Here is a 54682-nt window from a genome sequence, read left to right on the forward strand (position 1 = left end):
CCGGACCAGCTGAAGAAAGTCGCTGAACGCCTCGAAACGATCATCAACCCCGACGGCACCTTCGACGACACCGACCGAGCGCGGCGCCGTAGCTTCACCCTCGGCCGCCAAGGCCCGGACCGGTGCAGGACTTCTTCGAGGGCGGTGGGGGCGAGTTCGTGTGTTCTGGTTTCGGATCGCATGGAGCCGATCATGTCGACGCTCATGTGGAAGAAGGGTGTGTCCAGGTCGTCCAGCAGTTGGCGGGCGATGCTGGACTTTCCGGAGCTCGATGCGCCGTTGAGGAGGATGACCTGGCCGGGAGGGGGCATGGGGTCAGCTCACTGGGGGCGGGTGGCGCTTACGTATTGCAGCAGGCGGTGCACTTGTTGGTCGATGCCGACCAATCCGTTCTCGGCGAAGAGCTTTGGGAAGATGTCGGTGGTGAAGACCCGAAGGCCGCTCCAGCCGCCGACGATGCGGCTGGCGTGGCCGAAGGGGGTGTCGGCGCGGTGGCTGGTTGTGAGGGCGATGCGGCCGCCGGGGGCTAGTACGCGGATCATTTCTCGGGTGGCGGCGATGGGATCGGGGATGAGGTAGAGGGCGCCGAAGCAGCAGACGGCGTCGAAGGTGCCGTCGGCGAAGGGGAGTCGGCGGGCGTCGCCGCGGAGGTAGCCGACTCGGGGGCCTGAGTTGTCGGTGATGGCGCGGGCGAGCATGGGTTCGGAGTAGTCGAGGCCGATCGCGTAGCCGTCTCCGGAGAGGGCGTTGCTCAGGTATTTGGTGAAGTTGCCTGGACCACAAGCGATGTCGAGGATCTTTTTGGAGCCGTCGAGGTGTAGTGCGGTCACGGCGTCGCGGCGGTCGGCGGCCGTGGTCCGGCCGCTGGCGAGGTAGAAGAGTGTTGGGCGCCAGGCTTTTTCGTAGACCGCCGCTAGTGCGGGGGCGTTCATGGTGCGTCTGGCGAGATTCACGGGATCTTCCTCGGTTCGGCCGCTGGCGATTCCATCGGGCTCCTCGTCGTTGGGGAGTCGAATGGTGCGGATCGGGCGGTGACCAGGTGTTGATCACCGCCCGCCGCGGGATAACTCAGGCCTGGTCGACCTCGATGGTGATGCCTGCCGCGCGCAGTCGATCGGTGAGCGCGTCACCCATGGCCGCTGCGGGGGTGAGGATGCCTGCGAGTTCCGGCTGCTTGTCGCCGTCGAAGGCGAGGCAGAGACCGCTTTCGCCGAGCATCACCGCGGTTGCCTGGTAGCCGGGGTCACCGGTGCCTGCGAAGGTCGCGACGTATTTCGCGCCCGAGGAGGTTCGGGTGAATGTCTTCATTGTGAACCAGCCACTGGCGCGGGCCTTTTCGTCGGGGCCGGTGCCTGGCTTCGGCAGCACCCTGTCGAGCAGCTTGCGGCCCGGCGACACCCGCGACAGCGCAGCGCCCGCCGCCATGGTGGCAACGATGCCGCCTGCGATGCCTGCCGCGATCAGGGGGGCCGCTGGCGACTTGCCCGCGCTCATCACCTCGCGGTAGCGGAAGTTCTTGCCGTATACCCAGCCGAGCAGGCCATTGGTGCGACGCACGATCTTGGTGTTGTGCGCGCCCATGACGAACGTGGCGACCCAGCCGTCGAGGCTCGGATCGATGCTGCTTGCGCGTTGCAGCGCCTGATCGGTCTGCCTGCCGACGTCGGGGTCCTTCGACTTGTCGGGACTCAGCGAGTACGGATGCGACATCACCCGACCCTTGGATGGGTCCGCGGCGATCGCCTCCATCATCGCGCGACCGGAGTCGATGGTGCCGCCGCTCGCGCCGCCCTTCATCTTGGCGACCAGAGTGGTTTCCTCGAGTTCGCCGGTGTTGTCGGCGACCGATCGTTTGTAGAGCTCGTACACGCTGATATCCGACGGAATCGAGTCGTAGCCACAGGAATTCACGATCTTCGCGCCGGTGGCGGCGGCCTCGTCGTGGAACTGGTCGATCGAGTCCCTGATGAACAGTGGCTCGCCGGTGAGGTCGGCGTAGTGGGTGCCCGACTTCGCGCAGGCGGCGACCAATGGCAGGCCGTAGCGCAGGTACGGTCCGACGGTGGTGACCACGACGGTGGTCCGGGCGGCGAGAGCGTCGAGCGCGGCTTGATCGGTGGAATCGGCGACAATCAGCTCCCAGCCCGCGGCGGCAGGTCCCAGTTCGTCGCGCACCTTGGTGAGCTTGTCGAGGGAACGCCCGGCAAGTGCGATGCGCGCGGCCTCGGGCGCGGCGCGTGTCAGGTACTCGGCGGTGAGTTTGCCGACGAAACCCGTCGCGCCGAATAGCGTGAGGTCGAATTCTCGTTTGTCTGCCATCGTTACCTGCTCCCGATCAATGCTGTGTGTGCGTTATGCCTGGTCTCGCACGGGCTTCTTTGCCCTGGCCCGTAACTGTTTCGGTAGAACCGGCGGATGCTCGGCAAGCCATCGGTGGTGAATCTGTCCGAGTTCGGTGACCGGTGGCTCGTCGTAGATCCATTCGCGGGAGATGCGATGCCAGTTCGCGGTGCATTCGAGCTGGCCGAGCATGCCGAAGGTCAGGAAGTCGGCGCGGCGCGAGAACAGATGCTCCGGCGGCAGATTCTGCTGTTTCATTCCGGCGAATTCGCTTGCCCTCGGGTCGACCGCGAGCAGGAACGCGCCGCTTGCCAGCTCGGGGGTGATCGTGAGTTCTTCGTCGATCAGACACCATTCCGATGCCGCGAGAACGTATTCCAGGCATTCCTCGGCGCCGATCTCATCGGGTGAGTCGATCACGCCGCGTTCGATCATCAACTCTCGCAGGTCTTCCGCGCGATCCTCGGCGGCCGCGCGCAGGCAGATCGTCTCGAACCGCACGTGCTCTGGGTCCATGCGGTTGAACAGGCCGAAGTCGAGGAAGGCGACTTTGCCGTCGGTGGCGAGTAGCACATTGCCTGGATGTGGGTCGCCGCAGAACTCGTGGAAGGTGAACAGTGAACCCACGTAGAAGCGGTAGATGATCTCGCCGATGCGGTTGCGCTCGGCGTCGGGCAGCTGGCGGATCGCGTTGAAGTCCTTGCCCTCTATGTACTCGCTGACCAGTACCCGCGTGGTGCTGAGTTCCGGCAACGAGCGCGGCACCACGATGAACGGATGCCCGGCGTAGACCTCGGCGATCTGTAGCTGGGTGTTGGCCTCGGCCTGGTAGTCGAGCTCGCTTTCCATGTTCAGCCGTAGCTCGTCGAGCACGGCCGGGGTCACCCACGGCATCGCCGATTGGAGCACCCTGCGGAACATGGCCAGGTTCTTCAGGTCCGCGCGCACGGCGGCATCGATGCCGGGGTACTGGACCTTCACCGCGACCTGTCGCCCGTCGTGCAGCGTGCCGCGATACACCTGCCCGATCGACGCGGCCGCGATCGGCGTCGACTCGAATTCGGCGAATATCCGATCGAGCGGTTGCCCGAAGTCTTCTTCGATCACCTGGCGCATCGACTCGAACGAGACCGTCGGTGCGGCATCGCGCAGCACGGCAAGCCGCTTCTGGAAACGTTCGCGGTGTGCTTCCGGCACCAGGTCCATATCGAGCACGGACATCATCTGCCCGAGCTTCATGGCCACACCCTTCATGGTCCCGAGGACCATGACCACCTGCTCGGTGGTGCGGATCATCGACTCTTCGGCCATCTTCGCGCGCACGGCCTCGGATCTACCCCGCATCGATAGCCGCGTGCGCTGGGTCCGGAGGACCGAGCCGGCCGCTACCGCACCCAGCTTGGTGCCACGAGCAAGCCGGGAAGTCGGTACTTGCTTCGCCATCGAGGTACCTCCATTGGTGCCGACGCGCGGGCGGTGACGCAGCGCACTCGGCGCACCGCTCGGGTTCAGACTAACCAACGATTCCGCAAAGTCGAGCACGGCGGTTAACTTCAGCTAGCGGCCCAGCTAGCACCCCGGTCGAGCGCCCGAGGTCGGGCGGATGTCAGTTTCCCGAGTTGGTATCGAGGGTCGGCAGCACATGTGACTGCGCGTTGAACACTTCCCTCGACCCGTTGGCCCGCGCCATTCCCTCGATGGCGCTCCACGCCATCATCGTGAGGTAGTCGATGACCTCTTCCCTTGATATCGACTTGTTGGTCGTCCACCAGTGTGTGGCCAGCTGGATGCCGCCGACCAGCACGTAGGACCACAGGAGGGCGCCTTCGGTCTCGATGCCCTTCGCACCGGCGCGATCGGTGATGACGACGGAGACGACTTCGGCGAAGAGCTTCTCGAACTCCGCGAGCGAGGACTGGTCGGCCGAGCCGTTGCCCATGATGAAGCGGTAGACCTCGGGGTCCTCGTCGACGGTGCCGACGTAGGCCGAAAGGGCCGAGCGCACCAGCTGGTATTCGTCGGCGTCGAGGCTGATCGCCTCGTAGACCCTCGGCATCAGCGTGGTTTCGATGAACCGCTGCATGGTCGCGTGGACCAGGTCGTTCTTATCGGAGAAGTAGCGGTAGAGCACGGTTTTGGAGACGCCGATCTCGGCCGCGATCTCGTCCATGCCCGCATTGCTGCCCCGGGAGCGGATCGCGGCGAGGGTGCCGTCGACCAGCTCTTCGCGCCGGTCGATCTTGTGCTGTCGCCACCGGCGCTTGCGCCCGTCCGTCCGGCCGGTGCGCACCGCCGCCGGTCGATCGGCGCGCTCGCCGACGTCGACAAGGTCTTCGGTGGACAGCGTGAGCTCCCTCGTTCGTAGGGCTTCGGGCTTCGAGCCGTCGGGCTCCATCGACCCAGCTTAGGTCCAGGCCACCGGTGGGATGTGCGTTTGGGTAGCTGATGCGGCAGGAACCACATATTTCACACTGCTGCTGCCGCGACGAGCCGGTCCGAGCGCGGCGCACAGCAGAATGGGGTCATGGAGAAAGCTCCCGGCAACATCGCGGTCCTCGACACGCGCAGCCAGCCTGCCGCAGCGGCACCCAATTCCTTCGCGGCCTTCGTGGACGAGGAAGGCAAGAAGCGCGACCTGTTCCGGATGAAGGCGTTCGCCACCGGGCTGTTGGCCTTCGCGACCGTGGTCTATCTGCTCTGTCGCTGGCTGGAATCGCGCGGGTCGGGCGGCGATTGGGTCGGCTATGTGCGGGCGGCCTCGGAGGCGGGCATGGTCGGCGCGCTCGCCGACTGGTTCGCGGTGACCGCGTTGTTCCGGCATCCGCTCGGGCTTCCGATTCCACATACGGCGATCATTCGCAAGAAGAAGGATCAGCTCGGCGCCAGTCTCGGCTCCTTCGTCGGCTCGAACTTCCTTGCTCCGGATGTGGTTTCGGCGAAGGTGACCTCGGCGCAGGTCTCCTGGCGGGTCGGGCGTTGGATGGCCGACCAGGGTCATGCGGCCAGGGTGGCCGAGGAGAGTTCGACCATCCTGCGCGCGGTGGTCGCGACGCTGCGCGATGAGGACGTCGAGCAGATCATCGACAACACCATCGTCAAGCGGATCGCCGAGCCGCTGTGGGGTCCGCCGATCGGCAGGGTGCTCGCCGAACTGCTTGCCGACAACCGGCAGCTGCCGCTGGTCGACATGCTTGCCGAACGCGCTCATCAGTGGGCGTTGGCCAGCCAGGAGACGATCGACCGGATTGTTTTGCGTGACGCGCCGCAATGGGCTCCGAAATTCGTGAACATTCTGCTTTCAGAAAAGATCTACCGTGAACTCGTCGAGTTCACCTGGAAGGTTCGTTCGAACCCCGAGCACGAGGTGCGCCTCGCGGCGAATCGATTCCTGGAGGAATTCGCCTACGACCTCCAGCACGACGACGCGATGATCAAGAAGGCCGAGCGGATCAAGGCGCAGGTGATGGGTCGCGAGGAAATCACCGGTATGGCCGAGGCGACCTGGCGCGCGGCCAAGCGGCTGATCCTGGAATCGGCGGATGATCCCAGCAGTACGCTGCGCAGGAAGGTGGCCGAGAACGTGCAGCAGCTGGGCGAGCGGCTGCGTGACGACGACGAGATGCGCGCCAAGGTGGACGGCTGGATCGACCGGGGCGCGCGTTATCTGGTGGGAAACTATGCGGGGGAGATTACGACTCTGGTCACCGACACGGTTGCCAGGTGGGATGCCGAGGAGGCGAGCAAGAAGATCGAATTGCAGGTTGGGCGTGATCTGCAATTCATTCGGATCAACGGAACGGTGGTCGGATCGCTGGCAGGACTTGCGATCTACACGATTTCGCAGCTGCTGTTCCACGGCTGAACGCAGAGCGCTGAATATTTGCTGGAAACGCGCTAACAGAGTGCTTGCAATAGCTAGCGCCCTCCCTTAGAATTGATACCGTACAACCGCCAGAAGGTGAGTGATGGCAGACCAGCCCGAGGTTTCCGCCGAGTACACCGACAGTTCCGCCGAGCAATCGGCAGGGGTCGGCGAAAAGGCGGCTCGCGTCGTGAAGTCGGCGCACGACATCGGAGGGTTCATCAGGGCACAGCGAGAGGCCGCGCAAGTCTCGCTGCGTCAGCTCGCCACCCTCGCGGGAGTGAGCAATCCGTATCTCAGTCAGATCGAGCGCGGACTGCGCAATCCGTCCGCCGAGGTACTCGCGCAGATCGCCAAGGCACTGCGGGTGTCATCGGAGGTGTTGTACGTACGGGCTGGCTATCTCGAGCAGCGGCCGCACAGTCCGGTCCGGGATGCCCTGCTTGCCGAAACCGCGATCAGCGAACGGCAAAAGCAAGTCCTGCTGGACATCTATGAATCGTTCCGCCGCGAAAACGGAGGGGACGAGTCCGGGGGGGATCAATGGGACAGCGACGTTCCGCGCACGACGACAACCGAAACTCCGCCACGCCAGGAGAGCGAAGAATGACCGAGAAGAACCAGACAACCAAGCCGCTTTTCGCCACCGTCGGTGCCGGTGACGCGGTCTACGCCGCCGTTATCGACGCCGTCTCCCAGGTGCGTGAGCGGGCCGTGACCGCCGATGTGACCGGCCGCGTCGAAGAGGCCCGTGAGCGCTTCGCCAACGTGCCCGCCGACGTGCAGGCTCAGTTCGAGACGCTGCGTGAGCGGCTGTCCGGGCTGCCGTCCGAACTCCCGGAGGACCTCGCCGAGCTGCGCGAGAAGTTCACCCCCGAGGAGCTGCGCACGCTCGCCGAGAAGTACTACGCCAGGGTCCTCGACCTGTACGCGGATCTGGCCGTTCGCGGCGAGGAGACCGTCGACCGGTTGCGCGCCAACCACCTGGTCGAGGATCGGATCGAGCGCGTCGAGACCCTTTACACCGACGCGGTCAGCCGCGCGGAAGACGTGTTCGGCAAGGTCAACGACCTGCTCGGCCGCCCGGCCAAGGTTGAGGACGATGTCGTTGCCGAGCCGGTCGTCGAGGCCGAGGTGCTGACAGTGACGACCGAGTCCGAGCCTGCCGTTGCCGAGGAGCCCGTTGTCGCGAAGGCGCCGGTCAAGAAGGCCCCCGCCAAGAAGGCGCCTGCCAAGAAGGTTGCTCCCAAGAAGGTGTAATCGCCTGCACGAACCGACGACCCCGCACGCCCTGGTGTGCGGGGTCGTTGCTTCTATGATGGGTGGGGTGAATATGGCGCAGGATTTGACCGGCATGATCTTGTTCGTGCTGCGGCTGGTGGCTCTCGGTGCAACGATTTTCGCGTTGATCCACGCCATTCGCCAGCGTCCCGACGCCTTCACCGCAGTGGACAAGCTGACCAAGCCGATCTGGATTGCGATCCTGGCCGCGGCATTGCTGTTCCTGCTGCTTTCGCTGGCCGTCACCAGTCTGCTCGCACTCATCGCGATCATCGCGACCGGCATCTACCTGGCCGACGTGCGACCGAAGGTGGACGAGATTCAGCGCGGTCCGCGCTGGTAGTGGCCGCGGCGGCCGCATATTTGAATGCTAGCTCTAGCTAGCAGCGCGAATCGGGGTTACTGTATCGAGCAGTAACACAAAGGAGTGTCCGATGCGTGCAATGCTGCCGTCTGCGTTGGTTGACCTCCCGGAACAGGTCCGGGGACTGCTCGATGTGCACCGCGCCAACCTGCGCAACCGCACCTACGCCACCGAGGCACTGAACTCGCCGACCGTTGCGCACCAGACCGTTCCCGTGACCACCGCCGATGGCGCCCGGCTGCGGGTACACGCGTACGGCCCGGCCGACGGCCAGGTGATCGTGTTCGTGCACGGCTGGACCTGCGCCATCGAATACTGGAACGCGCAGATCAACGCGTTCGCGGGCGAATACCGTGTGATCGCCTACGACCAGCGCGGGCACGGTGAAAGCGAACGCGGTACCAGCCCGCTGACCACCGACCTGCTTGCCGAGGATCTGGCCGCCGTCCTGACGGCCACACTGAAGCCCGGTAGGCGGGCCGTGCTCGTCGGCCACAGCCTCGGCGGAATGACGCTGCAAGCCTGGGCGGGGCGCTATCCCGAGCGGGTCGCCGAGCAGGCGCTCGCGGTGCTGCTCACCAACACCGCCCCGCATGGGCTGGTCGCAACCACCACCGTCATACCGCTTTTCAACCGGCCGCTGCTGCTGAAGCTGCGAATTCCCTTGCCTTTCTTCATCGGTCGCCTCGGTCTCGGCTCGCCCGTTGTCTTCCCGCCGCTGGCTCCGGTGCGCTGGGGTTTCGCCAGGCAGATCATGACCCTCGCCGCGACCGACGACGAAATCGACTTCTGCATGGCCATCGTCCGGTCGTGCCCAGCGCGGGTGCGCGCCGAGTTCGGCATCCTGCTGGCCGAGATGGACCTCGGCGAATCGGCGCGGAACCTGGTTGTCCCCACGACCGTGCTCGCAGGCTCACTCGACGACATGACCCCGCAGGCACACTCGGAGAAGATCGTCGAAATGCTCAGCGAGACAGGCAGTCTGGTCCGCTACGAGGTATCGAAGACCGGACACCTCGGCAATGTAGAGGCTTACGAGCGCTTCAACGAGGAGCTCGCTCAGGTCCTCGAATCGATACATCAGCCGGTAGAAGCAGTCAGCTGAAGACGACGGTGCGGCGGCCGTGGACGAGGACTCGTCCCTCCAGGTGACAACGCAGGCCGCGGGCAAGGACTACGCGTTCTATATCGCGCCCCTGGCGGACCATATCGCGGACTTCGTCGGCGTGGTCGATGCGGATCACGTCCTGCTCGATGATCGGGCCCGCGTCCAGTTCCGCGGTCACGTAGTGGCAGGTTGCGCCGATCAGTTTGACGCCGCGGGCGAAGGCCTGGTGGTACGGGCGTGCGCCGACGAACGAGGGCAGGAAGCTGTGATGGATATTGATTGCGCGCCCGGCCCAGTGTTCGGTGAGCTCGGACGGTAGTACCTGCATGAAGCGAGCGAGCACCACCGCGTGCGGATCGTGCGAGTCGACGAGTGCGCGTACTTCCTCGAACGCGGGGCCGCGGTCGGCCGGGTCCTTCGGAAACGGCACGTAGTGGAACTTGACGCCGTGCGCCTCGGTCATGCCTGCCAGATCGGGATGGTTGCCGATCACCGCCTCGATGGTGGCGGGTAGCTCACCGCTGGCGGCGCGGCCGAGTAGATCGTGCAGGCAGTGCCCGTCCTTGCTGACCAGCAGCACCGCGCGCCGTCGTTCCCCGGAATCGAGCAGCTGCCATTCCGTCTGCGGCCCCAGATCGGCGGCCACCCCGGCGAACCGGTCGCGCAGTTCGGCAATCGCGAACGGCACCGTCGAAGCCTTGATCGCCTGCCTGGTGAAGAACCACCCGCTGTCGACGTCGGAGTGGTAGCCCGCCTCCACGATCGACCCGCCGAACTCGGCGATGAACGAGGTGATTCGAGCGATGATGCCAGGACGGTCGGGGCAGCCGAGGCTGAGCACGAAGCGGCGGTCCTCGAGAGCGGATGGAGCGGGACTCATAGCTACATCCTCCCAGGTGGGCCCCGCCCGACTCGCCCCACCTATCGGCGGTGGAATTGGGTCACTCGGCCCTGGTGGACCTCACAGTTCATAAAACGGTTCGGCGTAATGGAATTCGCCGATGATCTGAGATTCGTATGCCGCCAATCTGCGGACCTGGAAGTGGGAGACCCAGGCGGGTTCGTCGGGGGTTATGCCCAAGCGTGCGGCGTGTACGAAACCGAACCGGGGGTAGTAGTCGAGGCTGCCGAGCAGACCGACGAGGGGGTCGTCGAGGGCGTCGGCGGCACCGAGGGCGGCGTGCATGAGAGCCGCGCCGACGCCGTTGCCCTGGTGTTCGGCGACGACACCGATCGGGCCGAGGGCGAGTACAGGGAAAGGGCCGACACTCGCGCGAGTGAGGCATACGTGGCCGATGACCCGGTCGTGTTCGATCGCCACGAAGGAGAGAGTGGGGATCCAGCCTTCGTCGCTGCGCAGCCGGGCGACCAGGTCGACCTCGGGTGGGTCCGCGGCGCCGTCGGCGACTTCGCCGGTCATCTCGGCGATGTCGGCATCGGCGAGGGTGTACCGCGCACCGCCGTTCGCGTACAGAGGTCCGAAGGCACTGCGATGCACCGCCGCGATCGCGGCGTCGTCATCGGCGCTTTCGCGACGGATCAGCACGGCTTCGTCTCCTCCCGAACGAGTAGGGCCACCAGTACACGAGTGTGCGCGAAGGTCCCGAGGCGCGCAATGGGATTCGCCACCGGTATGCCAGACTCTCACCTCATGGCAAATTCCACGTCGCTGACCCGGGCCGAAGTGGCCGCCATGATCGATCACACCCTGCTCGCGCCCGAGGCGACGACCGCCGATGTCGAAACGCTGATCGCCGAGGCGCGCGCACTCGGCGTGTGCGCGATCTGCATTTCGCCGTCCATGCTGCCGGTCCGCGCACCCGGTGTGGTGATCGCGACGGTCGCCGGATTCCCATCAGGCAAACACCATTCGCTGGTGAAGGGTGCTGAGGCTCGCCTCGCCGTCGAGCACGGCGCGGACGAGGTGGACATGGTCATCGATGTCGGTGCGGCGCTGGCGGGTGACTACAACGCGGTACTCGCCGACATCGTCACGGTCCGCGAGGCCATGGGCGATCGCGCGGTACTCAAGGTGATCATCGAGTCGGCCGCGTTGCCCGATGCCGCTATCGCCGCGGTCTGCCGTGCCGCCGAACGCGCGGGGGCGAATTTCGTGAAGACCTCCACCGGATTTCACCCGGCGGGCGGCGCGACCGTGCACGCGGTCGCGCTGATGGCCGAGGCGGTGGGCGGGCGGCTCGGTATCAAAGCGAGCGGTGGAATCCGCACCTCCGAAGCCGCCGCGGAACTCATCGCCGCGGGCGCGACCCGACTGGGTTTGTCCAAATCCCGTGCGGTGCTCGACGGCTTCCCCGCCTGATCCGGTCACCCGTCAGCACCGGCCCATCCGTATGTGTTGCAGCCATTTGTGTTGCGCACGAGGCGAACCGAGCAATCCGTGCGATCAGCAGCGGACGTTCTCGGCCTTGGGATCGGCGGTCAGTTCGGTGTGGCCACCCGCGAGCTTTACCTCGATGCCGTCGTCGGTGACCTTTATGTCGGTCGCCTTCATGCCGAGCGGATAGCTCTGCAGACTCTGGCTGAAGACATCGACGATGCCCTGCACCAGATCGGTGGGCAGGCCCATACCGAGCAGCTGCGCCGACTTGGTGTCGATCTGCACCACGCCGTCGGTCACCTTCGGCTGTACCTGTAGCTGGGCGAGCCCGCCGAGGACGTCCAGGGTCAGCATGCCGCTGCTCGCGGAGGACTTGACGCCGCTGACCAAGGCGCCGAGTGTCTTCTCGATGCCGTCGTTGTTCCAGGTGACATCGGCCGACGAGCTGTCGATGGTGCCGCCGCCCTGGCCGCCGTTCTTGACGTCGACGCCGTTGAAGCGCGCGTGCACAACCATGCCGACGGCCGGGCCGAACTTGGAGTCGTCGCTGTCCACGGTCACCTCGGACACCTTGCCGTCGACCCAGGTGACCAGCATCGGCTTCCATCCGAAGCCCACATCGATCTTCGAGCCCATTTCTTTTTCGAATTGCGTGCTGATGCAGTGCGAGACCTTGTGCCTGGCAAATACCTCGCCGCCGACCAGCGCTCCGATGAGCAGCGTTGCGACCACGACAAGGGCGATCACCAGAGTGCGTCGACTGGAGTTCACGGTGGCAGGAGGCTTCTGACTCATTGGGCCGATTCTTCCCGACTTTTCTGTGTTCGGTCTGTGGGCGCGGTGAGGGGATCGATTGTGACATGTGACACAGGATTCGAGCGTAGCCTGGTGCCCATGGCTGGCGATGCGGCGGCCCGCGCACTCGAATCCGCGGAGCATGGATGGCGGGCGCTGCGGCTCCTGGCATGTGGCCATGCCGGATTCTTCACCACGAGACAGGTATTGCGTACCGGCTGTGAGGCGCGAGTGCGCGCTGCGCTCGCCGATGGGTCGGTGACGCGGGCCGGTGTCGGGTTGCTGCGGCTGACCGATTGGCCCGATGGGCCGCTCGACGAATACGCCATGTGGGCGGCCTGGTTCGACGGTACCGCCGCGGTGTCGCATCAGAGCGCGGCGGAACTGCACGGCCTCGGTCGACTACGGCCGCGATTTCTCCACCTATCGATCGCCGCCGGACGTCCGCCGGTGACGCCGCGGCTTGTGGTGCTGCGCCGTCGGCTGATCGCTACCGATGTCGAATCCGCCGGTCCGTTCCTGGTGACGACGCCGGTGCGGACGGTGCTGGATCTGGCGGAGGCGGACATCGGGCAGACCGCCCTTGACGAGGTGGTCGGCGACGCGGTCGCCATCCACCGCTGCGCGCGCGATGAAATCCGTTCGGCCAGTGTGCGTCTGCCCCCTCGTGCGGCCGCCCGGGTACACCGGGCCCTGACCGGGGTGTGAGCACGGGTGAGCGGGTGCGATGTAATTCGGACCGGCTTTGCCGCTGTCGAAACCTGCCGGTCGGCGCCGCACACGGCGGTCTGTGGCACCAGCTCTTCGAGCCGTATTCGACGGGCTACGTCGGGGCGTTGTTCGGTGCGACGGCCGACCATGGCACCGAGAGCACACAGTCGCGCATGCGGCGGCGATAGGCCCGTACCGGGAAACCGTCCTGCCGCAACGACTTCGCCGCGGCCTGCCAGCGCACTCGTGGTCCGAACGGCGCGTGCGGCGCGGCGCGAGCCCATGCGCGGTCGGCGGCGGCGAGCAGGGCGTGGATCGGTTCGCCGGGAATGTTGCGGTGGATCAACGCCTTCGGGAGTCGCTCGGCGATATCGGAGGGACGCTCGACGGTGAACGGGTCCCACGCGAGGGTGAGCGACAACGGCCCGGAACGATCGAGCAGCACCCAGGCGCAGCGGCGGCCGAGTTCATCGCAGGTGCCGTCGACGAGCAGGCCGCCCTCGGCCACGCCGGACAGGATGGTCGCCCACGCGTCGGGGACCGCCGATTCCGGATATTGCCGCAGCACGTTGAACGCGCGCACCAAAACCGGTCGCAGCCTTGCCAATTCGAAGCCACCACGGGCGAAGGTGACGCCGTCGCGGCCGGGCACCACGCGTTCGGGATCGATCTCCAGACCGACCACCCGCACGTCGGCGCGTACGGTTCGCAGCCGGGTCGCCAGTTCCAGCGTGGTCCACGGGCTCGCACCGTAACCGAGATCGACGACGAGCGGATCCGGTGCCGCACACAGGCGCGCACAGACCAGGTCGTCGTTGATCAGCCAGCGGTCACTGCGCCGCAGCCGGTTGACGCCGGTGGTGCCGCGGGTGATGGTGCCGACCGGTTTGGTCAGCTGGTCGGGTTTTGCGCTTCCAGCCACCGCACGGTCTCTTCGGCCTCGGCACGGAACAGGTCCACCAGGTTCACCAGCATGAGCTGCTCGAGCCGAGGACCGACCATGGGAATGAACACCTTTGCCTCCGAGGAGAATCGCGCGGTACAGCCGGTGTCGGTGGCGAACAGGCGGATGGTGCCGCCGAGGCTGCCAGGGCCCGCGGGAATGGACGCCGAGTACTTGCCGACGATCTCTTCCTCGTTGAACAGGCCGTAGCTCTCCTTGCGGGTGATCACCATGTCCTTGCGCATCACCGCCTGGGCGACCTCCGGCAGCATCTCCCTCGGCAGGATGTGGTGCAGCACGATCTCGATCCCGGAGTCGTTCACCTGATGGCTCACGACTTCGTTGTCCGAGTACTTACGCATCTCATTGACCCGCGCCTCCCAGTAGTCGCGGTTCGACAGTGCCGCATACAGCTCTTTGGTGGTGTGCAGCGGGTAGCGGGCTGAATAGTCCAGTCGGCGAGCCATGAGCGACTACGTTACCGGGGCTGGTCGGCACGCCATCGTTCGGCAGTAAATGTGGAAAGCCGCCACAAACCTCGCGCCATCGAACCGGGACATCGTCCAGAGCGGGCTCAGCGCTGGGCGAGCCAGTTGTTGGTGAACTCCTCTTCGGAGGTAAGGAGTTCGGTGAGGCGTTCCGCGATCGCGGTCTCGATCTTGCCGCCGAACAGCGGGATCTTCACCTCGATGCTGCCGGAGACCGTGGCGACCGCGCCCGCTCCGTCGGCTTCGAGGACGACAGTGCCCCGGACCTCGGCGGGGGCGCCGTCGACGCGGGCCTCGAAGGTCGCGGAATTGCCCGACCAGTTCTCGACGCGGGGGATGATCAGGTCGCCGGGGCGCACCGCGGTGATGGCGGGGGGCAGCAGCTCGGCGGCGATGGCCTGGATCATTTCGACGTGAACCTGGTCACCGCTGACGGTGATCGAATCGAGCCGGGCGTTCGGTCCACCCACCTCGGCGATGCGGTCCTTCCAGTACTGCTCGTCGGCGATCGCCGCGCGCACGTCCGTGACCGGATGTGAATAGCGGGTCGTGTACGCCAGGGGTGTAGCCATGGTCGAACACGCTACCGTCTTGGCTGTGCGAACTTCACGGGCGGTGTCGTCGGATCAGCTGCGCGACCTGCTGGCCGACACCGGTGCGCTGCTGCGCGAATCGGTGCGGCTTGCGGAACTGACGACGCTTCGGGTCGGCGGGCCGGCGACGGTCGCCGAATGCGCGACGACCGAGTCGCTGGTCGCGACGGTGCGCGCGCTGGACGCGGCCGAGATTCCGGTGCTTTTGCTTGCCGGCGGCTCCAATCTGCTGATCGGTGACGAAGGGTTCGACGGCGTCGTGGTCGCGGTGCGCACCGAGGGCGTCGAGATCGGCGCCGACGGCGTTGTCGCCGAGGCGGGCGCGAACTGGGACACGGTGGTCGCGGCGACGGTCGCGGCCGGATTGGGTGGTCTGGAGTGCCTTTCCGGCATTCCAGGATCGGCGGGCGCGACGCCGGTGCAGAACGTCGGCGCCTACGGCGTCGAGGTGGAGCGACTGCTGCGCCGGGTACGGCTGTTCGATCGGGCCACCGGTGAGATTCGCTGGGTGGCGCCGGGTGAGCTCGGTTTCGGATACCGGACCAGCGTGCTCAAACACCGCGCCGACGCGATGGTGCTCGCCGTCGATTACGCGCTCGATCCCGGCGGCTCCAGCGCGCCACTGCGCTACGGCGAGCTGGCTGTCGCGCTCGGCGCCACCAACGGCGAATCTCGGCCGGCGGCCGAGGTGCGTGCTGCGGTACTGCGGCTGCGGGCGGGTAAGGGCATGGTGCTCGACCCGGCCGACCACGACACCTGGAGCGCGGGTTCCTTCTTCACCAACCCGGTCGTTCCCGAGGCTCGGGTGCGCGAGGTGCGTGCCGCCATCACCGCGCATGTGGGGGAGGTCACCATCCCGACCTACCCCGCACCGGACGGAGTGAAATTCTCCGCGGGCTGGCTCATCGAGCGGGCCGGTTTCGCCAAGGGCTTTCCCGGTCCTTCCGCCTCGGCCCGATTGTCGACGAAACACACGTTGGCGCTGACCAACCGCGGTGGTGCGACGGCCGCGGACCTGGTCTCGCTTGCCCGCACCGTCCGTGATGGGGTCGCGGAGCGATTCGGGATCCGGATGGAGCCGGAGCCGGTCACCGTGGGGGTCACGCTGTAAGGATGAAACGGACACCACATTCTTCGTTAGGGGATCTAAGGATTCCCCCGGCGTAAATTCGATTCGGTGAGCAACCGTCCAGTCATCCGAAGACCGGCCGCGGCCGTGTCGGCAGCGCTTCTCGTCGTGGTCGCCCTGGTGGCAGGCTGCGCGAACGACCGAAACGGCAAGAGCGACTCCGCCGGCGACTCCGGTCCGGTCGCGAAAGTCACCCTTGCCCCGGCCGCCGATGCCAAGAACGTCAATCCGACCACGCCGGTGTCGGTCACCGTCGCCGACGGCACCATCGACCAGATCGCGCTGACCAATGCCAGCGGCAAACAGGTCGCCGGCGAATTAGCGCCCGACAGGCGCAGTTACAAGACCACCGAAGCGCTCGGTTACGACGGGTCCTATACCTGGTCGGGCACCGCGACCGGTGTCGATCGCAAGCCGGTTCCCATCGGTGGAACCTTCGGCACGCTCGCGCCGAAGAATGCCGTTCCCGCGACCATCAACGTCGCCGACAACCAAGAAGTCGGCATCGCGGCGCCGATCATCTTGCAGTTCAAGGCTTCTGTGCCGAACAAGGCCGCGGTGGAGAACGCCATCAACGTCACGACCAACCCGCCTACCGAGGGCGCGTGGGCCTGGTTACCGGACGACAACGGCGGCTCGCGCCTGCATTGGCGGCCGAAGGACTATTGGGTGCCGGGAACCACCGTGCAGGTCACGGCCAAGCTTTACGGTCTCGACCTCGGCGCGGGCAACTACGGATACACCGATCTCACTTCGGAATTCCGCATCGGCCGCAGTCAGATCGTGAAGGCCAACGCGCCGAGCCACCGCATGCAGGTGGTGCGCGACGGTCAGACCGTGTTCGACTTCGCGGTCAGTTACGGCGAGGGCAATGAGCCACGCAACGTCACCCGTTCCGGTGTGCACGTGGTCACCGAGAAATACGAAGACTTCATGATGTCGAATCCGCCGTTCTACACCAATGTTCGTGAACGCTGGGCGGTACGCATTTCCAACAATGGCGAATTCATCCACGCGAACCCGGAGTCGCTGTCGGCGCAGGGGGCTTCGAATGTCACCAACGGCTGCATCAATCTCTCGCCCGGTGACGCACAGGCGTACTTCCCGACCGCGCTCTACGGTGACCCGGTCGAAGTGACCGGTACCTCGATCCAGATGTCCGCCGCCGACGGCGACCTCTACGACTGGACCATCGACTGGAATACCTGGAAGGGCTTGTCCGCGTTGGACGACTCGAGCGCTCCAGGCATCTCCGCGGCTCCGGTCGCGCCGGGGCCGCCGCGCTAGTAGTCGATTTCGCACAGATCCGCTGGCGACTGCTTGCGGGTCGCTCGAAAAGACCCGCTGGCGACTGCTTGCGGGTCGCTCGAAAAGACCCGCTGGCGACTGCTTGCGGGTCGCTCGAAAAGACCCGCTAGCGACTGCTTGCAGGTCGCTCGAAAAGATCCGCCCCCGTTCGGAAATCGGAACGGGGGCGGATCGCGTTGAGTGCCGGGCAGTTACCGGTTCGCGTCAACCTTCTCGGGCTCCACGTTCGCCTTCTCCATCGCGATGGCCTCCTCGACGGCGCCGAGGTTGCGCCCGGCGAGCAGGTCGCGGATTTCGATGAGCAGTTCGGTCTCGGTCGGCTCGGCCGCCTTGGTGGTGCCGAAGCGGTTCTTGAGCGTCTTCATCGGCATCATCAGCACGAAGTAGAGCACCGCGGCGACCATGATGAAATCGATCAGCGCGGTGACGATCGGCCCGACCGCGATAAAGGTGGCGGGCTTGCCCGACACCAACTGGATCCCGAGGCCGAGCTCGTTGGACTTACCCAGCACGGCGAGCAAGGGATTGATGATGCCCTTGGTCACCGATGTCACGACCGCGGTGAACGCGGTGCCCATGACCACCGCGATAGCAAGATCAATGATATTTCCGCGCATCAGGAAATCTTTGAAACCCTTGAGCATGAGCCGAGCAACTCCAATCTGGTGTATTTGAATTTCAAATCCCAGATGCTAACCGCCCGCACACGTTGTAGCGAATCCTCAGCAATCGCTGCGGCGGTACCCCGGCCAGCCCCTGACCCGGGTCACGATAGACCGGTGAACGCGCCCGGGCGACCCGAGCGATTCAGCTGCGGCGCGCGAAGCGACCCGGAGCCGCCTGGTCGCGCGGCGCGACGATGATCTGGTCCAGGTTGACATGCGGCGGACGGGACGCGACAAAGCCGACAATCTCCGCGATGTCCTGCGCGACGAGCGGGTCGATGCCCTCGTACACCTTGGCGGCGCGGTCCGCGTCGCCCTCGAAGCGGACGAGGGAGAACTCGGTCTCCACCGCGCCCGGCGCGATCTCGGTCAGCCGGACCGGCTGACCGAGCAGCTCGCCGCGCAGCGTGCGGTGCATGACCGCCTGGGCATGCTTGGCGGAGGTGTAACCGGAGCCGCTGTCGTAGGCGTGGAAGGCGGCCACCGAGGTGATGGTGACGATGAGACCGTCTCCCGAGGCGATCAGCTTCGGCAGCAGCGCCTTGGTGACGCGCAACGTGCCGAGCACATTGGTCTCCCACATCCAGCGCCAGTCGTCGAGGTCGGCCTCGGCGACCGAGGCAAGCCCCTTCGCGCCACCCGCGTTGTTGACGAGCACGTTCGCGCCCTCGATCGCGTCGGTGAAAGCCCGCACCGATTCGTCGGAGGTCACATCGAGTTCCAGTGCGGTGCCGCCGATTTCGTCGGCGAGGGCACGCAACCGATCGAGCCTGCGGGCGCCGACGTAGACGTGGTAACCCTGCTCGGCGAGTTCTCGGGCGGTGGCCTCCCCGATGCCCGAGCTGGCTCCGGTGACGACGGCGGTGCGGATACTCATGATCTCGATCCTATGTGCAGGGTGTTTGCCGGTGACCGGTGTTGTTGCCCGGATCACGGTCGGTCGGTGCGGCACCGTTAGCCTCGGTGACATGGCTATTCGGGACACTGTCAGTGCGGACGGAACCACCATCGTCTATCGAGTGAGCGGACCCGAGGACGGGCGAGCGCTGGTGTTGCTGCACGGTTGGTCGGCGGATCTACGGTGCTGGGGCGCGGCCGCCGACGAGTTGGCCGAGCGGTTCCGGGTGATCGCGGTCGATCTGCGTGGGCACGGCTACTCCGATGCTCCCCAGACCGGATACGACGATCCCAAGAACTGGGCGGCCGACATCGCCGCGGTGCTGGCGGCGGAGGGCGTCGAGTCCGGCGCGGTGCTGCTCGGCTGGTCCTACGGCGGCATCGTGCTCAGCGACTACCTGGCCGCCTACGGCACCGGCGCGATCGCGGGCGTGGTCTATACCGGTTCGATGGCCAATATCGGCCGAGCGCCGGGTGCGGGGATCGGGTCGGCCATGAAGTCGGCGGTCCCCGGTGTCTTCGAGGAGGGTGCCGGCCGTGCCGTGCGCGCCTTCGGCGCTTTCGGCAATGCCAATACCGGCCCGGGCCAGGACAAGGGTGTCGATGCCCAGCGACTGTTCGGCGCGAGCCTGGCCACTCCGCCGAGGGTGCGCAAGGCGCTGTTCTATCGGACCGTCGACAACACCGAGACGCTACGCACGCTGGATGTTCCGGTGCTGGTCCTGCACGGCACAAGCGATCCGGTCGTTCCGATCGAGAACGGCAGGTACATCCTCGATACGGTCCCCGGCGCGCGCGCCTCATTCTGGGAGGACGCGCAGCATGGTCTGTTCATCGAGGACCGCGACAGGTTCGTGGCCGAAGTCGGTGCGTTCATCGACGGCCTATAGCGGCACCCGCTCGATCGCACCGAATTCGTCGTCCGAAACCCGCCGGTACGGTTCGGCGGTGTCGAGCAGGCTTGTCGTGTCGGTAAGACGGCCGCACGCGATGCGGGTAGTGGTGAGCGTTCGCACCAGTGGCCTGTGATGGCTGTCACTTGCCACGGTAGGGGCGTCTGGCTTCGCCGATCCAACGTGCACTATGGATAGTGTGAGTCATCGCCCGGACCTACGGCCCAATCGGATTGCCGTGCTATCGGTGCACACCTCACCACTTGCCCAACCGGGCACTGGCGACGCGGGCGGCATGAACGTGTACGTGCTCCAGACCGCCGTTCAGCTGGCCCTTCGCGGTACCGAGGTGGAGATCTTCACTCGTGCCACCTCCTCGAATGTCCCGCCCGTCGAAGAGGCCGCGCCGGGGGTGCTCGTACGCAACGTGGTGGCAGGTCCGTTCGAGGGCTTGGACAAGCACGATCTGCCGACCCAGCTCTGCCCGTTCACCGCCGAGGTATTGCGGCAGGAAGCCAGGCATCAGCCCGGCTACTACGACCTCGTGCACTCGCACTACTGGTTGTCCGGTCAGGTCGGCTGGCTGGCCCGTGACCGCTGGCGGGTTCCGCTTGTGCACACCGCGCACACGCTCGCCGCGGTGAAGAACGCCGCGCTCGCCGACGGCGACTGTCCCGAGCCCCTCACCCGCGAGATCGGTGAGAAGCAGGTGATCGCCGAGGCGGATCGGATGGTCGCCAATACCGCCGAGGAGGCGCGCCAGCTCGTCGAGCTCTACGGCGCCCACGCCGAACGTATCGACGTGGTGCCGCCCGGCGCCGATCTGACCCGCTACCGTCCCGGCGAAAAGGCCGAGGCCCGAGCGGAATTGGGGCTTGCCGCCGACGAGCAGATCGTCGCCTTCGTCGGCAGGATCCAACCGCTGAAGGCACCCGACGTGCTGGTGCGCGCCGCGGCCGAACTGCTGCGCAGGCAGCCGCACCGGCGGCTACGGGTGCTCATTGTCGGCGGCCCGTCCGGAACCGGACTCGAACGGCCCGACGCGCTGATCGAGCTGGCGGCCGGTCTCGGCATCGCCGATCGCGTGACCTTCCTGCCGCCACAGCCGCCGGACCGCCTTGTCCAGGTGTATCGCGCCGCCGACCTGGTCGCGGTGCCGAGTTATAACGAATCGTTCGGATTGGTCGCCATCGAAGCGCAGGCAAGCGGCACGCCGGTGCTCGCCGCCGACGTGGGCGGGCTCGGTACCGCGGTGCGCCACGGCGAGACAGGGCTGCTGGTGCCAGGTCACGCCACCCCCGATTGGGCAGCAGCGCTGGGCTATCTGCTCGACGACCCGCAACGGTTGCGACGCATGAGCATTCGCGCCGTGGGGCACGCCGCGAACTTCTCTTGGGAACACACCGCGGACGGACTGCTCGCCAGCTACTCGGCGGCGCTGACCGATTTCCGTGCCGCGCGCGCCGGGCTCGGTGGCGGGCGTGGTGTGGTGTCCGATCACGCACAACTGCTCAACGGTGGCACCGATTTCGGCGGCGCACGCCCCGCGATACCCGGTGAGCGCGCTAGCCTCGCCATGGAACGCACTTCCGCTCTCCTCGGCGAGGGCAGCCAGGCCAGATCGCGTGTGCTGTTACGGCGAAGGACGGGAGCACGCCGGTGAGTAGCGAGGCAGCCGCCACCGCGCAGCTGATCGACGAGACGCTGCGTGCGAGAGAGATCGAATACACCCACCCCAGTGCGGATGTCTTCGTCGTCATCCTGCCCGGTGAGCGCAAGCTGAAGACCACCGTCATGCTCACCGTCGGCAAGCACGGCGTGCGCATCGAATCGTTCGTCTGCCGCAAGCCCGACGAAAACTTCGAGGGCGTCTACAAATTCCTGCTGCGGCGCAACCGCCGCCTCTACGGCGTGGCATACACCCTCGACCGTGTCGGTGACATCTACCTCGTCGGCCGCATCGCCACCCACGCCGTCACCGACGATGAACTCGACAGGGTCTTCGGGCAGATCCTCGAGGCCGCCGACGCCGATTTCAACACCCTGCTCGAGCTCGGCTTCGCCGAATCCATTCGCAGAGAATGGAAGTGGCGGGTTTCGCGCGGTGAATCCCTGAAGAACCTGCGTGCCTTCGAGCATCTGGTCGATGCCGCGGACAAGCCCTGAGCACCGTTGTCGAACGGCAGGCTCCGGTGGGATATGTCCCGGGCGAGCCGTCGGTGAGCGAGAATCGCGCTTGGGCTCGGTGAGTGTGAAGGTGGCACGACAATGACAGTTCTCGCTCTCGATATCGGCGCGACGAAGTTCGCGGTCGGACGCGTGCACGCGGGTGGCGAGGTGCGTGAGGTGCGGCAGGTCGATGTGCCGCGCGAGTCGGTGTGGGAGGTGTGCCGCGCGGTATTGGCCGAGGTCGCCGGTGCGGACACCGTTACCGCCGTCGGGATCGGCTCGGCAGGGCCTGTCGATACGCGATCCGGTGTCACGAGCCCGCTGAATATCCCCGAGTGGAAGTCCGGATTCCCGATCGTCGCCGAGGTGCAGAAGCTCTTCCCGGGCGCCGCAATACGATTCGCGATCGACGGTGCATGTCTCGCGCTCGCCGAACATCACGTCGGCGCGCTGCGCGGGGTGGCGAACGGTCTCGCGATGACCGTCTCGTCGGGGATCGGCGGCGGGGTCATCGCCGATGGCCGGGTGCTGCTCGGCCGCACCGGCAACGCGGGGCATATCGGTCACATCGTCGTACCCGGCTGGGATGTGCCGTGCGAATGCGGCGGGGTCGGGTGCGTCGAGGCGATCGCAAGCGGCATGTCGTCGGTGCGCTGGGCTCGTACACAGGGGTGGTCCGGTGAAACCGGCGCGGCGCTCGCGAAGGCGGCGCACTCCGGCGACGAGATCGCGCTCGCGGCGTTGCACCGTTCCGGTACCGCGCTCGGGCAGGCCATCGCGTCGGCGGCCGCGTTGCAGGACATCGACCTGGTGGTAGTAGGCGGAGGTTTCGCGCAGTCGGGTGAACCGCTCTGGCAGCCGTTGCGTGCGGCGGTGGCCAAGCATGCCCGATTGGACTTCCTCGGTGAGCTTCGCGTCGTGCTGTCGCGAATCACCAACGGCGCCACCCTGGTCGGTGCCGGCGTGCTCGCCGCGGGGCGTGCGACGGCCGACACCACCGGCTGAACGGTTTGCGCACGTGCCAGAATGGCCTGCATGACGTACACCCTCGTGCTGCTGCGCCACGGCGAGAGCGAATGGAATGCCCTGAATCTGTTCACCGGTTGGGTGGATGTGCACCTGACCGACAAGGGCATCGCCGAGGGCAAGCGGGCCGGGGAACTGCTGGCCGAACACGACATCCTGCCCGACATCGTCTACACCTCGCTGCTGCGCCGCGCGATCAGCACCGCGAACATCGCGCTGGACGCGGCCGAGCGGCATTGGATCCCGGTGGTCCGCGACTGGCGGCTCAACGAGCGGCACTACGGCGAGTTGCAGGGTAAGAACAAGGCGCAGATCCGGGACAAATACGGCGACCAGCAGTTCATGCTGTGGCGGCGCAGCTACGACACCCCGCCGCCGCCGATCGACCCGGCGAACGAGTACAGCCAGGAGGGAGACCCGCGTTATGCGGGCATCGAGGTTCCGAAGACCGAGTGCCTGCTCGATGTGGTGAACCGGATGGTCCCGTATTGGGAGTCGACCATCTCCAAGGAATTGGTCGCTGGCAAGACCGTGCTCGTCGCCGCGCACGGCAACTCGCTGCGCGCCTTGGTCAAGCACCTCGATCAGATCTCGGATGACGAGATCTCGGAGCTCAACATCCCCACCGGTATTCCGCTGCGCTACGAGCTCGACGAGAACCTGCGCCCGGTCCGCCCGCGCGAGTACCTGGACCCGGAGGCCGCCGCCGCGGGTGCCGCCGCGGTCGCGGGACAGGGCGGCAAGTAGTCCGGGATCGGTCGTTACGCGGATGCGCCGCGGTCGAGCAATCGGTCGCGGCGCATCGCTGTTCGGGGCGCATCGCGATCCGGCCGCGCGCTCGTGAACGGCGCGTCCGTCAATGCGCCGACTGCCTGCTCCGTGGTGGCGCGAAGCCCGCTGTGGAGGCCGGAATCTGTTCGCTACGGTGACTGTTGATTCTGATCTTCAAGCGAGGTTTCAGCGGTGATATGCAGCCGCTACCGCACGCCATCAGCTGTATGTGAATGACTATTCGGATCGAAATTCAGGTTCCGGTAGCTGGAACTTACTCGTCGGTATGTATGCTTCCGATCGTTCGACCAGTCCGAGAGGTGGATCACGTCCGATGAAGCACGCGTTGCGGGTCACGGTGGCGGCAGTAGCCACGGCCGTGCTCGTTCCTTTCCTCACATCCGGTGCGAGTGCCGCGCCTGTTTCGGCCGGTCCCGACGGCGGTGCCGCGGGCGCTGCCTGGGCGGCGGCCGAAGACGGCCCCCAGCAGTTCCCGAACGTGAATATCGAGTGGGACGTGCCGATCACGATGAGTGACGGCACGGTGCTCAAGGGCAACGTGTATCGCCCGGCTGACGCGGCGGGCAGGCCGATCGACACCCCGACGCCGACCGTCGTCAACCTGACGCCTTACACCAAGCTGGTGTCGAACCTCGCCGACAGCGCGATGTCCATCCCCGGGCTCTCCGACGCACTGATCGAGCTGTTCCGTCAGATCGACATGAGCGGCACGCCACTTTCCGGCGTCACCGACCTCACCAAGGCCTTCGGCGGCGGCGAGCTGCGTAACTTCGCCGTCGACCGCCAGCTCATCAAGAGCGGCTACACCCAGGTCGTCGTCGACGTGCGTGGCACCGGTTTCTCACAGGGCGTGTGGGACATGCTGCGTCAGCGCGAGCAGCAGGACACCGTCGAGGTGATCGACTGGGCGTCGCACCAGCCGTGGTCCAACGGCCGCATCGGCATGAACGGGCTTTCGTACTCCGGTATCAACCAGGTGCAGGCCGCGCAGATGCGGCCGCCGGCCCTGAAGGCGATCTTCCCGGTCGTACCCGGCAGCGACCTCGTCAACGATGTGCTCGCGCCCGGCGGCGGCTTCGGCTTCAACTTCATTCCGTTGTGGCTCACCGCGATCAACGGCCTCAAGCTGCTCCCGGATCTGGCCTCGGTAGTCAACGGCCGGTTCGATACGAAGTGGCTCGCCGACCGGGCGAAGGATCCGCTGACGTTCATGGACGTGCTGCTCAACGTCTACACCACCGCCCGCGTCGAAGACCTCGATCCGCGCGCCAAGGAACTGCTGACCGGCACCTCGACGCCGAGGGCGGGCTGGCTGAGCGATCCGAGCAAGATCCAGGTGCCGACCTTCGTGACCGGCGGCTGGCACGACCTGTTCACCTACTCGGAATCCAAGATCTACAACGAGATTCCGCTGCCCGCGGGCCAGAAGCAGCTGCTGATGGGTAACACCTATCACATCAACTCCGGCAACGAATACGGCAAGCCCGGCCTGCCGCCGCGGCTGGACGTGCTGCAACGCGCCTGGTTCGACAAGTGGCTCAAGGGCATCGACAACGGCATCGATGAGTACGGCCCCGTCACGCTGCGTCAGCAGGGCGGCGGCTGGGTGACCACCGATTCGTTCGCCGACCCGGACGCGACCGTATCGTCGCAGGATGCGGCGCATCGCCGGATGTACTTGTCCGCCAACCACAGTGGCACCGCGAACAGCGTGTACGACGGATCGCTGCTGCCGGAGGCAAGCCCCGACTCGGCGCGGCTCACAGTCGCGCCCGGCCTGACTACCCTGTGCTCCAACGACGCAGCGCAGGGTAGTGCGGGCGCGCTCTCGATCATCGACGGCTGCGCGAAGGACTCGCGGGTCGCGGAGTCCAACGGGCTGACCTTCACCAGCGCACCGGTCGCGGATACCACCACGATCTCCGGCCGGATCGCGGTGCGGCTCAACACCGTTCAAGATGACGCCGACGGCTACTGGGTTGCCACCGTGAACGACGTCGCGCCGGACGGTCAGTCGACCGTGCTCTCCTCGGGCCAGCTCATGGCATCGCTGCGCGAGGTCGACGAGGCCAACAGCACCAAGTCCGCCAACGGCGACTACACCGACCCGCGGGCGTTCACCTCGCTGGATCGGCGTCAGCCGACGGTGCCCGGTGTGGAGACCACGCTGGACATCGCGCTGCCCGCCACCGAGGCGATCCTGAAGCCGGGGCATCGGCTGCGCGTAGATGTTTTCGCGGGCAACTTCCCGAAGGGGCTGCCGGTGCTGCCGATGCTGCTCGACACGGGGCTGAAGCCGCAGCATGTGCAGCTGGATCCGAACCGCCCGAGCTTCGTCAATATCCCGGTGCGCGGCAACCCGGGTTGGTGAAGTGAAACCCGGCTAATCCTCGACGGCGAAGGCGGCGTCCACGATGTCGCCCGCTCGTGCGCGGTCGACGAAGACCGAGGGTGGCAAGAGCTCCTGATAGTGCCGTGGATATGCCCGTCGGGTATGACCGATTACCGCTCGCCGCGTGCGCCGCCCTCCATATGCCCAACAACGCGTAAACGGGCGGCTAACACGACAGGAAGTGCCCATGACCTGCGTGAAACTTCTCGTACCCAGAGTTGGGTTGTCGGTTGGCGACCGTACGATTCAAGGGTGAGTGTTCCGCAGGCCGTTCTGTTGGCAGTCCTCGCGGCTGTCGTCGGTCTGGCAGTCGGCGGGCTACTGATCCCGTTCATGAACGCCAGGCAGGCCGCGCGCAGGCAGGCCGATTCGGGGCTCACCATGTCGCAGGTGCTCGACCTGATCGTGCTCGCCTCCGAGAGCGGCATCGCGGTGGTCGACGAGTATCGCGACGTGGTGCTGGTGAACCCGCGCGCCGAGGAACTCGGACTCGTCCGCAACCGGATGCTCGACGAACGCGCGTGGGCCGCGGTGGAGAAGGTGCTCGCCTCCGGCGAATCCGCCGAGTTCGACCTCACCGCGAAGAACCCCATGCCCGGCCGTAGCCGGATCGCGGTACGCGGCGTCGCACGGCAGCTCTCGCGCGAGGAAACCAGCTTCACCGTGCTGTTCGCCGATGACGATTCCGAGCAAGCCAGGATGGAAGCCACTCGCCGCGATTTCGTCGCCAATGTCAGCCACGAGCTCAAGACACCGGTCGGTGCGATGAGCCTGCTGGCCGAGGCGCTGCTCGAATCCGTCGACGACCCCGAAGCAGTGCGCCACTTCGGGCAGCGCGTGCTCGGCGAATCAAGGCGCCTCGGCAAAATGGTGACCGAACTGATCGCGCTGTCGCGGCTACAGGGCGCGGAAAAGCTGCCCGAGCTCGAGGTGGTGGATGTCGACACGATCGTGACGCAGGCGGTCGATCGCTCGCGCACCGCGGCCGAGGCGGCGGGCATCACCGTCAGCACCGACCGGCCCAGCGGCCTCGAGGTGCTCGGCGATGAAACTCTGCTGGTCACGGCCCTGTCCAACCTCGTGGAGAACGCGATCGCCTACTCGCTCGCCGGGTCGCACGTCTCGGTGAGTCGTTCGCTGCGCGGTGACCACGTCGCGATGGCCGTGACCGATCGCGGCATCGGTATCGCCAAGGAAGATCAAGAGCGAGTTTTCGAGCGCTTCTTCCGGTCCGATAAGGCGCGCTCGCGCGCCACCGGCGGTACCGGGCTGGGGCTGGCTATCGTCAAACACGTAGCCGCCAACCACAACGGTGAGATCACCCTGTGGAGCAAGTTGGGCACCGGTTCGACGTTCACCTTGCGAATACCCGCTCATCTCGAGGCCGACAGCGACGAAGAGGTCGACGGCTCCGTGGTGAGCATGAGAGAAATCAGCCAGCGCCCCTCGGGGCCTGGCAGACCCAACGGTGTGGAGGCACGCAGATGACGAGTGTTTTGATCGTCGAGGACGAGGAGTCGCTGGCCGATCCGCTCGCGTTCCTGCTTCGCAAGGAGGGATTCGAGGTCACCGTGGTCGGTGACGGACCATCCGCGCTCGCCGAATTCGATCGCTCCGGCGCCGACATCGTGCTGTTGGATCTCATGCTGCCCGGCATGAGCGGTACCGACGTGTGTAAGCAGCTGCGCACCCGCAGCGGAGTCCCGGTGATCATGGTGACCGCGCGCGACAGCGAGATCGACAAGGTGGTCGGGCTGGAGCTCGGCGCCGACGACTACGTCACCAAGCCGTACTCGGCACGTGAGCTCATCGCACGCATCAGGGCCGTGCTGCGGCGCGGCACGGGCGATGAACTCGACGGCGGCAACGAGAGCGGTGTGCTGGAAGCGGGCCCGGTGCGGATGGATGTCGATCGGCACACCGTGCATGTGAACGGCAAGCAGGTCACCCTGCCGCTGAAGGAATTCGACTTGCTCGAATATCTGCTGCGCAATTCCGGTCGCGTGTTGACCCGTGGCCAGCTGATCGACCGTGTCTGGGGCGCCGACTACGTTGGTGACACCAAGACCCTCGACGTGCACGTCAAGCGGCTGCGTTCGAAGATCGAAGGTGACCCTGCCAAGCCGGAACACCTGGTGACCGTGCGCGGGCTGGGCTACAAGCTCGAGGCCTGAGGCCTGTCATGCGGCGGGTGGCCGAGGCCCCGACAACCTCGGAACAACCCGCCGCCGCGTCCTAGGGCAGGTAGAGCCAGGTGGGGCCCACCGGGGTGTCGGTCTTGCGCAGGCTGATCCAGCCGAGGCTGTCCTCCTGCATGCAGTCGTAGACGTCGGCGGCGCTGGTGCCGCGGCAAGCGATGGTGTGCGTGGTGCCGTACGGGCTCATGACCAGGTTCTTGCCGTCCTTCGCCGCGTTGATCGCCTCCGGGGTGTTGGCGGGCAGGAAGTCGGCGGTGAAATCGGCGTATTTGGCCGGATCGCCATTGGGTTCCGCGTGCGCGGCGCCACTCATAGCGAGGGCAGCTCCGACCGCGATGGTTGTCAGGGTGACAGCTTTCTTCAACATAACCGCACATCAAACCGTATGGCGGTGACGCGCGCATGGCGTGCAGGTGAACCACCCGCTATGAAACCCTCACTCCGGTTGGTCGGAAACCGGTGCGTCTGTCTTCATTCGGTCGGCGTGGACGGTCGCGGGATGAATTGCAATCAGGCCGAGTCCTTGTCGGCGCTTACAGTGCCGAGCGAGTTCCTCGTACGCGGGTTTGCCGAGTAGCTCCGTGAGCTCGGGCGCGTAGGACTGCCACACCGGGCGTGCGCCGACGTGGGCGTCGGGGGAGCTGGTGCAGTACCACTTCAGATCCAATCCGCCGGCACCCCAGCCACGCCGATCGTATTCGGTGATGGAGGTGCGCAGGATCTGCACGCCGTCGGGACGATCGACCCATTCCATGGTGCGCCGGATAGGTAACTGCCAGCACACGTCCGGCTTCACTTCCAGCGGCTCGATTCCTTTGCGCAGCGCCATGGTGTGCAGTGCGCAGCCGACGCCGCCCTCGAAGCCTGGGCGGTTGAGGAAAATGCACGCGCCGTCGAACCGTCGGGTGCGAAGCGCCGGTTCCTCTTCCAGCTCGTCGACCTCGAGATAGCCCCTCTTGGTGATCTTGCCGCCCACGCTCCTGGCCTTTTCCATCAGCTGCCAGTCTTCGGGTGTGAGCATTTTCACAGCGCCTTCGAGGCGTTTGCGATCGTCCTTGCCCGACATGAAAGCGCCGTGCGAGCAGCAGCCGTCATCCGGGCGATCGTCGAGGATTCCCTGGCATGCCGGTGTGCCGAAGACACACGTCCAGCTCGACAGTAGCCACGTCAGATCCGCGGCAATCAGATGCTCGTCGTTAGCTGGATCGACGAACTCGATCCATTCACGCGGGAAGTCGAGATCGACCTCGGGACTCGGATCGATCTTCTCCGCTGGTCGGGGCCTGGTCGGGCCGCTCGCGGATGCGCCTACCGTCACACCTCGAGACGCTAACAGTTCAGTGGCCTGGTCTAAAGCCCCGGTTCACCCAGTACCGTGTTCTTGTGCGGCTTGGGGTACTCGATGTCGGAAGCAATACCGTTCATCTGCTCGTGGTGGACGCCCATCGTGGTGGCCACCCGATGCCGATGAGCTCGACTAAGGCGGCATTACGGCTGTCGGAGAACCTGGACAGCGCAGGTCGGATCACTGTCGAGGGGGCTGAGCGACTCATCGCGACTGTGGCTGAATTCGCCAGCATCGCCGAGACTTCCAGGTGTGTCGAGCTGATGGCGTTCGCGACGTCAGCGCTGCGCGAGGCAGCTAATTCCGACAAGGTGCTCGCCAGGGTGCGTGCCGAGACGGGCGTCGATCTGCGGGTGCTCTCGGGCGTCGACGAGGCAAGATCGACCTTCCTCGCGGTTCGCCGCTGGTACGGCTGGAGCGCGGGGCGCATTCTCAATCTCGACATCGGCGGCGGCTCGCTGGAAATGACCAGCGGCGGCGATGAGGAACCCGATCTCGCGCTGTCGCTGCAACTCGGCGCCGGCCGACTGACCCGAGAGTGGTTGCGCGAGGATCCGCCGGGCAAGCGCCGGGTCGCGGTGCTTCGCGATTGGCTCGACGCGGAGCTGGTGGTTCCGGCAAAACAGCTGCTCGACACGGGTAAGCCGGATCTCGCGGTCGGTACATCGAAAACCTTTCGCTCGCTTGCTCGGCTGACCGGAGCGGCACCCTCTTCTGCTGGTCTGCGGGTGCGCCGTACACTCACCAGCTCAGGCCTGCGCCAACTGATTGCTTTCATCTCGAGAATGACAGCGTCGGACCGCGCAGAATTGGAAGGCGTAAGTTCCGACCGGTCACAGCAATTGGTGGCTGGCGCATTGGTCGCGGAGGCGAGTATGCGGGCACTATCGCTGGATACCCTCGAGATTTGTCCGTGGGCACTGCGCGAGGGGCTGATCCTGCGCAAACTGGATACCGACATGAACGGTGGACCCCGAGCGACGAGCTCACCGGGACCGGCCGCCGAAACCGGCAGGCCTGGACCGGGGGGTGGCGCCGCGCTATCGGGCCCGATCGAAACGGTGTCGCCATGAGTGAGGACCCCAAACAGCTATCGGTCGCTGAGCTGTTGGCCCGCAACGGTCAACAGGGTTCGGCGCCTTCCGGTGGCGGTGGCAGGCGTCGGCGCAGCGGTCGTGGGATTTCGGTCGCCGAGTTGACAGGTGACCTTCCGGTCATCCCGGCCAACGGCGGGCGTTCCTCGCATGCCGCGCCCGACGAACCGGCGTTCGATACGCCGTCCTATGAGCCCGCCGCGTATGAGTCTTCGTACGAGCCGTCGTACGAACCCGTCGCGTATGAGCCCTCGTCCTACCAGCCCGCGGCGCGCGAGCCCGCGGCCTACGAGCCTGCTGCCTACCAGCCGCCTGCCTTCGAATTGCCTGCGCAGGAACCGGTCTCGTATGCGCCGCCCGAGCTGCCGAGCTATTCGCCGATGTCGGGCCCGATCACGCGCTACGACCCACTGTCGGACTACGCCGCGCCGCAGCGGGAGCCCGACCCGGCGCCCGGGCGCTCGAATCGGGTCATGCCGGGTCGGGACATGCCCTCGTCGCGACATGCCGCGCCCGCGGATCCGTTGTCCTCCTACGCCGCGGCGCCCGATTCCTACGCGCCCGCTGATCCCTATTCGCCTGTCGACTCCTACGCGCCCGCCGATCCCTATTCGCCCGCCGATCCTTACGCGCCCGACCCGCTCTCCGGTGACGGCGCGGCGCCGCACGGCTCGGGACGCACCGGACGCAGGCGACGGCACGAGCCCGATGAACGGGCCACCGAAGTACGGACGGTGCGCGACCTCGGCCGGGCCGAGCCGCCGCCGGATCGTGGATCGCTCAACGGCTATTCCGGCAACAATGGGGCGCCCACCGGAAGGGCGGCCCGCCGGCGCGCGGAGGAAGCCCTCGATGTCGGCCCGTCGACCGCACCTTGGTCCCCGACTTCCAACGGCTACGCACCGGAGTCGGCGCCGTTGCCGGCGGCCACGTCGAGAGCGAACGCGCCTACCCGAGCCCCCAGCCCCGAGCCGCCGCCCGAGCCGCCGCGAAGATCATCCCGCCTTCCCGACGGTGGCCTGCCCGCGTGGTCGGCGCGAAGACGCCCGAACCAGCCCCCGCAGCACGACGAGCCCGCGCCCGAACCGATCGCGAGCTCGGCATGGTCGCTGGCCAGCCAGGACCAACAGCTCGTTTCCGGTCAGACGGTGGCGGGGGATCTGCTGCGCGACGGAGTCGAGCGAGCCGAGGCCGAGCGCGCGAGCAGAAGCGAGAACGGTCGAGGCAAGCGCGGTCGCTCGAAACGCGACGTCGGCAGGCAGCAGCTCGATGTCGTCGATCTCGGCGATATGGACGGGCGCACCGATGTCTATCCAGCGTTCGGGGTCGGCAACGCCCAGGACGATCTCGCCCAGGACGATTTCGACGAGGACGATTTCGACGAGGACGACCTCGACGACGATCCCGATTCTGAGCGGGCGGGGTTCTTGTCGCCGTTGCGGTCCCGGATCGCGCGCAAGGCGGAGAAGGCGGAGTACGACGCCAACCGACGGCAGTGGATGATCCTCGGCGGGCAGAGCACCGGCGCGGCAGTCGCCGGAATGTTGTTGTTCAAGGGTTTCGAGCGGATGTGGGAGATGCTCCCCTGGGTGGCGCTCGCGCTTGCGATGATCGTGATTCTCGGCCTTGTGGCACTGGTGCGGATTCTGCGCAGAACCGACGACATCCTCAGCACCGTGATCGCCGTTGTCGTTGGCATCTTTGTCACCCTGGGCCCGCTAGCCTTTCTTCTCAGTACGAACTGAGTAGGGAGCTGCTGTGGGGAACATCGAGCAGGCGGACGACACACGGGCGGGAAGTGCGGTCGGCGAGGACGTGCTCGGTGCGAGCGTGCGAACAGATCCCCGATCACCGGGGGAACTCGCGGGTGCGCAGGGGCGCAGACAGATCTTGGTCGGCCTTTCGACGGCATCGGTGTATCCACAGAACACCGAGGCGGCCTTCCGCTACGCGGCCGAACTCGGTTACGACGGTATCGAATTGATGGTCTGGGCCGAACCGGCCAGCCAGAGCATCGCAACCGTGCAGGCATACGCCCGCAAGTACTCGGTGCCGGTGATCGCCGTGCACGCACCGTGTCTACTGATCTCCCAGCGGGTGTGGGGTTCGGATCCGGCCGCGAAACTCGAGCGCAGCGTGCACACCGCCGAGGCGCTCGGCGCGAGCGCCGTTGTCGTCCATCCGCCCTTCCGCTGGCAGCGGCGCTACGCGGAGGGTTTCGCGGACCAGGTCGGCGAGTTGGAGGAACACGGATCCGTCATCGTCGCGGTGGAGAACATGTTCCCGATGCGCGCGGACACCTTGTTCGGCCGTGGCTCCGGTTCGGCCAAGCGACTGGAGCGGCGCGGCGGACCAGGGCTTGGCGTGACCGCGTTCAGCCAGTCCTACGACCCGACCGACATCGGATTCCGGCACTACACCCTCGACCTCTCGCACACCGCGACGGCGGGTGCCGATCCACTCGCGCTTGCCGCGCGGATGGGGCAGGGTCTTGCGCACCTGCATCTGGCCGATGGCCGCGGTGCGGCGCACGACGAGCACCTGGTGCCCGGTGACGGCACTCAACCCTGTGTGGAGCTGTGTGAGGCATTGGTGCGCACCGGGTTCTCCGGACACGCGGTAGCCGAGATCAATACCCAGAGCGCACGCACTACCCCGGACCGTGCGGGAATGCTGCACCGCACGCTGGCCTTCGCCAGGCAGCATCTCAACGGCGTCGCTCCGGCTCCCGAGCCGACGCCGACCCATGCCAACCAGGTGTGACGAGTTCGTTCGCCGATACCCATCACCCGAGGGGAATGCGGACGTCGAACCCGGTCGTTCTACGCTGTACGAACGCCGCGTATCGGGCAGGCACCGCTCCTCGGTAGCCGCCGAACCCCGCCGACGCGGCCCATGGACGACAGGAGTGACGATGCCGGAGCTGACCGTGGACCTCGAGCGGGACACCGAGACCGATGCACCGTTCAGCCGCGTTTGCGCGCTGACCGAACTGTCCGCGACCACCCCCGGCACCGGCCGCTACCTGGGCACCATCGACAAAATCTGGACCGTCGGCAAGAAAGTGCACGGCGGAACCATGGTCGCGGCCAGCGCCGCGGCCGCAACGAACTGGCTGCGCGCCTCCGATTCGGCATTGACCGCGATGGCCCCGATCGCGGCGAGCTCCGACTTCCTCGGCGCCCCGGTGCCCGGCGAGGTCGAGTACGAGGTGCGCATCCGCAAGGTCGGCCGCCAGATCTGTCTTGCCGACACGACCCTGATCCAGGACGGGCGCAACCTGGTCCGGACCGCCTTCACCTTCGGCCACCTCGACGACGCCGATCCCCTGTACGCGCAACAGCACGGCGATATGCCCGCCGAGCCGCCAGCCGACGCCGTCGGCTACGAATCCGGCTCGGCGATGGGCAGCATCGTCAACGTCGGCAAGGGCGCGGAACTCTACATCGACCGCGCGTGGGCCAGGTTCCTCGACGGCGAGCAGGCCGAACCACGGCTGCGGCTGTGGATGCGCCCGCGCGCGGGTGATCAGCGGGATCCCGACGTCTCGATGTACTTCGCGATGATGTCCGCCGACATGAGCCCGCCGGTTCCGATGAACCTCGGGCACTTCGGCTGGGCGCCGACGGTCCAGATGACGACCTATCTGCGCCGCAGGCCCGCCCCCGGCTGGCTGCGGATCATCGCGACCACGCATGAGGTCGGCGGCCGCATGTTCGACGAAGATCAGCTGATCCTCGATTCCACCGGCGCGGTTGTCGCGCAAAGCCGCCAGCTGGCGCTGATTCCGCAACGTTGAGCGACGGTTAACCTTTACGTCCATGACGAGAATTGCGGTGATCGGTGGAGGTCGCATCGGTGAGGCGTTGGTCGCCGGGTTGCTGGAGTCGGGTCGAGCCGTCAAGGACATTGTCATCGTCGAGCCGCACGCGGATCGGGCAGCGCTGATCGCCGATCGGTTCGGCGTGCGGGTCACCGGTTCGGTGGCCGATGCGGTGGTCGGCGCGGATCTGCTCGTCATCGCGGTCAAGCCGGGTGATGTCGATACCGTGCTGACCCAGCTCGGTAAGGCCGAACTCGACGCCGACCGGGATCAGGTGCTGGTGTCGCTCGCGGCGGGGGTGCCGACCGCACGGCTGGAGGCCAAGCTGCCCGCCGGGTTCCCCGTGGTGCGAGTAATGCCGAATACCCCGATGTTGGTCGGCCAGGGCATGAGCGTGCTCGCACCGGGGCGCTATGCCAGGCCGGAGCAGTTGGCCGAGGTGACCGCCGTGCTCGCGTCGGTCGGCAAGGTGGTGACCGTCGCCGAGTCGCAGATGGACGCGGTCACCGCGGTCTCGGGTTCCGGACCCGCGTACTTCTTCCTGGTGGTCGAGGCGATGGTGGACGCGGCCGTCGGGCTCGGCCTGACCAGGGACGTCGCGAACCAGCTCGTGGTGCAGACCATGGTCGGTTCCGCCGCGTTGCTCGACGACGCCGAGCAGAGCGCGGTGGAACTGCGTGCCGCTGTGACATCTCCCGCGGGCACCACCGCCGCGGCGCTGCGTGAGCTGGAGCGGAGCGGGGTCCGTTCGGCCTTCATGGAGGCGCTACACGCGGCCAAGCAACGGTCGGCGGAACAGGGCAGGTCCGTGGAGTGACCGGTCGGTTCCATTTGAGCGAACCTTATTTCTCACACCCGTCGCAGTAATCCCACTGGTCCCGCTAAGCTTCAAGTAGCACGTGCGTGTCTGTTCCGCCGGTGGGGAAGCCGGCGGCGCGGGCGTGCCGGAGGTCATGGTGCAATGATGTCTCACAAGATGTCTGCGAATAGCTCAGGGACGTCGCCTGGCGGCTCCGGACCATCCAGCAGCCGGGCAAGTTCCCGGTCGCAAGGTTCGGCATCTCCAGTGCAACCCGTGCTCGGTGGCGGCACTCAGTTCCTCACTGTCGCCGAGGTAGCTAATTTGATGCGGGTGTCCAAAATGACGGTCTATCGGCTCGTGCACTCGGGTGAACTACCCGCAGTGCGAGTCGGTCGTTCGTTCCGGGTGCATGCCAAAGCGGTGCACGACTACCTGGAGACGTCCTACTTCGACGCTGGATGAGGCGGTTTCATTCGCCTCAGGGTGCCCCGGTAGGATGAACCCTCGGTTCGTGTTCGCCTGCCGGTGGCACCGTTTCGTGGTGTCCGGTGGCCGTCGGCGGCGCGGACGCTGAGTACGGCGTACGTGTTTGACGTGCGCGCCGAGTAGAGAGAACGCGAGGAATGACCCTATGGGTTCTGTGATCAAGAAGCGTCGCAAGCGCATGTCGAAGAAGAAGCACCGCAAGCTGCTTCGCCGCACCCGCGTTCAGCGGCGCAAACTCGGCAAGTAAGCCGCGCTTCCGTAGCGTCTGCTTGCAGGTCGCTCGAAACGGTCCGTAGCGTCTGCTTGCAGGTCGCTCGAAACGGTCTGTCGCGTCTGCTTGCAGGTCGCTCGAAACGGTCCGTAGCGTCTGCTTTGCAGGTCGCTCGAAACGGTCAGCGTTAGCTGAGGAGCCCGTCATCTATCAGATGGCGGGCTTTTCGTTTTGAAACGCTCGGGTTTGAAAACGGTTCGGGTTTCCGGTGATTGAAGTCATTGTTAGAACCTGGTTAATACTCTCGGCGCGTCGTACAGCAGCGGTTAGGCTGGAACCGCATTAAATGAACCCGGGGGGCTGTCGAGTTGGGATCCGGTGCAGCAGTGGGATCTGAGATAAGAGACGGACGCACGCCCAGGGTCGCGCTTGTCACCGGCGCGAGCCGGTTCTTCGGCGGCAATGTGGTGGCAAGGCTCGCGCAGGATCCCGGCATCGAACGCATCATCGCGGTCGACACCATGACGCCGAGCCGCGAGCTCTCCCGCCGCATGGGCCGCGCCGAATTCGTCCGTGCCGACATTCGAAATCCGTTGATCCGCAAGGTAATCGATGGCAGCCAGGTAGACACCGTCGTGCATGCCGCACTGCTCGCGCGTCCGCCTGTCGGTGGTAGCAGGGTGGTGATGAAGGACCTGAACGTTCTCGGCGCCATGCAGCTGCTCGCGGTGTGTCAGAAGTCGCCGTCGGTGCGGCGAGTGGTGGTGCGCTCGACCTCCGCGGTGTACGGATGCAGCGCGAAGGATCCCGCGAAATTTACCGAAGAAATGAGCGCGCACATACCGCCGCGCGGTGGATTTGCGCGCGACGTGATCGAAATCGAAGGCTTCGTTCGCGGGCTCGCTCGGCGTCGTCCCGATATGGCGACCGCAATTTTGCGTTTCGCGCCGATCGTCGGTCCGCGGCTGGCCGGACGTGGTTTGCAATATTTGCGTTCGCCGGTCGCACCGACCGTTTTCGGCCGCGATGCGAGGATGCAGCTGGTGCACGAAGAAGATGCCGTCGCCGCTTTGGCGCATGCGGCAAAGTCGGCGGCAGTCGGTGCTTATAATATTGCGGGTGATGGCGCTCTTGCTCTTTCGCAGGCGGTGCGGCGCGCAGGCCGCATCGAGCTTCCGGTCCCGTTCATGGTGTTCCGCACGGCGGGACGCATGCTGATGGACCCCGTCATGCGGGAATTCAGCGGCGAACAACTCGATTATTTCCATTTCGGATGTGGCCTCGACACCACCCGCATGCGCACCGAACTCGGGTTCGTGCCGCGCTGGACGACGGTGCAGGCGTTCGACGACTTCATTGGGGGCGCAGCGTCGCGGCCCGTCTTCGATCCCGCATGGATCGATGTCGCAGAAAAGAAACTGCTCGGCCTGCTCGGGGCCGGTACGGGAGTGCAACGATGAACGATGTAGCGAAGGTCATCCAGCTCCACGACGTGAATATCGAGGCGCGTCCGCCGCGTCCGACCCCGCGCCGCTGGCCGGAACCGACGATCGGTGAATCGACGCCGGGCCAGGTGACCTCGCTGACCGAACGTCTCGCGGCGACCGAGCCCCCACCGCCGCAATCCTTGTCGGATATGTTGCGCGGAGCCGTCGGCAAGCAGATCGGCAAAACCGCCGATTTCGCGCGGCGCAGGCTCACCGGCGATTACCCGGTGGACGAGTTCGGCTTCGACGAGCACTTGCTCGAATCGCTTATTCTGCCCATGCTGCGTCCGATGTCGGATTTGTGGTTCCGGGTGCAGGTCAGCGGAATGGAGAACATCCCGGAGGTGGGCGGCGCGCTGATCGTGGCCAACCATGCCGGAACGGTTCCGCTCGACGGACTGATGTTGCAGCTGGCGATCCACGACAAACATCCCAAGCAGCGTGCGCTGCGGCTGCTTGCCGCCGACCTCATCTTCGAGATGCCCGTCCTCGGTTCGCTCGCGCGCAAGGCAGGCCACACCCTGGCCTGCCGGCCCGATGCCGAACGGCTGCTGCGCTCCGGCGAGCTGACCGGTGTGTTCCCCGAGGGCTTCAAGGGCGTCGGCAAGCAATACGCCGACCGCTACAAGTTGCAGCGATTCGGCAGAGGAGGCTTCGTCGCCGCCGCGGTGCGCACCGGAACGCCCATCATCCCGTGCTCGATCGTCGGTTCCGAGGAGATCTACCCGAAGCTGGCCGATATCAAGCCACTGGCCAGGCTGCTCAACCTGCCGTACTTCCCGGTGACGCCGCTGTTCCCGCACTTCGGCCTGCTCGGCGCGGTGCCGCTGCCGTCCAAGTGGTACATCGAGTTCGGCACACCCATCTCGACCACCGGCTACGAGGCGGAAGCCGCGGACGACCCGATGACGATGTTCGAGGTCACCGATCAGGTACGCGAAACCATCCAGCAGACCCTCTACACATTGCTCACCAAGCGCCGCAATCCCTTTACCGGCTGAGTTGTCGGCCGCGCGGGCGCGGCGTGTTCGCGGCCCTGAGGTCTCGCGTCCGGGTGGCCGAGACTCGCGCCTGCGGCGCATGCGCTTCGGCCACCCGGACGCGAGACGGCCGCGAACGGTCGCTCGTAAGACTCGCTCCGTGTGGGTCGAGTGGCGGGGTGTCCGGGTGGTATTTCAGTGATCGCGACGGCGGGTTACCGCTGCTGCGACGGCGCCACCGGCGGCACCGAGCGCGAGTGCGGTGGGTACGCCGATCTTGGCGGCCTTGCGTCCGGTGCGGAAGTCGCGGATTTCCCAGCCGCGATTCTTGGCGACCTCACGTAGATCCGAATCCGGGTTGATCGCCACCGCGGTGCCGACCAGCGACAGCATCGGCACATCGTTGTGGCTGTCGGAGTAGGCGCTACACCGCTTGAGGTTCAAGCCTTCTCGGACGGCGAGGGTGCGCACCGCGTGCGCCTTGCCGAGGCCGTGCAGGATGTCGCCGACCAGCCGTCCGGTGAATTTCCCGTCCACGCTTTCGGCGACGGTGCCGAGGGCTCCGGTCAGCCCGAGCCGCTTGGCGATCACCTGGGCCAGCTCGACCGGCGTCGCGGTGACCAGCCATACCTGCTGGCCCGCGTCGAGGTGCATTTGCGCAAGAGCCCGTGTCCCCGGCCAGATCTTGTCGGCGATGATCTCGTCGTAGATCTCTTCACCGAGCGCGGCGAGCTCGGCGGTCGGACGTCCGGCGATGAAGGCAAGCGCCTTTTCTCTGCCGCTGGCCATGTCGGTGCTGTTCTCCTTGCCGGTGATGCGGAACTTGACCTGTTTCCAGGCGACGTCGACCAAGTCGGAGGTCTTGAAGTATTTGCGCGCGGCCAGACCGCGGGCGAAATGCACGATCGACGCGCCCTGCACCATGGTGTTGTCGACATCGAAGAACGCGGCCGCGGTCAGATCGCGCGGCACCTCGGGCCCGGTCGTCTCAACATCGGCGGCGGCGAGATCGGCGTCATGCAACGTCAGCGCGGCATTCGCGCTCGCCTCGCCGGCCAGATTGGCCCTGAGCTCTTCCTCGCTCGGGCCGAAGGGGCTGCGGGAGATGCGCGCGAGCTGGTCCTGGAGACCCTGGCCGAGCCTGCCCTGGTTCCATCTCACCGGGAACTCACCGAATCGTCCCGCTATGAATTTGGCCTTCGTCCCTGAACTGCGGGCCACCTTGGATTGTTCCGGCACCAGTACCTCCGCCCGTCGCGCGAACCACGTCCACACTAGCCGGAAGCAGTGACAGTCACGGGCTTACGGTGCGCACCGAACGGGGTGTGGCGAGGCGATTTAATATCCGTCATGACCAATCCCACACATTCGGTGACTTTGCTGACGAGATCCGGCTGCGGCATGTGTGTCATCGCGCTGGAACAGCTGCGCGCAATCTGTGCCGATTTCGCGATCGTGCCCGCGACGATCGATGTCGATGCGACCGCCGCTACCGACCCTGGCCTGCGCGCGGAGTACGGCGACCGGCTTCCGGTCGTACTGCTCGACGGCCGTGAGCACAGCTATTTCGATGTCGACGAGCCTCGATTACGGGCCGATTTGACCCGCTGACGGAAAGCTGATCCTGTCCGTTTCGGCCGCGTCGCTGGTCGCGGCGGAAAATGAGGCCAAATTCACCGACTTTGTGCAGGGCTTCACAAGCAGTTACGGTGGTGGCACGCGACCCGCATGCCGAGGCTGCGGACCCACAGCGTAATGACACCCAGCATTCCGATACTTCGACTATGGCACCGGACCGCCCCGGGCAAGAGGTCGAACAGCGAACCGGAACCCGAGCAGGGCCGGAACGAGGAGCCGACGACGTGACAGAGCAGCATGAGGCGCCAGGCGGCGTCTCCGGCAGGGCTCTGCAGAAGGACATCCCGCAGGCCACCGTCGCGCGGTTGGCCACCTATCTCCGTGTCCTCGCCACGTTGGCCGACGACGGTGTTGCCATCGTATCGAGTGAGGAACTGGCTGTCGCGGCGGGTGTCAATTCCGCGAAGTTGCGCAAGGACCTTTCCTTCCTCGGCCCCAACGGCGTCCGGGGTGTGGGCTATGACGTAGCCAAGTTGCGCAGCAGGATCGAAGATGTGCTCGGTCTGTCTCAGGGGCATCGGGTGGTACTGGTGGGCGCGGGAAACCTCGGCCGGGCCTTGGTCGGATACGGCGGTTTCCAGCGTCGCGGGTTCACCGTGGTCGGCATGTTCGACAGTCATCCGGAAGTCATCGGTCTACAGGTCGCGGGTCTCGTGGTGCGTGATGTGGTCGGTCTCGCCGACGCCGTCACGGTGCTGAAGCCGACCATCGCGGTGATCGCCGTTCCCGACGACGCGGCGCAGGCGGTGTGCGACTGCCTGGTCGGTTCGGGGCTGCAGTCGATTCTGAGTTTTGCCCCTTGTGAGCTGACCGTGCCGGACGGCGTGGAGGTTCGCCGGGTGGATCTGGCCGTCGAGATGCAGATGCTCTCCTTCGACGCCTCGCGCAACGCACCGCCGTTGCCCGAAGTGTCCCGTGCCGCATCCGGCCGCATCGCCCATCGCGCGTATTCGGCACTCAAGCATTCGGCGACCTCGCATTCGGCAACGGAGCCAAGCAGCAAGGGATCGGTGGTTACACCATGAGTATTCTTCTGGTCGGGATTTCGCATCGGAGCGCTCCCGTCTCGGTGTTGGAGAAGGTCGCCATCACCGACGCCGACCGCCCGAAGCTGGTCGACCGAATGCTCTCCTCCAGCCATGTTTCCGAAGCGATGATCGTCTCCACCTGCAACCGGGTCGAGGTCTACGCCGTAGTCGACGCCTTCCACGGTGGTCTCGCCGAGGTGGGCGATCTGCTGACCAAGCATTCCGGGCTGCCGCTGCCGGATCTGACCAAGCACGCGTACGTCCGTTACAGCGAGGCCGCCGCCGAGCACCTGTTCGCGGTGGCCAGTGGCCTCGATTCGATGGTGATCGGCGAGCAGCAGGTGCTCGGGCAGATCCGCAGCGCCTATGCCTCCGCCGACGCGCAGCAGGCTGTCGGCCGCACCATGCACGAACTGGCTCAGCACGCGTTGCGGGTCGGTAAGCGGGTGCATTCGGAGACCGGGATCGACAGGGCCGGCGCCTCGGTGGTCTCGGTGGCGCTGGATCGGGCCAAGCAGGTGCTCGGCCCGATCGCGGGCCGTACCGCCGTCGTTGTCGGCGCGGGCGCGATGGGCGGCCTTGCGGTAGCCCATCTTTCGCGCGCGGGCATCGGTCGCATCATCGTGGTCAACCGCACCATCGAGCGGGCGAACCGGCTCGCCGAGATAGCGGCCTCCTACGGTGTCGAGTCGGCGGCGATGGAACTTTCGCGGCTGACCGAGGCAATGGCCGCCGCCGATGTCGTCGTCACCTGTACCGGCGCGGTCGGCGCCGTTGTGACGCTGGCCGACACCCACCGTGCCCTCGCCGATCGCGATCGCGGTGCCGAATCTTCTTCGCCCGAGCGGCCATTGGTCTTCTGCGATCTCGGCCTGCCCCGCGATGTCGAGCACGCGGTCGCCGGTCTGCCAGGTATCACGGTGATCGACATCGAGACGCTGCAACGCGACCCCGCGGCGGGCGCCGCCGCGGACGATACCGCCGCCGCCCGCGTGATCGTCGCAGACGAACTCGCGAAATATCTTGCGGGCCAGCGGATGGCCGAGGTGACCCCGACCGTGGCGGCACTACGCCAGCGCGCGGCCGAGGTGGTCGAGGCCGAACTACTGCGCCTGGACTCGCGGCTGCCGAGTCTTGCCGACCCGGAACGCGACGAGGTGGCGCGCACGGTGCGCCGGGTGGTCGACAAGCTGCTGCACGCGCCGACGGTGCGGGTCAAGCAGCTCGCCTCGACGCCGGGCGGTGACAGTTACGCCGAGGCGTTGCGAGAATTGTTCGAGCTCAAACCAGGTGCGGCGCAAGCGGTTGCCGCGCCGATGGAGATCAACGCGATCGGCGGCGAGCACGGATCCATCCGGTTCGCCGGCGACGGCGAAATTGTGCTGGCCGATGACTTCACGGCAGGCCACCTCGGCGAAGAACGGGGCCAGTCCGCATGACAATCGCGCAGGAAGAGGACAACGTGACCGCAGGCAGCATTCATGCGCCATGGCGGATCGGCACGCGCGGCAGTCTGCTCGCGCTCACCCAGTCGGGCACCGTTCGCGACGCGCTGGTCGCGACAGGGCACGAGGCAGAACTGGTCGTGATCAGGACCGCGGGCGACAAGAACGCGACCGACCCGGTGGCACAGATCGGCGTCGGGGTGTTCACCTCCGCGCTGCGTGACGAGCTGGCCGCCGGATCCATCGACATCGCGGTGCATTCTTACAAGGACCTGCCGACCGCGCCCGACCCGCGCTTCACCATCGCCGCCATCCCGGTGCGCGAGGATCCACGTGACGCCCTTGTCGCGCGCGACGGACTCGTGCTCGGTGAGCTGCCCGCCGGATCCGTAATCGGCACCTCGGCGCCGAGGCGCGCCGCACAGTTGCGCGCACTCGGGCTCGGTGTGGAGATCGTGCCGCTGCGCGGCAATCTCGACACCAGACTGCGCAAGGTCACCGAGGGCGAGCTCGACGCGGTCGTGGTCGCAAGAGCGGGGCTGGCGAGAATCGATCGCCTCGACGCGGTCACCGAGGCGCTGGAACCGGTGCAGATGTTGCCCGCTCCGGCGCAGGGTGCGCTCGCGGTCGAATGCCGAAGCGACGACACCGCGCTGCTCGAGGTGCTCACCGGACTCGACGATGCCGCGACCCGCGCGTCCATCACCGCGGAGCGGGCGTTGCTCGCCGAGCTGGAAGCGGGCTGCACCGCGCCGATCGGTGCGCTTGCCGAGGTCGTCGAATCGATCGACGATGACGGCAGGATCTTCGACGAACTTTCGCTACGCGGTTGCGCGGCGGCCATCGATGGATCCGAGGTGCTGCGGGCTTCCGTGGTCGGCGCCCCGGAACGCGCCGCCGAATTGGGCCGAGCATTGGCCCGTGAGCTGCTGGAGCTCGGCGCGCGTGAGCTGCTCACCAGCGCGGAACCGGATGCGTCCGGTTCCCCCACACAGGCGGTGAATCCGCTCGCCACAGACTTTGTCGATCCCAGCCCAATGGAGAACAGCCGATGAGCAGCCGAGCTACTAAGAAGCATCCCGGTCGTATCCTTTTCGTCGGGTCGGGTCCCGGCGACCCGGCACTGCTGACAATGCGCGCCCGTGAGGTGCTCGGCAGGGCGACGCTGGCGTTCACCGATCCCGATGTGGACAAGGGCGTACTCGCCCTGATCGGCGCCGACGTCGAAGAGGAGCCGGATGGTGAGCGTCCCTTCGACGTGCGTCCGGCACTCGGCGAACCCGCCGAGGTGGCCAAGACGCTGATCGCCGAGGCCCGCAACGGCAATGACGTTGTCCGAGTCGTCTCCGGTGATCCGCTCACCACCGACGCGGTAATCGCCGAGGTCACCGCGGTCACCCGCTCGCACATGGTCTTCGAGGTGCTGCCAGGTCTGCCCGGCGGCTCCGCGGTGCCGAGCTACGCGGGCATCGCCCTCGGCTCCGGGCACACCGAGGCCGATGTGCGTGGCGAGGTCGATTGGGCCGCGCTCGCGGCCGCGCCGGGCCCACTGGTGTTGCACGCCTCCTCGGGGCATCTCGCCGAAACAGCCAGTGCCCTCGTCGAACACGGTATGGCGCCGCAGACCCCCGTCGCGGTGACCGTGCGCGGCACCACGCGTCAGCAGCGCACCATCGAGGCCACCCTGGCCACGCTCAACAGCGCCGCCTCCGAGCTGGTCGGGCCGCTGGTGGTGACCATAGGCAAGGTGGTCGCGCAGCGCTCCAAGATGTCGTGGTGGGAGTCGCGCGCACTGTACGGCTGGACCGTGCTGGTACCGCGGACCAAGGACCAGGCGGGCGAGATGAGCGAGCGGCTCGTTACGCACGGCGCCATCCCGATGGAAGTGCCGACCATCGCGGTCGAGCCGCCGCGCAGCCCCGCCCAGATGGAGCGCGCGGTCAAGGGACTCGTCGACGGCCGCTACCAGTGGGTGGTGTTCACCTCCACCAACGCGGTGCGCGCGGTGTGGGAGAAGTTCGCCGAATTCGGCTTGGATGCCAGGGCGTTCTCTGGTGTGAAGATCGCCTGTGTCGGCGAGGCCACCGCGGAGAAGGTGCGCTCATTCGGTATCAACCCGGAGTTGGTGCCCAGTGGCGAGCAGTCCTCCGAGGGCCTGCTCGCCGACTTCCCGCCTTACGACGACGTTTTCGATCCGGTGAACCGAGTGCTGTTGCCGCGCGCGGATATCGCCACCGAAACCCTCGCCGAGGGTCTGCGTGACCGCGGCTGGGAGATCGACGACGTCACTGCCTACCGGACAGTGCGCGCGTCACCGCCGCCCGCCGAGACCCGCGAGATGATCAAGACCGGCGGTTTCGACGCGGTCCTGTTCACCTCGTCATCGACGGTCCGCAACCTGGTCGGTATCGCGGGTAAGCCGCACGCACGCACCATCGTCGCCTGCATCGGCCCGAAGACCGCGGAGACCGCCATCGAATTCGGGCTGCGCGTGGACGTACAGCCGGAGGCCGCGCAGGTCGGCCCGCTGGTCGAGGCGCTCGCCGAGCACGCGGCACGACTGCGCGCCGAGGGCCTGCTGCCCCCACCGCGTAAGAAGAGCCGCCGCAGCCGGTAAGTGGATTGTCGGACGAAACGCCCACCGCGCTGTGGGCGTTTCGTTTTCTACCGGCTGCCCGTCGAGAACGCCGGGCGGCTCGGCGGTATCAGCGGCTGTAGCGCATCAGCGTGCGTACCAGCCTGCATGTGGTGTCCGACGGTGGGCGGATATCGATGAGCTCAGCGGTACCCCTGATGCGCTGATTGCTCGCCTGGCTCGGCAGGTAGATGCCGGAGTCGAGCAGCGCGATGGTCAGCCGCATGGCCTTGAGCCTGCGATTGTGTCGGATGTACCACTTGCGTGGGCGGCCGGCGGGCAGTGGCCGCTTCAGCAGCGGAACGTAGGGCCGGTCGATGATGACGGTCTTCGACTTGGGTGCGGTTGCGGGCATCGGAGTCCTCCCGTAGTGGTGCTTTTCGAGTACGAATTCCCTCGAACACTTCTTCGATTCTACCTCTGGGCACCGACAAAAACCGCTGGCCACAATGACTTTCGCGGTCGGCGCGGTAAGGCGGGCGGATCCGCCGAAACGCCCGCCGAACGGCAGGCGTATCGTGCGGTTCATGACCGGAATGGACCGCCCGCGGCGGTTGCGCCGTACCCCCGCTTTGCGTCGTCTCGTGGCTGAAACAACTCTGCAGCCACGGCAATTGGTGTTGCCGATGTTCGTGGCCGATGGGCTGGAAGAACCGCGGGAAATCAGCTCGATGCCTGGCGTGATGCAGCATTCGATGGATTCGCTGCGCAAAGCGGCGGTCGAGGCGGTGACCGCGGGGGTCGGCGGGCTCATGTTGTTCGGGGTGCCGCGTTCGGATGACAAGGATGCCACCGGCAGTCATGCCAGCGATCCCGACGGCATCCTCAACCGGGGACTACGTGCGCTTGCCGACGAGGTCGGTGCCTCGACGGTGATCATGGCCGACACCTGTCTCGACGAATTCACCGATCACGGGCACTGCGGCGTGCTTTCCGCCGACGGCGCGGTCGACAACGACGCCACCCTGCACCGCTACGTGGAGATGGCGCTCGCGCAGGCCGATGCCGGTGCGGATCTGCTCGGTACCAGCGGCATGATGGACGGCCAGGTCGGCGCGATCCGGCGCGGGCTGGACGCGGTCGGGCGCACCGACACCGGCATCCTCGCCTACGCCGCCAAGTACGCCTCGGCCTTCTACGGCCCGTTCCGCGAGGCCGTCGGCTCCTCGCTCGAAGGTGACCGCCGCAGCTACCAGCAGGATCCGGCCAACCGCAAGGAGGCGATCCGTGAGCTCGAGTTGGATCTGGCCGAAGGCGCGGACATCGTGATGGTGAAGCCCGCGATGTCGTACCTGGATATCCTGCGCGATGTCGCCGACCGCTCGACCGTTCCGGTCGCCGCCTACCAGATCTCTGGCGAGTACGCGATGATCACCGCCGCCGCCCAGCGTGGCTGGATCGACCGCAGGGCCGCGGTCCTGGAGTCCTTGCTCGGCATCCGGCGGGCGGGCGCGGACATCGTGCTCACCTACTGGGCAACCGAGGCCGCACACTGGTTATCGTGACGAACCTGCCTGGCCCGATGGGCGCTGTGCCGATGCCGCAGCCGCCCGCCCCGCCGGAGGACATCCGGACCGCGCGTCAATTGTGGTGGGGTGTCGTCGGTTTCGGCATCGTGCAGCTCGTCGGCTCGATGCTGGCCGCCATGCAGAACCGGCACGAATTCGCCGAGCAGATGTACGACCAGGTGCGGGAGAGCGATCCGAAGTTCACCATGGCCACGGCCGATCTGATGGTGTCGCTGGCATACGTGGTCGCGGTGCTGCTCGGCCTGACGATCGCCGCGGTCGCGCTGGTGATCGCGCATCAGCTGTTTCGCGGCAAGCTGTGGGCCAGGACGTTGCTGACCTTCGTCGGCGCCTGGCTCACGATCACGGCGGTCGGCACGATGTTCGCGCTCGGTTCGGGGACCGCGGCTGTTGCCTCACTGGTGGCGGGCGGCGCCGGCATCGTGCAGGGCGTACTCGCTGCGGGCGCGATCTACCTGAGTCATCGCCCGGACTCGACCAAGTACTTCCTGCGGCGCAAGTGAACGGGCGGGGTCGCCGATGGGCGAGTTTGTCGGGGAAAGGCCAGCATGTATCGTGAGGGTTGTCACAGTGGATTTGGGAACCGGCAGTAACTTGTCAGGCGTTCACTCACATTTCGTGAGTGCGTTGACCAGATTGCTCCGGGAGATCGGAGGCATCGATGCGTGTGGTTATCCAACAGCCGCAGAGCATTCGACGAGAATTGCTAGTTCTCAGCCTGCTGATTCTGTTCGGTGTGCTCACCGTCGCTGTACTGCTGATTCCCGGCCTCATCGGCTGATCCGAGCCCGATCCATGGTTATCCCCGTCGTTGTATTCGACGCGGCAGGGAGCCTGGCGTGACGGGTGTCGTCGACCACCCGACCGTCTTGTTCACCGAGCCGGGTGCCCGCTGGCGCGCGGTGGCCTACGGGCCCGCACTCTGCCTGATCATTCTGCTCATCGAATTGGTGACCGGAAGCACGGTGCACTGGTTCGCCTTGATTTTCTGTGCCGCGCTGATCGCGGGTTTCGTGGTGCTGCAAGTGATTGCGGGCCAACGCCATGTGAGCGTGGAACTCACCGAAGCCGTCGTGCGTGCGGGCACCGAGACACTGTCGCTGACCGGGATCGCCGCTGTACTTCCCGAGCGTGACGACGAATCCTGGGATGATGAGGACTGGGAGTCGGCGCGGGCGCTCGGGGAATTGAGCGGGGTGCCACGCCGTCGCACCGGGATCGGGTTACGCCTGACCGACGGCAGTTTCGCGCAGGCTTGGGCCAAGGATCATCGCGGGCTTCGGGCCGCGCTGACCGAAGCTCTCGACCGGCAGCGTGGCGGCGGCATCGAAACCATCGACAGCACCGTCGAGGCAACCGGCGGCGTCGAAGATTCCGACGAAACCGATGATCGATACGGCGAGAACGGAGCAGATCATTGAGGCGAGAAATCGTAGTGCTCGGTGAGGTAGTCGTCGCGGTGCTTTGTGTGGTTGTCGCGGTGGTGAGCTGGCAAAACGGGTTGGTCACAACCTCGTTGGCCGCCTCGGGGGATGTCCCCGCTTTCACCGCGACCCGGTATGTCGGTCCGTGGCTGGTCCTTGCCGCTTTTCTGGTCACGGTGGCCGGAGTGGTCGGCATCGATGCGGGTGCACGGACACTGCGTGCCGTCACCGAGCGCGCGTCGTCGCGAGGCTGACCAGGGACCAGGGCAGGTCGCCGCGCAGGCCGATGTCGCGCCGCCGCCTGCCGCGACGGTGCTTGCTCCCGCTGTCGCGTTGCCGTCGCCGACCTCGCCGCCGGCCTGTTTGCTGACCACCGGTTCGGCCCTGTTCTGCATCGGGATCACCTGATGCGCCACGGTCTGGCGCGGCACCGCTGACTCGGTTACCGTGCAATTGCGGCCACCGGCTGCTTCGGGCGAGAGGTCGGCGCATCACGCTGAATATGGCGAATCTGTGTGCGGCCATTGAGATTTCGCCGTACTACAGAGCGTGTCGACCAAAGGAATGCTTGTGATCGGTTTTGCTGGAAAGCTGTCTGCCGGGGTGGCCGTCGCCGCCGCGATCGGGATCGGTGCGGCACCGGCCGGCGCCGCGCCGGGGGTGGAGCTGGAGCCCGCCGCGGTCGAGACCGCGAAGGTGGAGCCGGTCTTCGCACCTCAGACCGGCTCCTCGGCCGTTTACAACGGGATTATGTGCCAGTTGCACACCATCTCGGCCTCGGTGCCATGCATGTACACCTGAGTAGGCAGGTGCATCCGAGCAGAAAAGCGTCCGCTCAGTTCCACTGCTGGTAGATATCCAGCACCCGACCGTTGTGAGTGCCGGGAACATTGAAGTACAGCGAGACGGTGCCGTCCGGGTGACCGGCGGCTTCCGCGATGACCTGGCGCAGTGAGGCGTGCACGGCGCCGCTGTCGTCACGGTAGATCTCGGTATCGGATTTCAGACCCGCCCCCATCCGGTTCAGCGGAACGATCATGGCGACGAGCGCGGGCAATGGGCCATCGGCGATGGCCGCGGTCTCCTCGTGGCTGAGATGCGCGCCGATGCGGTCCGGCTGTGCGATCGGTTCCACGGCCGCGGCGGATCCGGCGCCGAGCAATGCTGCGGTGGTTGTGAACGCGGTGAGTACCGCGGCGGTAATGACGGCAAACCGCATAGAGAGACCCTTCCGACCAGGTAGATGGTGCTCAAATGTGGTGCGAGACGTAAAGAGATTACGCACCGGCAATCATTCGGCGACCGATATCCGGGGAAACGTGCTCGGCGTGTTGTGCAATGACGCTCCGTTGGCTCGACGCACCGGCTGCGGCGTGCGTCACTCCACTACACCCTGTCGTCGACTCGTTCGGATCGGGCTGCGAGACTGGACGCCGTGAGTTCTTCTCCGCGCGCGACCAGGTCATCGGTGCCGGTTTCCGCTCAGCTCTTCGAACGGGCGAGTTCGGTGATTCCCGGCGGTGTCAACTCACCGGTCCGGGCATTCAAGTCCGTCGGTGGCACACCGCGATTCATCGCCTCCGCCAACGGCTACACCCTGGTCGACGCCGACGGTAACGAGTACGTCGACCTGGTGTGTTCGTGGGGGCCGATGATCCTCGGCCACGCGCACCCCGCGGTGGTCGAGGCCGTCCAGCGGGCCGCGACCGGTGGGCTTTCCTTCGGTGCGCCGACCGAGGCCGAGATCGAACTCGCCGAACTGATCGCCGAGCGAGTGTCGCCGGTGCAGCGGGTGCGGCTGGTGAACTCCGGCACCGAGGCCACCATGAGCGCGGTGCGACTCGCCCGGGGCTACACCGGACGCGCGAAGATCATCAAGTTCTCCGGCTGCTACCACGGGCACGTGGACGCGCTGCTCGCCGACGCCGGGTCCGGCATCGCCACGCTCGGTCTGCCGACCTCACCGGGAGTCACCGGCGCGCAGGCGGGCGACACCATCGTGCTGCCCTACAACGACATCGATGCAGTCGCCGCCGCGTTCGCCGCGAATCCCGGCGAGATCGCCTGCGTGATCACCGAGGCGGCCGCGGGCAATATGGGCGCGGTCGCGCCGCTGCCCGGTTTCAACGCGGGCCTGCGCACGCTGACAGCAGAGCACGGCGCGCTCCTGATCATGGACGAAGTGATGACCGGATTCCGGGTCAGCCGTGCGGGCTGGTTCGGCCGCGAGGGCGTCGCCGGTGACCTCTACACCTTCGGCAAGGTGATGAGCGGCGGCCTCCCGGCCGCCGCGTTCGGCGGGCGCGCCGACATCATGAATCACCTGGCTCCCCTCGGACCGGTGTACCAGGCCGGCACCCTCTCCGGTAACCCCGTCGCCGTCGCGGCGGGCCTTGCCACGCTGCGCGCGGCCGACGACGCGGTGTACGCCGCGCTCGACCGCAATGCCGAACGCCTCGGCGGGCTGTTCACCGATGCCCTCACCGCCGAAGGGGTCGAGCATCAGGTGCAGTTCGCGGGCAATATGGTGAGCGTGTTCTTCGCCGACAGTCCTGTCATCGATTACGCCGCCGCCAAGGCCAGCCAGACCTGGCGTTTCCCAGCCTTCTTCCACGCCTTGCTCGACGGCGGCGTGTACGCGCCGCCCAGCGCGTTCGAGGCCTGGTTCGTTTCCGCGGCGCTCGACGAGGACGCGTTCGACCGTATTGCCGCAGCCATGCCCGCCGCCGCACATGCGGCCGCGGCCGCCACACCCGAAGGATCCCGCGCGTGAGTCCCGACCCTGATCAGCCAGATTCCGAAGAGCGCGAAGTACCGGCCATCGACGACGTCGACAGTGACGTTGCCGCCGGTAGTGACGTCGCCACCGAGACCGACCCTGCCGTCGAGACCATCGTGCATGTGCTGCGCCACGGTGAGGTGCACAACCCGAATGCCATCCTCTACGGCAGGCTGCCCGGCTTCAATCTCTCGGTGGCCGGACGCGCGCAGGCCGGTGCGGTGGCCCGGTCGCTGTCCGATCACGACATCTCGCTGGTGATCGCCTCCCCGCTACAGCGCGCGCAGGAGACCGCGGAGCCGATCGCCGCCCAGCACGGCCTGATCGTGCGGACCGACGAGAACCTCATCGAGGCGGGCAATACCTTCGAGGGCCTGCGGGTGTCGGTCGGTGACGGCGCGCTGCGTAAGCCGAGGCACTGGTGGAAGCTACGCGATCCGTTCACGCCGTCCTGGGGTGAGCCGTATCTGCAGATCGCGCACCGAATGCTCGCGGCGGTGAACAAGGCGCGGGTCGAGGCGGCCGGACACGAGGCCGTGGTCGTCTCCCACCAGCTACCGGTGTGGACGCTGCGCCGGTTCCTGCAGGGCCAGCGGCTGTGGCACGATCCGCGGCACCGGCAGTGCTCGCTGGCTTCGTTGACTTCTCTTGTCTACCAAGGCGATACGCTCGTCGACATCGTTTACTCCGAGCCCGCAGGCGGTTCGGACCCCGCGGTGCACGGCGCATGAGATCGGCCACCTCATCCTCCCTACCGCGGGCAACGCGCCTCGCGCCGGTCATGCTCGCCTGCGTGTGCCTGCTCGCCGCGCTGGTCGGCTGCTCGGCAGGGACGGACGCGGTGGCCTCCGGCGGCACCTTCGAATTCGTTTCACCCGGTGGTAAAACCGATATCTTCTACGACCCGCCGAGCGCGCGGGGCACCATCGGCACACTGGCGGGACCCGACCTGATGACCGACGGTAAGACCACCTCGGTCGAGGATTTCGCGGGCAAGGTGGTCGTGCTCAATCTCTGGGGTCAGTGGTGTGGTCCGTGCCGCGCCGAGGCTCCCGCTTTGGAAAAGGCCTTCGAGGCGACCAAGGACAAGGATGTCGCGTTTCTCGGCATCAACGTCCGTGATCCGCAGCAGGACAAGGCCCAGGATTTCGTGGTGGACAACAAGATCGGCTACCCGTCGATCTATGACCCGTCCATGCGCACGCTGCTCGCACTCGGCGGAAACTTCCCCACCAGTGTCATCCCGACGACGCTGGTTCTGGACCGCCACCATCGAGTAGCCGCCGTCTTCCTCCGGTCGCTCCTGGCCGAGGATCTCCAGCCCGTACTCGAACGTATCGCCGCAGAGGACTCTCAGTGAACCGCACCCGTAATCCGCGCGCCTGCCGCCCACGCCAGGCCGCCCGACTCATCCGTGGCACCTGGACGGTCGACGATCGCTGGGCGGGTGTCGCGTCCGTACCGCGCAGCGCCGCGGCGGCATCGATGATGGACGTCAACCTGGCGGAGCTCACCCCGCCGTCCGATACCGAACGGCAGGTGCCGGTTCGACGCGACGCGGCGCAGGAAGAGCCGCAGCCGTGATCCGCGATCGCCGTGCCCGCCGTCAGCGCGCCTGTCGTCCGCGCCAGGCCGCCCGGCTCGTCCGCGGTACCTGGCGGGTCGACGATCGGTGGGCAGGGGTCGCGATGGTGCCGCGCAGCGCCGCGGCTGAATCACTGAGGGATGTCGCGCACGACGCCGCGCCGACGGTGTCGTCGGTGCCCGCTCCCGAGCAGGCGAGCACCGATGATCCGCGAGGAGCGCAGTCCGCGTGAGCGTGCTTGCCGGAGTGGGGGAGTCGTTCCAGCAGACAGCGGCGACAGGGCCGTTGCTGCTTGCGCTCGGCGCCTGCATGCTGGCGGGCCTGGTGTCGTTCGCTTCACCTTGTGTGGTGCCGTTGGTGCCCGGATATCTTTCCTATCTCGCGGGTCTGGTCGGTGCTGAGGCGCCGCCCGCGACCGCCGCTCGAGCCAAAGGCGTTGTGACCGCTACCTCGCAGACGCGGCCGGCACGTACTGGCCGGATGCGGGTCGCGGGCGCGGCCGGGTTGTTCGTCGCCGGATTCACCGTGGTTTTCGTGCTCGCCACCGCAACGGTATTCGGTGTGATCCAGACGTTGAACGTGAATCGTGAACTGCTGCAACGCATCGGCGGTGTCGTCACCATCCTCATGGGCCTGGTGTTCATCGGCCTGGTACCCGCGTTGCAGCGTGACACCAGAATGGAACCGCGCAGGCTGACGAGCATCGCGGGCGCACCGCTGCTCGGCGCCGTGTTCGCGCTCGGTTGGACGCCGTGCCTCGGGCCGACCCTTTCCGGGGTGATGGCGGTGTCCGCGGGCACCGACGGCACGACCGCCGTGCGCGGGGTGGCGCTGATCGTCGCCTACTGCCTCGGCCTCGGCCTGCCTTTCGTGATCCTCGCCTTCGGTTCGGCCAGCGCTTTGCGCGGTGTCGGCTGGCTGCGCCGCAATTCCCGCACCATCCAGGTCATCGGGGGCATTCTGCTCGTCGCGGTCGGCATCGCGCTGGTCACCGGCGCCTGGGACCAGTTCGTCGCCTGGGTTCGCGACGCGTTCGTTTCCGAGGTGACACTTCCGATATGACCGTGATCGACAAACCAGCGGCGCAGCAGATGCCGCCGCGCCAGTCGCTGCCCGGCCGGGCGTGGGCGCTGCTGCGCAACACCTGGCGCGGGCTCACCAGCATGCGTACCGCACTGGTGCTGCTGTTCCTGCTCGCCTTGGCCGCGATCCCCGGCGCGTTGCTACCACAGCGAAGTCTCAATGAGCAGAAGGTCATCCAGTACATCGCCAACCGGCCGACCCTCGGCCCGTGGATGGACCGCTTCGAACTATTCGACGTGTTCTCCAGCTTCTGGTTCACCTCCATCTATGTGCTGCTGTTCATTTCGCTGGTCGGCTGCATCCTGCCGCGAGTGTTCGACCACTACCGGGCGCTGCGCACCCCGCCGGTGCGCGCACCGCGGAATCTGGCCAGGCTGCCGCACCACTACCGCGAGACCGTCGAGCGGACCACCGACGAGGTGGTCGAGCATGCGCGTAAGCAGTTGCGCGGCTGGCGCACCGAGGTGCGTGCGGGCGGGAGCGTCGGGCCCGCAGGCGGCAACCAGGCGGGGCCGGGCGAGCGCTCCATCGAGCAGAGCGGGAGCGACGGTGAGATCACGCTGTCCGCGGAGAAGGGCTACACCCGCGAGCTCGGCAACCTCGTCTTCCACCTGTCGCTGGTCGGGCTGCTCGTCGCCATCGCGGTCGGCAAGCTGTTCGGATACGAGGGCACCGTCATCGTCATCGCGAACAATGGACCCGGCTTCTGCACGACCTCGCCCGCGGTATTCGACTCGTTTCGCGCGGGCAATGTGAACGACGGCACCGGCATGGCGCCGATCTGTGTGCGGGTCAAGGACTTCAAGGCCGACTACCTGGAGAGCGGCCAGGCCGAGATGTTCACCTCGAACATCCAATACCAGGCGGGCGTGGACCTACAGACCAACACCTGGCGCGACAGCACGATTCAGGTGAACCACCCGCTGCGCGTCGTGGGCGACCGTCTTTATCTCCAAGGACACGGGTTCGCGCCGACCTTCACCGTCACCTACCCGAACGGGCAGACCAGGACCGAG

62 protein-coding genes and 2 pseudogenes (1 of these 64 cut by a window edge) are annotated in these 54682 nt (G+C 66.5%); 45 read left to right on the forward strand and 19 right to left on the reverse strand.

What is annotated here, in order from left to right; genetic code table 11:
- Positions 1-120, forward strand: a pseudogene (locus ACLMAJ_RS33845) (DUF222 domain-containing protein); the annotation flags it as partial.
- A gap of 101 nt (positions 121-221) precedes the next feature.
- Here ACLMAJ_RS33845 and ACLMAJ_RS33850 read toward each other — a convergent pair.
- The 5 genes and pseudogenes from ACLMAJ_RS33850 to ACLMAJ_RS33870 all read right to left on the reverse strand — a co-directional run.
- A pseudogene (locus ACLMAJ_RS33850) lies at positions 222-311 on the reverse strand (phosphotransferase-like protein); the annotation flags it as partial.
- Positions 312-320: 9 nt separating this feature from the next.
- On the reverse strand, positions 321-953 hold the full coding sequence (locus ACLMAJ_RS33855) for a class I SAM-dependent methyltransferase (protein WP_412017965.1): 633 nt from the start codon (positions 951-953) through the stop codon (positions 321-323).
- A 115-nt stretch (positions 954-1068) separates the two neighbouring features.
- Positions 1069-2319, reverse strand: a complete 1251-nt coding sequence (locus tag ACLMAJ_RS33860; RefSeq protein WP_412017966.1) for a saccharopine dehydrogenase family protein — start codon at positions 2317-2319, stop codon at positions 1069-1071.
- Positions 2320-2352: 33 nt separating this feature from the next.
- Positions 2353-3783, reverse strand: coding sequence for an ABC1 kinase family protein (locus tag ACLMAJ_RS33865; protein ID WP_412017967.1), 1431 nt, complete (start codon positions 3781-3783; stop codon positions 2353-2355).
- Between the two features lie 163 nt (positions 3784-3946).
- Positions 3947-4630: a TetR/AcrR family transcriptional regulator gene (locus ACLMAJ_RS33870; protein WP_412018065.1), complete on the reverse strand. Its 684-nt coding sequence runs from the start codon at positions 4628-4630 to the stop codon at positions 3947-3949.
- A gap of 354 nt (positions 4631-4984) precedes the next feature.
- Between ACLMAJ_RS33870 and ACLMAJ_RS33875 the strand changes: the two genes are divergently transcribed.
- The 5 genes from ACLMAJ_RS33875 to ACLMAJ_RS33895 all read left to right on the forward strand — a co-directional run bounded on the left by ACLMAJ_RS33875 (position 4985) and on the right by ACLMAJ_RS33895 (position 8952).
- Entirely contained in the window at positions 4985-6202 is a 1218-nt protein-coding gene (locus tag ACLMAJ_RS33875) for a DUF445 domain-containing protein (RefSeq protein WP_412018066.1), read from the forward strand.
- Between the two features lie 103 nt (positions 6203-6305).
- Positions 6306-6812, forward strand: coding sequence for a helix-turn-helix domain-containing protein (locus ACLMAJ_RS33880; RefSeq protein WP_412017968.1), 507 nt, complete (start codon positions 6306-6308; stop codon positions 6810-6812).
- Positions 6809-7462 (forward strand): heparin-binding hemagglutinin, encoded by a 654-nt coding sequence (locus ACLMAJ_RS33885; protein WP_412017969.1) that lies wholly within the window; start codon positions 6809-6811, stop codon positions 7460-7462. The genes ACLMAJ_RS33880 and ACLMAJ_RS33885 overlap by 4 nt, the downstream gene beginning before the upstream one ends.
- A 73-nt stretch (positions 7463-7535) precedes the next feature.
- Positions 7536-7826: a DUF2516 family protein gene (locus ACLMAJ_RS33890; RefSeq protein ID WP_412018067.1), complete on the forward strand. Its 291-nt coding sequence runs from the start codon at positions 7536-7538 to the stop codon at positions 7824-7826.
- Between the two features lie 91 nt (positions 7827-7917).
- Positions 7918-8952: an alpha/beta fold hydrolase gene (locus ACLMAJ_RS33895; RefSeq protein WP_412017970.1), complete on the forward strand. Its 1035-nt coding sequence runs from the start codon at positions 7918-7920 to the stop codon at positions 8950-8952.
- Here the strand turns inward: ACLMAJ_RS33895 and purU are convergent.
- Both purU and ACLMAJ_RS33905 read right to left on the reverse strand, forming a co-directional pair.
- Positions 8945-9835, reverse strand: a complete 891-nt coding sequence (gene purU / locus ACLMAJ_RS33900; protein WP_412017971.1) for a formyltetrahydrofolate deformylase — start codon at positions 9833-9835, stop codon at positions 8945-8947. The genes ACLMAJ_RS33895 and purU overlap by 8 nt on opposite strands.
- Positions 9836-9916: 81 nt before the next feature.
- The gene (locus tag ACLMAJ_RS33905; protein WP_412017972.1) at positions 9917-10501 is read right to left on the reverse strand and encodes a GNAT family N-acetyltransferase; all 585 of its coding nucleotides are present in this window, start codon (positions 10499-10501) and stop codon (positions 9917-9919) included.
- 105 nt (positions 10502-10606) lie between these two features.
- Here ACLMAJ_RS33905 and deoC point away from each other — a divergent pair, with 105 nt between their 5' ends.
- Positions 10607-11275 (forward strand): deoxyribose-phosphate aldolase, encoded by a 669-nt coding sequence (deoC, locus tag ACLMAJ_RS33910; RefSeq protein WP_412017973.1) that lies wholly within the window; start codon positions 10607-10609, stop codon positions 11273-11275.
- An 84-nt stretch (positions 11276-11359) separates the two neighbouring features.
- On the opposite strand, the gene ACLMAJ_RS33915 is transcribed toward deoC, so the two are convergent.
- Complete coding sequence (locus ACLMAJ_RS33915; protein WP_412017974.1) at positions 11360-12088, reverse strand: LmeA family phospholipid-binding protein; 729 nt, start codon at positions 12086-12088, stop codon at positions 11360-11362.
- Between the two features lie 99 nt (positions 12089-12187).
- Here ACLMAJ_RS33915 and ACLMAJ_RS33920 point away from each other — a divergent pair, with 99 nt between their 5' ends.
- Complete coding sequence (locus ACLMAJ_RS33920; RefSeq protein WP_412017975.1) at positions 12188-12796, forward strand: type IV toxin-antitoxin system AbiEi family antitoxin domain-containing protein; 609 nt, start codon at positions 12188-12190, stop codon at positions 12794-12796.
- Between the two features lie 115 nt (positions 12797-12911).
- On the opposite strand, the gene ACLMAJ_RS33925 is transcribed toward ACLMAJ_RS33920, so the two are convergent.
- From ACLMAJ_RS33925 to ACLMAJ_RS33935, 3 genes are all read right to left on the reverse strand, one after another.
- The gene (locus ACLMAJ_RS33925) at positions 12912-13721 is read right to left on the reverse strand and encodes a class I SAM-dependent methyltransferase (protein WP_412017976.1); all 810 of its coding nucleotides are present in this window, start codon (positions 13719-13721) and stop codon (positions 12912-12914) included.
- Positions 13691-14209, reverse strand: a complete 519-nt coding sequence (locus ACLMAJ_RS33930; RefSeq protein WP_412017977.1) for a DUF2505 domain-containing protein — start codon at positions 14207-14209, stop codon at positions 13691-13693. The genes ACLMAJ_RS33925 and ACLMAJ_RS33930 overlap by 31 nt, the downstream gene beginning before the upstream one ends.
- 107 nt (positions 14210-14316) lie before the next feature.
- A complete protein-coding gene (locus ACLMAJ_RS33935; protein WP_412017978.1) occupies positions 14317-14802 on the reverse strand; it encodes a DUF2505 domain-containing protein in 486 nt (161 codons plus the stop codon).
- 91 nt (positions 14803-14893) lie between these two features.
- On the opposite strand from ACLMAJ_RS33935, the gene ACLMAJ_RS33940 reads away from it, so the two are divergent.
- Together ACLMAJ_RS33940 and ACLMAJ_RS33945 are read left to right on the forward strand one after the other, a co-directional pair.
- Complete coding sequence (locus ACLMAJ_RS33940; protein ID WP_412018068.1) at positions 14894-15934, forward strand: UDP-N-acetylmuramate dehydrogenase; 1041 nt, start codon at positions 14894-14896, stop codon at positions 15932-15934.
- 66 nt (positions 15935-16000) lie between these two features.
- Complete coding sequence (locus ACLMAJ_RS33945; RefSeq protein ID WP_412017979.1) at positions 16001-17239, forward strand: L,D-transpeptidase; 1239 nt, start codon at positions 16001-16003, stop codon at positions 17237-17239.
- A gap of 212 nt (positions 17240-17451) precedes the next feature.
- Here the strand turns inward: ACLMAJ_RS33945 and mscL are convergent, their stop codons facing one another.
- A complete protein-coding gene (gene mscL, locus ACLMAJ_RS33950; protein ID WP_412017980.1) occupies positions 17452-17904 on the reverse strand; it encodes a large conductance mechanosensitive channel protein MscL in 453 nt (150 codons plus the stop codon).
- Between the two features lie 163 nt (positions 17905-18067).
- On the reverse strand, positions 18068-18802 hold the full coding sequence (locus ACLMAJ_RS33955; RefSeq protein WP_412017981.1) for an SDR family NAD(P)-dependent oxidoreductase: 735 nt from the start codon (positions 18800-18802) through the stop codon (positions 18068-18070).
- Between the two features lie 91 nt (positions 18803-18893).
- Between ACLMAJ_RS33955 and ACLMAJ_RS33960 the strand changes: the two genes are divergently transcribed.
- Complete coding sequence (locus tag ACLMAJ_RS33960) at positions 18894-19712, forward strand: alpha/beta fold hydrolase (protein WP_412017982.1); 819 nt, start codon at positions 18894-18896, stop codon at positions 19710-19712.
- On the opposite strand, the gene ACLMAJ_RS33965 is transcribed toward ACLMAJ_RS33960, so the two are convergent.
- Complete coding sequence (locus ACLMAJ_RS33965; protein ID WP_412017983.1) at positions 19707-19868, reverse strand: hypothetical protein; 162 nt, start codon at positions 19866-19868, stop codon at positions 19707-19709. The two genes, ACLMAJ_RS33960 and ACLMAJ_RS33965, sit on opposite strands and share 6 nt — an antisense overlap.
- A gap of 37 nt (positions 19869-19905) precedes the next feature.
- Here ACLMAJ_RS33965 and mshA point away from each other — a divergent pair, with 37 nt between their 5' ends.
- The 7 genes from mshA (at position 19906) to ACLMAJ_RS34000 (ending at position 28268) form a co-directional block, all read left to right on the forward strand.
- Positions 19906-21378, forward strand: a complete 1473-nt coding sequence (gene mshA / locus ACLMAJ_RS33970) for a D-inositol-3-phosphate glycosyltransferase (protein WP_412017984.1) — start codon at positions 19906-19908, stop codon at positions 21376-21378.
- Between the two features lie 29 nt (positions 21379-21407).
- A complete protein-coding gene (locus ACLMAJ_RS33975; protein WP_412018069.1) occupies positions 21408-21881 on the forward strand; it encodes a type III secretion system chaperone family protein in 474 nt (157 codons plus the stop codon).
- Positions 21882-21983: 102 nt separating this feature from the next.
- Positions 21984-22889, forward strand: coding sequence for an ROK family protein (locus ACLMAJ_RS33980; protein WP_412017985.1), 906 nt, complete (start codon positions 21984-21986; stop codon positions 22887-22889).
- A gap of 30 nt (positions 22890-22919) precedes the next feature.
- On the forward strand, positions 22920-23657 hold the full coding sequence (locus ACLMAJ_RS33985) for a phosphoglyceromutase (protein WP_412017986.1): 738 nt from the start codon (positions 22920-22922) through the stop codon (positions 23655-23657).
- A gap of 358 nt (positions 23658-24015) precedes the next feature.
- The gene (locus tag ACLMAJ_RS33990; protein ID WP_412017987.1) at positions 24016-26073 is read left to right on the forward strand and encodes a CocE/NonD family hydrolase; all 2058 of its coding nucleotides are present in this window, start codon (positions 24016-24018) and stop codon (positions 26071-26073) included.
- Positions 26074-26346: 273 nt separating this feature from the next.
- Positions 26347-27582 carry a sensor histidine kinase gene (locus ACLMAJ_RS33995; protein ID WP_412017988.1) on the forward strand — a complete coding sequence of 412 codons (1236 nt, stop codon included), beginning with the start codon at positions 26347-26349 and terminating at the stop codon, positions 27580-27582.
- On the forward strand, positions 27579-28268 hold the full coding sequence (locus tag ACLMAJ_RS34000) for a response regulator (RefSeq protein ID WP_412017989.1): 690 nt from the start codon (positions 27579-27581) through the stop codon (positions 28266-28268). The genes ACLMAJ_RS33995 and ACLMAJ_RS34000 overlap by 4 nt, the downstream gene beginning before the upstream one ends.
- A gap of 61 nt (positions 28269-28329) precedes the next feature.
- On the opposite strand, the gene ACLMAJ_RS34005 is transcribed toward ACLMAJ_RS34000, so the two are convergent.
- A complete protein-coding gene (locus tag ACLMAJ_RS34005) occupies positions 28330-28659 on the reverse strand; it encodes a hypothetical protein (RefSeq protein ID WP_412017990.1) in 330 nt (109 codons plus the stop codon).
- Positions 28660-28728: 69 nt separating this feature from the next.
- Positions 28729-29556: a DUF3109 family protein gene (locus tag ACLMAJ_RS34010; protein ID WP_412018070.1), complete on the reverse strand. Its 828-nt coding sequence runs from the start codon at positions 29554-29556 to the stop codon at positions 28729-28731.
- A 119-nt stretch (positions 29557-29675) separates the two neighbouring features.
- On the opposite strand from ACLMAJ_RS34010, the gene ACLMAJ_RS34015 reads away from it, so the two are divergent.
- The 9 genes from ACLMAJ_RS34015 to ACLMAJ_RS34055 all read left to right on the forward strand — a co-directional run bounded on the left by ACLMAJ_RS34015 (position 29676) and on the right by ACLMAJ_RS34055 (position 38541).
- On the forward strand, positions 29676-30710 hold the full coding sequence (locus ACLMAJ_RS34015; RefSeq protein ID WP_412017991.1) for a Ppx/GppA family phosphatase: 1035 nt from the start codon (positions 29676-29678) through the stop codon (positions 30708-30710).
- Positions 30707-32476 carry an ABC transporter permease gene (locus ACLMAJ_RS34020; protein WP_412017992.1) on the forward strand — a complete coding sequence of 590 codons (1770 nt, stop codon included), beginning with the start codon at positions 30707-30709 and terminating at the stop codon, positions 32474-32476. The genes ACLMAJ_RS34015 and ACLMAJ_RS34020 overlap by 4 nt, the downstream gene beginning before the upstream one ends.
- A gap of 142 nt (positions 32477-32618) precedes the next feature.
- Complete coding sequence (locus ACLMAJ_RS34025; protein ID WP_412018071.1) at positions 32619-33494, forward strand: sugar phosphate isomerase/epimerase family protein; 876 nt, start codon at positions 32619-32621, stop codon at positions 33492-33494.
- 151 nt (positions 33495-33645) lie between these two features.
- Positions 33646-34530, forward strand: a complete 885-nt coding sequence (locus ACLMAJ_RS34030; RefSeq protein WP_412017993.1) for a thioesterase family protein — start codon at positions 33646-33648, stop codon at positions 34528-34530.
- A 22-nt stretch (positions 34531-34552) separates the two neighbouring features.
- Complete coding sequence (gene proC / locus ACLMAJ_RS34035) at positions 34553-35371, forward strand: pyrroline-5-carboxylate reductase (RefSeq protein ID WP_412017994.1); 819 nt, start codon at positions 34553-34555, stop codon at positions 35369-35371.
- Between the two features lie 159 nt (positions 35372-35530).
- A complete protein-coding gene (locus ACLMAJ_RS34040; protein WP_412017995.1) occupies positions 35531-35818 on the forward strand; it encodes a helix-turn-helix domain-containing protein in 288 nt (95 codons plus the stop codon).
- A 169-nt stretch (positions 35819-35987) separates the two neighbouring features.
- Positions 35988-36089: a 30S ribosomal protein bS22 gene (locus tag ACLMAJ_RS34045; RefSeq protein WP_003402602.1), complete on the forward strand. Its 102-nt coding sequence runs from the start codon at positions 35988-35990 to the stop codon at positions 36087-36089.
- Positions 36090-36439: 350 nt separating this feature from the next.
- The gene (locus ACLMAJ_RS34050; protein ID WP_412017996.1) at positions 36440-37513 is read left to right on the forward strand and encodes an NAD-dependent epimerase/dehydratase family protein; all 1074 of its coding nucleotides are present in this window, start codon (positions 36440-36442) and stop codon (positions 37511-37513) included.
- The gene (locus tag ACLMAJ_RS34055) at positions 37510-38541 is read left to right on the forward strand and encodes a lysophospholipid acyltransferase family protein (RefSeq protein WP_412017997.1); all 1032 of its coding nucleotides are present in this window, start codon (positions 37510-37512) and stop codon (positions 38539-38541) included. Before ACLMAJ_RS34050 ends, ACLMAJ_RS34055 begins: the two co-directional genes overlap by 4 nt.
- A 174-nt stretch (positions 38542-38715) precedes the next feature.
- On the opposite strand, the gene ACLMAJ_RS34060 is transcribed toward ACLMAJ_RS34055, so the two are convergent.
- Positions 38716-39627, reverse strand: coding sequence for an HAD family hydrolase (locus tag ACLMAJ_RS34060; RefSeq protein ID WP_412018072.1), 912 nt, complete (start codon positions 39625-39627; stop codon positions 38716-38718).
- A 243-nt stretch (positions 39628-39870) separates the two neighbouring features.
- Between ACLMAJ_RS34060 and ACLMAJ_RS34065 the strand changes: the two genes are divergently transcribed.
- The 5 genes from ACLMAJ_RS34065 (at position 39871) to ACLMAJ_RS34085 (ending at position 45248) form a co-directional block, all read left to right on the forward strand.
- The gene (locus ACLMAJ_RS34065) at positions 39871-40131 is read left to right on the forward strand and encodes a glutaredoxin family protein (protein ID WP_412017998.1); all 261 of its coding nucleotides are present in this window, start codon (positions 39871-39873) and stop codon (positions 40129-40131) included.
- A 251-nt stretch (positions 40132-40382) separates the two neighbouring features.
- Entirely contained in the window at positions 40383-41183 is an 801-nt protein-coding gene (locus ACLMAJ_RS34070) for a redox-sensing transcriptional repressor Rex (RefSeq protein WP_412017999.1), read from the forward strand.
- Positions 41180-42625 (forward strand): glutamyl-tRNA reductase, encoded by a 1446-nt coding sequence (locus tag ACLMAJ_RS34075; protein ID WP_412018000.1) that lies wholly within the window; start codon positions 41180-41182, stop codon positions 42623-42625. The genes ACLMAJ_RS34070 and ACLMAJ_RS34075 overlap by 4 nt, the downstream gene beginning before the upstream one ends.
- On the forward strand, positions 42622-43686 hold the full coding sequence (gene hemC / locus ACLMAJ_RS34080; protein ID WP_412018001.1) for a hydroxymethylbilane synthase: 1065 nt from the start codon (positions 42622-42624) through the stop codon (positions 43684-43686). The genes ACLMAJ_RS34075 and hemC overlap by 4 nt, the downstream gene beginning before the upstream one ends.
- Positions 43683-45248, forward strand: a complete 1566-nt coding sequence (locus tag ACLMAJ_RS34085) for a bifunctional uroporphyrinogen-III C-methyltransferase/uroporphyrinogen-III synthase (RefSeq protein WP_412018002.1) — start codon at positions 43683-43685, stop codon at positions 45246-45248. Before hemC ends, ACLMAJ_RS34085 begins: the two co-directional genes overlap by 4 nt.
- Positions 45249-45336: 88 nt before the next feature.
- Here ACLMAJ_RS34085 and ACLMAJ_RS34090 read toward each other — a convergent pair whose 3' ends face one another.
- Complete coding sequence (locus ACLMAJ_RS34090; RefSeq protein WP_412018003.1) at positions 45337-45621, reverse strand: hypothetical protein; 285 nt, start codon at positions 45619-45621, stop codon at positions 45337-45339.
- A gap of 172 nt (positions 45622-45793) precedes the next feature.
- Between ACLMAJ_RS34090 and hemB the strand changes: the two genes are divergently transcribed.
- The 6 genes from hemB (at position 45794) to ACLMAJ_RS34120 (ending at position 49020) form a co-directional block, all read left to right on the forward strand.
- The gene (gene hemB / locus ACLMAJ_RS34095) at positions 45794-46771 is read left to right on the forward strand and encodes a porphobilinogen synthase (RefSeq protein WP_412018004.1); all 978 of its coding nucleotides are present in this window, start codon (positions 45794-45796) and stop codon (positions 46769-46771) included.
- Positions 46768-47298, forward strand: coding sequence for a hypothetical protein (locus ACLMAJ_RS34100; RefSeq protein WP_412018005.1), 531 nt, complete (start codon positions 46768-46770; stop codon positions 47296-47298). Before hemB ends, ACLMAJ_RS34100 begins: the two co-directional genes overlap by 4 nt.
- A 336-nt stretch (positions 47299-47634) precedes the next feature.
- Positions 47635-48216, forward strand: a complete 582-nt coding sequence (locus ACLMAJ_RS34105; RefSeq protein WP_412018006.1) for a hypothetical protein — start codon at positions 47635-47637, stop codon at positions 48214-48216.
- Positions 48213-48473: a hypothetical protein gene (locus ACLMAJ_RS34110; RefSeq protein ID WP_412018007.1), complete on the forward strand. Its 261-nt coding sequence runs from the start codon at positions 48213-48215 to the stop codon at positions 48471-48473. The genes ACLMAJ_RS34105 and ACLMAJ_RS34110 overlap by 4 nt, the downstream gene beginning before the upstream one ends.
- Positions 48439-48627 (forward strand): hypothetical protein, encoded by a 189-nt coding sequence (locus tag ACLMAJ_RS34115; RefSeq protein ID WP_412018008.1) that lies wholly within the window; start codon positions 48439-48441, stop codon positions 48625-48627. Before ACLMAJ_RS34110 ends, ACLMAJ_RS34115 begins: the two co-directional genes overlap by 35 nt.
- 162 nt (positions 48628-48789) lie before the next feature.
- Positions 48790-49020 carry a hypothetical protein gene (locus ACLMAJ_RS34120; RefSeq protein WP_412018009.1) on the forward strand — a complete coding sequence of 77 codons (231 nt, stop codon included), beginning with the start codon at positions 48790-48792 and terminating at the stop codon, positions 49018-49020.
- A gap of 34 nt (positions 49021-49054) precedes the next feature.
- Here ACLMAJ_RS34120 and ACLMAJ_RS34125 read toward each other — a convergent pair whose 3' ends face one another.
- Positions 49055-49438, reverse strand: a complete 384-nt coding sequence (locus tag ACLMAJ_RS34125; RefSeq protein WP_412018010.1) for a hypothetical protein — start codon at positions 49436-49438, stop codon at positions 49055-49057.
- Positions 49439-49654: 216 nt separating this feature from the next.
- Here ACLMAJ_RS34125 and hemL point away from each other — a divergent pair, with 216 nt between their 5' ends.
- The 7 genes from hemL to resB all read left to right on the forward strand — a co-directional run.
- Positions 49655-50992 (forward strand): glutamate-1-semialdehyde 2,1-aminomutase, encoded by a 1338-nt coding sequence (gene hemL / locus ACLMAJ_RS34130; protein WP_412018011.1) that lies wholly within the window; start codon positions 49655-49657, stop codon positions 50990-50992.
- 119 nt (positions 50993-51111) lie between these two features.
- A complete protein-coding gene (locus ACLMAJ_RS34135; RefSeq protein ID WP_412018073.1) occupies positions 51112-51729 on the forward strand; it encodes a histidine phosphatase family protein in 618 nt (205 codons plus the stop codon).
- 50 nt (positions 51730-51779) lie between these two features.
- Positions 51780-52358: a TlpA disulfide reductase family protein gene (locus ACLMAJ_RS34140; RefSeq protein ID WP_412018074.1), complete on the forward strand. Its 579-nt coding sequence runs from the start codon at positions 51780-51782 to the stop codon at positions 52356-52358.
- Positions 52355-52582: a hypothetical protein gene (locus tag ACLMAJ_RS34145; RefSeq protein ID WP_412018012.1), complete on the forward strand. Its 228-nt coding sequence runs from the start codon at positions 52355-52357 to the stop codon at positions 52580-52582. Before ACLMAJ_RS34140 ends, ACLMAJ_RS34145 begins: the two co-directional genes overlap by 4 nt.
- Positions 52579-52815, forward strand: a complete 237-nt coding sequence (locus ACLMAJ_RS34150; RefSeq protein ID WP_412018013.1) for a hypothetical protein — start codon at positions 52579-52581, stop codon at positions 52813-52815. Before ACLMAJ_RS34145 ends, ACLMAJ_RS34150 begins: the two co-directional genes overlap by 4 nt.
- Complete coding sequence (locus tag ACLMAJ_RS34155; RefSeq protein ID WP_412018014.1) at positions 52812-53645, forward strand: cytochrome c biogenesis CcdA family protein; 834 nt, start codon at positions 52812-52814, stop codon at positions 53643-53645. Before ACLMAJ_RS34150 ends, ACLMAJ_RS34155 begins: the two co-directional genes overlap by 4 nt.
- A protein-coding gene (resB, locus tag ACLMAJ_RS34160; RefSeq protein WP_412018015.1) for a cytochrome c biogenesis protein ResB crosses the window boundary here: on the forward strand, positions 53642-54682 show its 5' portion. The gene runs 669 nt beyond the window's last position; 1041 of the gene's 1710 nt are visible here — the first part of the coding sequence; the start codon lies at positions 53642-53644; its stop codon lies off the right edge, out of view. The genes ACLMAJ_RS34155 and resB overlap by 4 nt, the downstream gene beginning before the upstream one ends.

The sequence above is a fragment of the Nocardia arseniciresistens genome (assembly GCF_046764875.1).
Classification (GTDB): Bacteria; Actinomycetota; Actinomycetes; order Mycobacteriales; family Mycobacteriaceae; genus Nocardia; species Nocardia arseniciresistens.

What these genes read in the sequence shown, in the direction of transcription:
- ACLMAJ_RS33875 (WP_412018066.1), top strand. Translation starts at nt 4,985, where the DNA reads ATGAAGGCGTTCGCCACCGGGCTGTTGGCCTTCGCGACCGTGGTCTAT.
- ACLMAJ_RS33860 (WP_412017966.1), bottom strand. Translation starts at nt 2,319, where the DNA reads ATGGCAGACAAACGAGAATTCGACCTCACGCTATTCGGCGCGACGGGT.
- ACLMAJ_RS34075 (WP_412018000.1), top strand. Translation starts at nt 41,180, where the DNA reads ATGAGTATTCTTCTGGTCGGGATTTCGCATCGGAGCGCTCCCGTCTCG.
- ACLMAJ_RS33980 (WP_412017985.1), top strand. Translation starts at nt 21,984, where the DNA reads ATGACAGTTCTCGCTCTCGATATCGGCGCGACGAAGTTCGCGGTCGGA.
- proC (WP_412017994.1), top strand. Translation starts at nt 34,553, where the DNA reads ATGACGAGAATTGCGGTGATCGGTGGAGGTCGCATCGGTGAGGCGTTG.
- mshA (WP_412017984.1), top strand. Translation starts at nt 19,906, where the DNA reads ATGGATAGTGTGAGTCATCGCCCGGACCTACGGCCCAATCGGATTGCC.
- ACLMAJ_RS34030 (WP_412017993.1), top strand. Translation starts at nt 33,646, where the DNA reads ATGCCGGAGCTGACCGTGGACCTCGAGCGGGACACCGAGACCGATGCA.
- hemC (WP_412018001.1), top strand. Translation starts at nt 42,622, where the DNA reads ATGACAATCGCGCAGGAAGAGGACAACGTGACCGCAGGCAGCATTCAT.
- mscL (WP_412017980.1), bottom strand. Translation starts at nt 17,904, where the DNA reads ATGCTCAAGGGTTTCAAAGATTTCCTGATGCGCGGAAATATCATTGAT.
- hemB (WP_412018004.1), top strand. Translation starts at nt 45,794, where the DNA reads ATGACCGGAATGGACCGCCCGCGGCGGTTGCGCCGTACCCCCGCTTTG.
- purU (WP_412017971.1), bottom strand. Translation starts at nt 9,835, where the DNA reads ATGAGTCCCGCTCCATCCGCTCTCGAGGACCGCCGCTTCGTGCTCAGC.
- ACLMAJ_RS33985 (WP_412017986.1), top strand. Translation starts at nt 22,920, where the DNA reads ATGACGTACACCCTCGTGCTGCTGCGCCACGGCGAGAGCGAATGGAAT.
- ACLMAJ_RS33960 (WP_412017982.1), top strand. Translation starts at nt 18,894, where the DNA reads ATGGCTATTCGGGACACTGTCAGTGCGGACGGAACCACCATCGTCTAT.
- ACLMAJ_RS33895 (WP_412017970.1), top strand. Translation starts at nt 7,918, where the DNA reads ATGCGTGCAATGCTGCCGTCTGCGTTGGTTGACCTCCCGGAACAGGTC.
- ACLMAJ_RS33885 (WP_412017969.1), top strand. Translation starts at nt 6,809, where the DNA reads ATGACCGAGAAGAACCAGACAACCAAGCCGCTTTTCGCCACCGTCGGT.
- ACLMAJ_RS33990 (WP_412017987.1), top strand. Translation starts at nt 24,016, where the DNA reads ATGAAGCACGCGTTGCGGGTCACGGTGGCGGCAGTAGCCACGGCCGTG.
- ACLMAJ_RS34140 (WP_412018074.1), top strand. Translation starts at nt 51,780, where the DNA reads ATGCTCGCCTGCGTGTGCCTGCTCGCCGCGCTGGTCGGCTGCTCGGCA.
- ACLMAJ_RS34040 (WP_412017995.1), top strand. Translation starts at nt 35,531, where the DNA reads ATGTCTGCGAATAGCTCAGGGACGTCGCCTGGCGGCTCCGGACCATCC.
- ACLMAJ_RS33935 (WP_412017978.1), bottom strand. Translation starts at nt 14,802, where the DNA reads ATGGCTACACCCCTGGCGTACACGACCCGCTATTCACATCCGGTCACG.
- ACLMAJ_RS34045 (WP_003402602.1), top strand. Translation starts at nt 35,988, where the DNA reads ATGGGTTCTGTGATCAAGAAGCGTCGCAAGCGCATGTCGAAGAAGAAG.
- ACLMAJ_RS33930 (WP_412017977.1), bottom strand. Translation starts at nt 14,209, where the DNA reads ATGGCTCGCCGACTGGACTATTCAGCCCGCTACCCGCTGCACACCACC.
- ACLMAJ_RS34065 (WP_412017998.1), top strand. Translation starts at nt 39,871, where the DNA reads ATGACCAATCCCACACATTCGGTGACTTTGCTGACGAGATCCGGCTGC.
- ACLMAJ_RS34055 (WP_412017997.1), top strand. Translation starts at nt 37,510, where the DNA reads ATGAACGATGTAGCGAAGGTCATCCAGCTCCACGACGTGAATATCGAG.
- ACLMAJ_RS33890 (WP_412018067.1), top strand. Translation starts at nt 7,536, where the DNA reads ATGGCGCAGGATTTGACCGGCATGATCTTGTTCGTGCTGCGGCTGGTG.
- ACLMAJ_RS33955 (WP_412017981.1), bottom strand. Translation starts at nt 18,802, where the DNA reads ATGAGTATCCGCACCGCCGTCGTCACCGGAGCCAGCTCGGGCATCGGG.
- ACLMAJ_RS33920 (WP_412017975.1), top strand. Translation starts at nt 12,188, where the DNA reads ATGGCTGGCGATGCGGCGGCCCGCGCACTCGAATCCGCGGAGCATGGA.
- ACLMAJ_RS34020 (WP_412017992.1), top strand. Translation starts at nt 30,707, where the DNA reads ATGAGTGAGGACCCCAAACAGCTATCGGTCGCTGAGCTGTTGGCCCGC.
- ACLMAJ_RS34125 (WP_412018010.1), bottom strand. Translation starts at nt 49,438, where the DNA reads ATGCGGTTTGCCGTCATTACCGCCGCGGTACTCACCGCGTTCACAACC.
- ACLMAJ_RS34090 (WP_412018003.1), bottom strand. Translation starts at nt 45,621, where the DNA reads ATGCCCGCAACCGCACCCAAGTCGAAGACCGTCATCATCGACCGGCCC.
- deoC (WP_412017973.1), top strand. Translation starts at nt 10,607, where the DNA reads ATGGCAAATTCCACGTCGCTGACCCGGGCCGAAGTGGCCGCCATGATC.
- ACLMAJ_RS33880 (WP_412017968.1), top strand. Translation starts at nt 6,306, where the DNA reads ATGGCAGACCAGCCCGAGGTTTCCGCCGAGTACACCGACAGTTCCGCC.
- ACLMAJ_RS33865 (WP_412017967.1), bottom strand. Translation starts at nt 3,783, where the DNA reads ATGGCGAAGCAAGTACCGACTTCCCGGCTTGCTCGTGGCACCAAGCTG.
- ACLMAJ_RS34005 (WP_412017990.1), bottom strand. Translation starts at nt 28,659, where the DNA reads ATGTTGAAGAAAGCTGTCACCCTGACAACCATCGCGGTCGGAGCTGCC.
- ACLMAJ_RS34000 (WP_412017989.1), top strand. Translation starts at nt 27,579, where the DNA reads ATGACGAGTGTTTTGATCGTCGAGGACGAGGAGTCGCTGGCCGATCCG.
- ACLMAJ_RS34085 (WP_412018002.1), top strand. Translation starts at nt 43,683, where the DNA reads ATGAGCAGCCGAGCTACTAAGAAGCATCCCGGTCGTATCCTTTTCGTC.
- ACLMAJ_RS33915 (WP_412017974.1), bottom strand. Translation starts at nt 12,088, where the DNA reads ATGAGTCAGAAGCCTCCTGCCACCGTGAACTCCAGTCGACGCACTCTG.